General features: G+C 59.7%; 37 protein-coding genes and 1 pseudogene (1 of these 38 running past the window's edge). 18 read left to right on the top strand and 20 right to left on the bottom strand.

From position 1 onward, the window contains the following. Positions 1-209 precede the first annotated feature (209 nt). The 3 genes from ACCC96_RS19620 (at position 210) to fecA (ending at position 4,233) form a co-directional block, all read left to right on the top strand. On the top strand, positions 210-698 hold the full coding sequence (locus ACCC96_RS19620; protein WP_258671126.1) for a sigma-70 family RNA polymerase sigma factor: 489 nt from the start codon (positions 210-212) through the stop codon (positions 696-698). Then, entirely contained in the window at positions 695-1,633 is a 939-nt protein-coding gene (locus ACCC96_RS19615; protein WP_413696667.1) for a FecR domain-containing protein, read from the top strand. Before ACCC96_RS19620 ends, ACCC96_RS19615 begins: the two co-directional genes overlap by 4 nt. A 266-nt stretch (positions 1,634-1,899) precedes the next feature. Then, complete coding sequence (gene fecA / locus ACCC96_RS19610; RefSeq protein WP_413696666.1) at positions 1,900-4,233, top strand: TonB-dependent Fe(3+) dicitrate receptor FecA; 2,334 nt, start codon at positions 1,900-1,902, stop codon at positions 4,231-4,233. Between the two features lie 283 nt (positions 4,234-4,516). Here the strand turns inward: fecA and ACCC96_RS19605 are convergent, their stop codons facing one another. Together ACCC96_RS19605 and ACCC96_RS19600 are read right to left on the bottom strand one after the other, a co-directional pair. Beyond that, positions 4,517-4,927: an HPF/RaiA family ribosome-associated protein gene (locus ACCC96_RS19605; protein WP_007936360.1), complete on the bottom strand. Its 411-nt coding sequence runs from the start codon at positions 4,925-4,927 to the stop codon at positions 4,517-4,519. A gap of 169 nt (positions 4,928-5,096) precedes the next feature. Further along, a complete protein-coding gene (locus ACCC96_RS19600; RefSeq protein WP_413696665.1) occupies positions 5,097-6,089 on the bottom strand; it encodes a LysR substrate-binding domain-containing protein in 993 nt (330 codons plus the stop codon). A gap of 135 nt (positions 6,090-6,224) precedes the next feature. Here ACCC96_RS19600 and ACCC96_RS19595 point away from each other — a divergent pair, with 135 nt between their 5' ends. From ACCC96_RS19595 to ACCC96_RS19585, 3 genes are all read left to right on the top strand, one after another. Continuing rightward, positions 6,225-7,601: an L-serine ammonia-lyase gene (locus ACCC96_RS19595; RefSeq protein ID WP_413696664.1), complete on the top strand. Its 1,377-nt coding sequence runs from the start codon at positions 6,225-6,227 to the stop codon at positions 7,599-7,601. Positions 7,602-7,664: 63 nt separating this feature from the next. Next, a complete protein-coding gene (locus tag ACCC96_RS19590) occupies positions 7,665-8,966 on the top strand; it encodes a serine/threonine transporter (protein ID WP_413696663.1) in 1,302 nt (433 codons plus the stop codon). A 210-nt stretch (positions 8,967-9,176) separates the two neighbouring features. Continuing rightward, entirely contained in the window at positions 9,177-9,494 is a 318-nt protein-coding gene (locus ACCC96_RS19585) for a DUF3509 domain-containing protein (protein ID WP_019581133.1), read from the top strand. Here the strand turns inward: ACCC96_RS19585 and ACCC96_RS19580 are convergent. Further along, entirely contained in the window at positions 9,491-9,991 is a 501-nt protein-coding gene (locus tag ACCC96_RS19580) for a phosphate-starvation-inducible protein PsiE (RefSeq protein ID WP_018927152.1), read from the bottom strand. The genes ACCC96_RS19585 and ACCC96_RS19580 overlap by 4 nt on opposite strands. Before the next feature lie 285 nt (positions 9,992-10,276). Between ACCC96_RS19580 and ACCC96_RS19575 the strand changes: the two are divergent. Then, positions 10,277-10,531 (top strand): annotated as a pseudogene (locus ACCC96_RS19575) (YebG family protein); the annotation flags it as partial. A 167-nt stretch (positions 10,532-10,698) separates the two neighbouring features. Here the strand turns inward: ACCC96_RS19575 and ACCC96_RS19570 are convergent. The 4 genes from ACCC96_RS19570 to ACCC96_RS19555 form a co-directional block, all read right to left on the bottom strand. Further along, a complete protein-coding gene (locus ACCC96_RS19570; RefSeq protein WP_019647694.1) occupies positions 10,699-11,808 on the bottom strand; it encodes a dihydrolipoamide acetyltransferase family protein in 1,110 nt (369 codons plus the stop codon). Positions 11,809-11,848: 40 nt separating this feature from the next. After that, positions 11,849-12,835, bottom strand: coding sequence for an alpha-ketoacid dehydrogenase subunit beta (locus tag ACCC96_RS19565; protein WP_028940313.1), 987 nt, complete (start codon positions 12,833-12,835; stop codon positions 11,849-11,851). Further along, the gene (gene pdhA / locus ACCC96_RS19560) at positions 12,828-13,922 is read right to left on the bottom strand and encodes a pyruvate dehydrogenase (acetyl-transferring) E1 component subunit alpha (RefSeq protein ID WP_019647692.1); all 1,095 of its coding nucleotides are present in this window, start codon (positions 13,920-13,922) and stop codon (positions 12,828-12,830) included. Before pdhA ends, ACCC96_RS19565 begins: the two co-directional genes overlap by 8 nt. A gap of 132 nt (positions 13,923-14,054) precedes the next feature. Continuing rightward, positions 14,055-15,074 (bottom strand): Glu/Leu/Phe/Val dehydrogenase family protein, encoded by a 1,020-nt coding sequence (locus tag ACCC96_RS19555; RefSeq protein ID WP_018927157.1) that lies wholly within the window; start codon positions 15,072-15,074, stop codon positions 14,055-14,057. A gap of 183 nt (positions 15,075-15,257) precedes the next feature. Between ACCC96_RS19555 and ACCC96_RS19550 the strand changes: the two genes are divergently transcribed. Then, positions 15,258-16,061: a SirB1 family protein gene (locus ACCC96_RS19550; RefSeq protein WP_413696662.1), complete on the top strand. Its 804-nt coding sequence runs from the start codon at positions 15,258-15,260 to the stop codon at positions 16,059-16,061. 139 nt (positions 16,062-16,200) lie between these two features. On the opposite strand, the gene maiA is transcribed toward ACCC96_RS19550, so the two are convergent. Genes maiA through hmgA form a run of 3 tightly spaced genes read right to left on the bottom strand, consistent with a single transcriptional unit; the run spans position 16,201 to position 19,464 of the window. Continuing rightward, positions 16,201-16,836 (bottom strand): maleylacetoacetate isomerase, encoded by a 636-nt coding sequence (gene maiA / locus ACCC96_RS19545; RefSeq protein WP_019581138.1) that lies wholly within the window; start codon positions 16,834-16,836, stop codon positions 16,201-16,203. Positions 16,837-16,848: 12 nt separating this feature from the next. Then, complete coding sequence (gene fahA / locus ACCC96_RS19540; protein WP_413696661.1) at positions 16,849-18,156, bottom strand: fumarylacetoacetase; 1,308 nt, start codon at positions 18,154-18,156, stop codon at positions 16,849-16,851. Positions 18,157-18,159: 3 nt separating this feature from the next. Continuing rightward, a complete protein-coding gene (hmgA, locus tag ACCC96_RS19535) occupies positions 18,160-19,464 on the bottom strand; it encodes a homogentisate 1,2-dioxygenase (RefSeq protein WP_413696660.1) in 1,305 nt (434 codons plus the stop codon). A gap of 163 nt (positions 19,465-19,627) precedes the next feature. Here hmgA and ACCC96_RS19530 point away from each other — a divergent pair, with 163 nt between their 5' ends. Further along, positions 19,628-20,422: an IclR family transcriptional regulator gene (locus tag ACCC96_RS19530; protein ID WP_019647687.1), complete on the top strand. Its 795-nt coding sequence runs from the start codon at positions 19,628-19,630 to the stop codon at positions 20,420-20,422. 33 nt (positions 20,423-20,455) lie between these two features. Here ACCC96_RS19530 and ACCC96_RS19525 read toward each other — a convergent pair whose 3' ends face one another. From ACCC96_RS19525 to ACCC96_RS19490, 8 genes are all read right to left on the bottom strand, one after another. Further along, positions 20,456-22,849 carry a dermonecrotic toxin domain-containing protein gene (locus ACCC96_RS19525; RefSeq protein WP_413696659.1) on the bottom strand — a complete coding sequence of 798 codons (2,394 nt, stop codon included), beginning with the start codon at positions 22,847-22,849 and terminating at the stop codon, positions 20,456-20,458. A gap of 167 nt (positions 22,850-23,016) precedes the next feature. Next, the gene (locus ACCC96_RS19520; protein WP_413696658.1) at positions 23,017-25,578 is read right to left on the bottom strand and encodes a LuxR C-terminal-related transcriptional regulator; all 2,562 of its coding nucleotides are present in this window, start codon (positions 25,576-25,578) and stop codon (positions 23,017-23,019) included. A gap of 140 nt (positions 25,579-25,718) precedes the next feature. Beyond that, positions 25,719-27,086, bottom strand: a complete 1,368-nt coding sequence (locus ACCC96_RS19515; RefSeq protein ID WP_019647684.1) for a DUF1329 domain-containing protein — start codon at positions 27,084-27,086, stop codon at positions 25,719-25,721. Between the two features lie 23 nt (positions 27,087-27,109). Then, complete coding sequence (locus ACCC96_RS19510) at positions 27,110-28,903, bottom strand: DUF1302 domain-containing protein (RefSeq protein WP_258671141.1); 1,794 nt, start codon at positions 28,901-28,903, stop codon at positions 27,110-27,112. A gap of 580 nt (positions 28,904-29,483) precedes the next feature. Next, positions 29,484-30,395 (bottom strand): SDR family oxidoreductase, encoded by a 912-nt coding sequence (locus ACCC96_RS19505; RefSeq protein ID WP_413696657.1) that lies wholly within the window; start codon positions 30,393-30,395, stop codon positions 29,484-29,486. A 109-nt stretch (positions 30,396-30,504) separates the two neighbouring features. Then, positions 30,505-31,407, bottom strand: a complete 903-nt coding sequence (locus ACCC96_RS19500) for an alpha/beta fold hydrolase (protein WP_413696656.1) — start codon at positions 31,405-31,407, stop codon at positions 30,505-30,507. Next, on the bottom strand, positions 31,408-32,190 hold the full coding sequence (locus tag ACCC96_RS19495; RefSeq protein ID WP_413696655.1) for a class II aldolase/adducin family protein: 783 nt from the start codon (positions 32,188-32,190) through the stop codon (positions 31,408-31,410). Positions 32,191-32,362: 172 nt separating this feature from the next. Further along, positions 32,363-32,818, bottom strand: a complete 456-nt coding sequence (locus ACCC96_RS19490) for a flavodoxin (RefSeq protein ID WP_413696654.1) — start codon at positions 32,816-32,818, stop codon at positions 32,363-32,365. A gap of 103 nt (positions 32,819-32,921) precedes the next feature. Between ACCC96_RS19490 and ACCC96_RS19485 the strand changes: the two genes are divergently transcribed. Both ACCC96_RS19485 and ACCC96_RS19480 read left to right on the top strand, forming a co-directional pair. After that, complete coding sequence (locus ACCC96_RS19485) at positions 32,922-33,398, top strand: PAS domain-containing protein (protein ID WP_413696653.1); 477 nt, start codon at positions 32,922-32,924, stop codon at positions 33,396-33,398. A gap of 54 nt (positions 33,399-33,452) precedes the next feature. Next, entirely contained in the window at positions 33,453-34,058 is a 606-nt protein-coding gene (locus tag ACCC96_RS19480; protein WP_018927173.1) for a hypothetical protein, read from the top strand. 3 nt (positions 34,059-34,061) lie between these two features. Here ACCC96_RS19480 and ACCC96_RS19475 read toward each other — a convergent pair whose 3' ends face one another. Then, complete coding sequence (locus ACCC96_RS19475) at positions 34,062-35,021, bottom strand: MerR family transcriptional regulator (RefSeq protein WP_026345657.1); 960 nt, start codon at positions 35,019-35,021, stop codon at positions 34,062-34,064. A 211-nt stretch (positions 35,022-35,232) separates the two neighbouring features. Between ACCC96_RS19475 and ACCC96_RS19470 the strand changes: the two genes are divergently transcribed. The 7 genes from ACCC96_RS19470 (at position 35,233) to ACCC96_RS19440 (ending at position 39,750) form a co-directional block, all read left to right on the top strand. Further along, entirely contained in the window at positions 35,233-35,802 is a 570-nt protein-coding gene (locus tag ACCC96_RS19470) for an antibiotic biosynthesis monooxygenase (RefSeq protein WP_019647675.1), read from the top strand. A gap of 72 nt (positions 35,803-35,874) precedes the next feature. Next, a complete protein-coding gene (gene folM / locus ACCC96_RS19465) occupies positions 35,875-36,585 on the top strand; it encodes a dihydromonapterin reductase (protein WP_413696652.1) in 711 nt (236 codons plus the stop codon). A gap of 23 nt (positions 36,586-36,608) precedes the next feature. Next, positions 36,609-37,184 carry a GTP cyclohydrolase I FolE gene (gene folE, locus ACCC96_RS19460; RefSeq protein WP_413696651.1) on the top strand — a complete coding sequence of 192 codons (576 nt, stop codon included), beginning with the start codon at positions 36,609-36,611 and terminating at the stop codon, positions 37,182-37,184. A 2-nt stretch (positions 37,185-37,186) separates the two neighbouring features. Then, positions 37,187-37,558 (top strand): dihydroneopterin triphosphate 2'-epimerase, encoded by a 372-nt coding sequence (gene folX, locus ACCC96_RS19455; protein ID WP_007942179.1) that lies wholly within the window; start codon positions 37,187-37,189, stop codon positions 37,556-37,558. Between the two features lie 68 nt (positions 37,559-37,626). Beyond that, on the top strand, positions 37,627-37,923 hold the full coding sequence (locus tag ACCC96_RS19450; RefSeq protein ID WP_018927179.1) for a DUF1244 domain-containing protein: 297 nt from the start codon (positions 37,627-37,629) through the stop codon (positions 37,921-37,923). Next, positions 37,916-38,254 carry a HopJ type III effector protein gene (locus ACCC96_RS19445; RefSeq protein ID WP_413696650.1) on the top strand — a complete coding sequence of 113 codons (339 nt, stop codon included), beginning with the start codon at positions 37,916-37,918 and terminating at the stop codon, positions 38,252-38,254. Before ACCC96_RS19450 ends, ACCC96_RS19445 begins: the two co-directional genes overlap by 8 nt. A gap of 245 nt (positions 38,255-38,499) precedes the next feature. Then, the gene (locus ACCC96_RS19440; protein ID WP_413696649.1) at positions 38,500-39,750 is read left to right on the top strand and encodes an aspartate aminotransferase family protein; all 1,251 of its coding nucleotides are present in this window, start codon (positions 38,500-38,502) and stop codon (positions 39,748-39,750) included. A gap of 46 nt (positions 39,751-39,796) precedes the next feature. On the opposite strand, the gene trxB is transcribed toward ACCC96_RS19440, so the two are convergent. Then, positions 39,797-40,499: the 3' portion of a thioredoxin-disulfide reductase gene (gene trxB / locus ACCC96_RS19435; protein ID WP_018927182.1), read on the bottom strand. It continues 260 nt past the right edge of the window; 703 of the gene's 963 nt are visible here — the last part of the coding sequence; the start codon falls outside the window, past its right edge; the stop codon is at positions 39,797-39,799.

The raw sequence follows: 40,499 nt of genomic DNA, 5'->3' as shown, positions 1-40,499 counted from the left end.
CGGGTGATCATCGGGTCAGAACAAACCGGGTACGGCCTCGTGAATGCCACAAGACCCACAAGCCGGCGATATTAATGATAAATATTCTCATACGCAAAGGAGACGATGAGATAACGGGCAAGCGCCGATTGCCGGATGCAGGCCCGCGCCACTACAATGCGAACAATTCTTGTTCTCTAACGTATCAATATGCATCCGGAGCGGTTCCGTTGTCGTCAGCCACTACCGTCGAAGTCCTTTATCACGTCCATCACAACTGGCTCACCGGTTGGCTGCGGCGCAAACTCGGCTGCCCTGACAGCGCCGCGGATCTGGCCCAAGACACGTTCATGCGAGTGCTGACGGCACGGGAAACACCGCAAATCATCGAACCACGGGCGTTCCTCACCACCATCGCCAAGCGCGTGCTGTTCAATCATTACCGCCGCCAGGACCTGGAGCGCGCCTACCTCGATGCGCTGGCGCAGATGCCGGAAATCGTCGCACCGTCGGAGGAAGACCGGGCGATCATCCTGCAAACCCTGTTGGAACTCGACCAGTTGCTCGACGGTTTGCCGCGCCTGGTCAAACGCGCCTTTTTGCTGGCTCAGATTGATGGTTTGACGTACCCGCAGATTGCCGTCGAACTGGGCATTTCCATCGCCACGGTCAAACGGCACCTGAACAAAGCGGCGATGCGCTGCTACTTCGCGCTATGAACAGCCCTGGGGATTTTTCCTCTCAAGTCGCCGAACAGGCCGTGTACTGGTTGATGGAAATCCAGCAAGGTCCGTTGAGCCCGCGCCAGCAAATCGCCTGGCGACAATGGCTCGACGCCCATGGCGAACATCGACGGGCCTGGGAGCACATTCAGCGGGTCAATCAACGCTTGCGCGGTTTGTCTTCACCGCTGGCCCACGCCGCCGTTAACGCACCGAAATCCGCCGGCCGTCGTCAGGCGTTGAAGCTGTTGCTGATTCTCGGCGCGGGGTCGGCAGTCACTTGGGGCCTGCGTGAGCACAATCCGTTGACGCCGTTGCTGGCCGACTTCCGCAGCCCCATTGGCCAGCGACGCAAAGTACCGCTCGGCGATGGCAGTCAATTGCAACTCAACACCGCCAGTGCTGCCGATGTGCGAGTCGAAGGCCAGCAACGGCTGATCCGCCTGCTCGAAGGCGAGATACTGCTGACCGCCACCCAGGCGTTTCAGATACAGACCGCGCAAGGCCTGTTGAAAACCCAGGGTGGGCGACTGAACGTTCGGCAGTTTGCCGAACGCACTCACGTGGCGGTGTTCGAAGGCAGCGTCGAATTGAAGCCCGATGACGGCGCCCCGCTGCTGCTACAAACCGCCCGGCAGTTGAGCTTCGGCGCACGCGGTATCGGCACTCCCCTGCCACTGGACGCCAACAGCGGCGCCTGGGCCGATGGCATGTTGGTGGCCGCACACATGCGCCTGGGGGACTTCCTCGACGAACTCGGCCGCTATCGCCGCGGGCAACTCAATTGCGCCGCAAATGTTGCCGATCTACTGATCTCCGGGACTTATCCACTGGACGACAGCGAGCGGATTCTTGATCTGCTGGAAATCAGTCTGCCGGTGAAGGTGAAGCGGTTTACGCGGTATTGGGTGACGGTTAAGGCGAGGGTCTGAATCTTGATCAACATACATAACCTGTGGCGAGGGAGCTTGCTCCCGTTGGGTCGCAAAGCAGCCCCAAAATTTGCCACCGGAGTTTTCCAGAAAGAATGCCTGCTTAGTTTACGACTGCTTCGCAGCCGAGCGGGAGCAAGCTCCCTCGCCACAAAAAGCAAAACGGTAAATCTGTAAAAATATTCGCCCAACGTGAGCCGTTTTTCAGATCTGGCGTGACAGAGAAGGAAAGCCCCCTTGATTCAACCTTCTCAGGATCGCCCTCCATGCAACCCACCCGTCTCATTCCCCTGGCCCGCACCTTGCGCCAACTCTTGCTGGGCGCCAGCCTGGGCTTGGGCGCTCTGCCCCTGGTGCATGCCGCTGACGCCAAGCCGTACCACATCGCACCGTCTTCGCTGGAAAACGCACTCAACCAGTTTGGCCGTGAAGCCGGCGTGCTGATCTCCTTTGGCTCACAAGTCACCAGCGGTGTGCAGAGTCGCGGCCTGGAAGGCAACTACACCGCCGAACAAGGCTTGAACGCCTTGCTCGAAGGCACCGGCCTGCAAGCCCGCGCCGAGGGCAACAATGCCTTCAGCCTGCAACCGGTGGGCGATGCGGCGCTGGAGCTGGACACCTCGAAAGTGGTCGGCGACTGGCTCGGCGATGCAGCGCAGACCAACGTCTTCGAACACCCCGGCGCTCGCGACGTGATCCGCCGCGAAGAGTTTGAACGCCAAGGCGCGACTCAAGCCCGGGACGTGCTCAACCGTATCCCGGGGGTGAATGCGCCGGACAACAACGGCACCGGCAGCCATGACATGGCCCTGAACTTCGGCATTCGCGGGCTCAACCCACGACTGGCCTCCCGTTCGACGGTATTGATGGATGGCATTCCGGTGCCTTTCGCACCTTATGGCCAACCGCAGTTGTCGTTTGCGCCGATCAGCATGGGCAACATGGAGGCAGTCGACGTGGTGCGCGGCGGCGGTGCGGTGCGCTACGGCCCGCAAAACGTCGGCGGCGTGGTCAACTTCGTGACCCGCGCCATTCCCGATGAGCCGACGGTCAAGGGCGGTTTCCAGAGCGAAACCAGTCCGTCGTCCAGCCACGATGGCTTCAAGACCACCGGCAACCTGCTGGCCGGCGGCACGGCCGACAACGGCCTGGGCGGCGCGATTCTGTACTCGGGCACCCGCGGTGGCGACTGGCGCGAACACAGCGACACCGAAATCGACGACCTGATCCTCAAAGGCAAATACCAGCTCGATGAGGCCAACAGCCTCAACGCCATGGCCCAGTACTACGAAGGCAAGGCGGACATGCCCGGCGGGCTGAACGTCGCCGATTACGACGCCAACCCTTACCAGTCGACCCGCCCGAAAGACCAGTTCTGGGGTCGCCGCACAATGTTCAACTTCGGCTATCGCTATCAGGAAGATCGCCGCGAGTTCACCGCCAATACGTTCTTCACCAAAACCCTGCGTAGCGGTTATCTGGACCAGGGCACGTTTCTCTCGCTGTCGCCACGCGAGTACTGGGTGCGCGGCCTGGAAACCCGTTTCGCCCAAGGCTTCGATCTCGGCCAAACCAGTCACGAAGTCGGCGTCGGCTATCGCTATATCAACGAGGCCGGCCACGAACTGCGCTACCGCACGCCGATCGCCAGTAACGAGCTCCCAACCACCAACAGCCGCAACGACCGCGACACCCGGGGCGGTACCGAAGCCAATGCGTTCTTCGTCGACGACCGGATCGACATCGGCAAGTGGACGATCACACCGGGCATCCGCTACGAAATGATCGAGTCGCAGCAGACCAACAATCTGACCAATGTGAAATACAAGGGCGACTACAACACCGCCCTGCCCGCATTGAACGTGCTCTATCACCTGACCGACAGCTGGAACCTCTACGCCAACACCGAAGGCTCGTTCGGCAGCGTGCAATACAGTCAGATGCCCAACCGGGTGACCAGCGGTGAAGTCAAACCGGAGAAGGCCCGCACCTGGGAGCTGGGTACCCGTTACGACAACGGCGCGTTGCGTGCCGAGATTGGCGCGTTCCTGATCAACTTCGATAACCAGTATGAAAGCAATCAAACCAACGACTCGGTAATCGCCCGTGGCGAAACCCGTCATCAAGGTATCGAAACCAGCGTCAACTATGCCCTCGACGACTTGAGCCCGGCGCTGGCCGGTTTCGATGTGTACGCGACTTACGCCTATGTTGACGCGACCATCCGCGAAGACGGGCCGAACAAGGGCAATCGCGTGCCGTTCTCCTCGAAACACAAAGGCACGATCGGCGTCGGCTATACCGAAGGCGCCTGGAAACTGAACCTGGACAGTAGCTACCAGAGTGACCAGTTCGCCGACAACGCCAACACCTCTACAGAGAGCGCTGATGGCAGCACCGGCAGGATTCCGGGCTACATGTTGTTCAGCAGCCGCGCGGCGTATGACTTCGGGCCGAAACTGTCGGATTTGAATGTGGCGGTGGGGGTGAAGAACATCTTCAACCACCAGTACTTCACCCGCTCGTTCGATGACAACAACAAGGGCAAGTACGTGGGAGAACCGCGGACGGTGTATGTGCAGACGTCGGTGGCGTTTTGATTACTAACCACGAGTCTGAGGTCGGACACTCTTGTGGCGAGGGAGCTTGCTCCCGCTCGGCTGCGCAGCAGTCGTAAAGCCTCCTGACGAGATTTGCCTGACACACCGCACCGGATGGTTTGGGGGCCGCTTCGCACCCCAGCGGGAGCAAGCTCCCTCACCACAGAAAGCCCCTTCACCACAGCAAGTTCCTTTGCCGCAGGGGACCGGTGGACACTGAAACAAAAACGGGCCTGCAATCGCAGGCCCGTTTTAATCAGGAAGGTAAAAGGTAAATCAGGCCTCAGCCGTTGAGCGCAGCCTGTTCGTTCTCGAGAAACTCATCTTCAAGCAGTGCATCGGCATGGGCGCCCCTATCGAACGGAACCACCGCGGCGCGTGGTTTACCGCGCAATTTGCCAAACATATGCTCCAGCGCATGTTCAAGTTTTTCGGCTGCCCCGTCGATCGCCAGTTCCAGGGAGGCGGCTTTATGGGTAACGGAAATCGGTTGGTGGCCTTTTGGCCGCGCTTCCAGCTGGCAGCGCATGTCATGGGGACCAGGCTTGTCGCCGTTCTCGTCCCGCAGATGGACCTCGACGCGGGTCAGGTCCTCTTCATAACGTTCGAGCGTGCTCTCAATGGTAGTACGTACCCACTCCTCCAGTCGTTTACTGCTTTGAATATGGTTATCGCTATTGACTTGGATTTGCATAGTTCTTCCCTTATTTCAGCTAGCTCGCAAGAGGCGCATCGGCTGGCCCTTGGGCGTCATCACCGCAACCTCTTGGTTACACAATCGGTGTGTGCGCGGAACATTTCAACCCCTAAAAAAAGATAAATATTCATACGCAAAAAAAGCCGGACAACGAGCAAAAGCACTGTTAATGTCGGGAGTTGGGTTGCCCCTCTCTTCGCTCATAATTGCCCACATCTGCCCGCTCCCCCAGTGGGTGCTGGCTGCGAAAAACCGCTGCCTCTTCCACCAGCCAGTCATGCACCGCGCGCACGCCCGGATGGCTCAGCGCACCTGGCGCATAGAGCAGCACGTAGCGCTTGTGATTGGGCACCGCCAGGCCAAACGGCACGATCAATGTTCCTCGTTCCAGCTCATCGTTAAGCAGCGTTCGCCGCGCAATCGCCACACCCATCCCGGCAATCGCCGCTTCGATGGTCAGGTGATTGCGGTTGAAGGTGTGCCCGCGCCGCACGTCCGCGCCTTCAAAGCCGATGGCATTGAGGTAAAACTCCCATTCCGCGTATTCGTAACTGCCGCGCCAGGCGGTAATGTCGTGCAACAACGGGAAGTGCATCAAGTCTGCCGGACCGTGCAGCGGCGGCCGCCCTCGCAACAGGTTCGGTGCGCACACCGGGAATATCTGTTCGTCGAGCAAGGTTGTGGATAACAACCCGGGATAGCTGCCGTCATTCAGATCGATCGCCAGGTCGAAATCACCCTCGTGCAGCGGCACGCTGCTGTCCTCCGCCACCAGGCGCAATTGAATGTCCGGGAAGCGCTGCTGCAAACGCGGCAAACGCGGGGTCAGCCATTTGCTCAGGAACGAGGGAATCGAACGCACCCGCAAAATCCCGCTGATCATTCCCGCATCCAGTCGTCGCAATTCTGCGTCGATGCTGCCGTAAGCCTCGTTGACCGTAATGGCCAGGCGCTGGCCTTGCGCACTCAACTCCACCCCACGGGCGCGACGGTGAAACAGGCGAAACCCCAGCCGCTCTTCCAGTTGCCGAATTTGCTGACTGACCGCACCCGGCGTGATGTGCAGTTCTTCGGCGCAACGGGTGAACGACAGGTGCCGCGCGGCACAGGAAAACACGTGCAGCCAGACGTAAGTCTGGGCGTGCAATTGACGACTCATCGTTTAGTCCTGCTAAAGGCTGTCTTAGGAAGTTTCGTTGGTCACGTAGGACCGAGGTAGGCAGTATCGCCGACATTGCGCTTGGCCTACAAAAATGGCGGCGATTTCTCTTCCATTGCTTGTATAGGCTTTAGCATGGCTATCAGTGTTTTCGATCTCTTCAAAGTCGGCATCGGTCCGTCCAGCTCCCACACCGTCGGCCCGATGCGCGCCGCAGCGACCTTTGCCCAAGCACTGATTGACCAGAATTTACTGGCCGCCGTCCGTCGGGTAGAAATCCGCCTTTATGGCTCGCTTTCCGCCACCGGCGTCGGCCATGCCACCGACCGCGCCTGTGTCATGGGCCTGATGGGCGAATGGCCGGACAGCATCGATCCGACCAGTATCGATTCGCGCATCCAGCACCTGCGGGAAACCGGCAAGCTGTCCCTGGCCGGCAAAGCGACCATCGCCTTCAACTGGCAGCACGATCTCCTGCTGCTCGACGAGAGCCTGCCCTACCACCCGAACGCCATGTCCCTGACAGCCTTCGGCGAAACCGGTGAGCTGTTCGAGCAGACGTACTACTCGGTGGGCGGCGGCTTCATCATCGAAGCGGCCGAAGCCGAGTCCGGCATTGCGCCGGCCAGCGACGTCGTGCTGCCGTACGATTTTTCCAGCGCCGCCGAATTGCTCAAGCTCTGCAAACAGCACGGTCTGCGGGTGTCCGAATTGATGATGGCCAATGAATTGGCCTGGCGCAGCGAAGCCGAAGTCCGTCAGGGCCTGTTGCTCATCTGGTCGGTGATGCGCGAGTGCGTCGAGCAAGGCTTACGTCACGAAGGCATCCTGCCCGGCGGACTGAATGTTCCGCGCCGCGCCGCGAAATTGCATCGCAGCCTGTTGGAAATCGGCAAACCGAACGTCATCAGCTCCACCCTGTCGGCCATGGAGTGGGTGAACCTGTTCGCCCTCGCCGTGAACGAAGAAAACGCCGCGGGCGGACGGATGGTCACCGCGCCTACAAACGGGGCGGCGGGAATCATTCCGGCCGTGCTGCACTACTACATGAAATTCAACCCGGACGCGTCGGACGATGACGTCGTGGCGTTCTTTTTGGGTGCCGCCGCCGTAGGCATTCTCTGTAAGAAAAACGCCTCGATCTCCGGCGCCGAAGTCGGCTGCCAGGGTGAAGTCGGCTCGGCCTGTGCCATGGCCGCCGCCGGTTTGGCCGACGTGCTCGGTGCCACTCCAGAGCAGCTGGAAAACGCCGCTGAAATCGGCCTGGAACACAACCTCGGCCTGACCTGCGACCCGGTCGGTGGTCTGGTGCAAGTACCGTGCATCGAGCGCAACGCGATTGCCGCGGTGAAGGCGATCAACGCCACGCAAATGGCCCTGCGCGGTGACGGCAAACACTTCATTTCCCTGGACCGGGTGATCCGCACCATGCGCGATACCGGCGCCGATATGCACGACAAATACAAAGAAACTTCACGGGGCGGCCTGGCTGTTAGCTGGGTGGAGTGCTGAGGAGCATTTCCTGACAGTCCGCAACACGTGAGCCCGAGCAAAAACAATAACGAGGCGAAAACGATGACCGATGTACGCACACCTGCTGCCGATAATCCCGCTGTAGACCTCACACGCAGTAGCGAAATAACCCACAAAGGCTGGAGTAAACACGACACCACCTGGATGCTTGGCCTCTATGGCACAGCGATTGGCGCCGGCACACTGTTTTTGCCGATCAACGCCGGCGTGGGTGGTTTCTGGCCGCTGCTGATCCTGGCAGTGCTGGCGTTTCCGATGACATTCTTTGCACACCGCGGCCTGACTCGTTTCGTGTTGTCCGGCCGTTCCGGGGACATCACCGAGGTGGTGGAAGAACACTTCGGCATCGGTGCCGGCAAACTGATCACGCTGCTGTATTTCTTTGCGATTTTCCCGATTCTGCTGGTGTACAGCGTGGCGCTGACCAATACCCTGAGCAGCCTCATGGAGCACCAGTTGCACATGACGCCACCGCCCCGGGCGATCCTGTCACTGGGGCTGATTCTCGGCCTGATGGCCATCGTCCGTTGTGGTCAGGGCGTCATCGTCAAATGCATGAGTGTGCTGGTTTACCCGTTCGTCGCCGCTTTGCTGCTACTGGGCATCAGCCTGATCCCAAACTGGAACGGCGCGTTCTTCGCCACCGCCAGTGAAGGCATGCCACTGCCGCTGTTCTTCAAGACCTTGTGGCTGGCGATCCCGGTGATGGTGTTCTCGTTCAACCATTCGCCAATCATTTCCGCCTTCGCCGTCGATCAGAAGCAGCGTTACGGCGGGCAAGCCGAACGCAAAAGCAGCGGCATTCTGGCGATCGCTCACGCCATGATGGTCGTCACGGTGATGTTCTTTTGCTTCAGCTGCGTGCTGGCGTTGTCCCCAGCTGATTTGGCCGCGGCGAAGGCGCAGAACATTTCGATCCTGTCGTACCTGGCCAACCACTTCCAGACGCCGGTCATCGCTTACGCCGCGCCGCTGATTGCACTGGTGGCAATCACCAAATCCTTCCTGGGCCATTACATCGGCGCCAGCGAAGGCTTTCAGGGCCTGATCGTGAAAAGCCTGCGTGGTCGTGGTCGAGTCGTCTCCGCCAGCTGGCTGAACCGCCTCACTGCACTGTTCATGATCCTCAGTTGCTGGGCCGTGGCGACCTTCAACCCGAGCATCCTGGGCATGATCGAAACCCTCGGCGGGCCGATCATCGCCTGCCTGTTGTTCCTGATGCCGATGTACGCCATCCGCCGTGTACCGGCCTTGCGCCAGTACTCGGGCCAGGCCTCGAACGTGTTCGTGGTGTTGGTCGGTCTGATTGCACTGTCTGCGATCATCTATTCATTTATGCCCTGAAACGGGCAGGCAAAAAGAAGGCGGGCCAGGGTGCCCGCCGTTTTTTTGCCGTAAACATTGTCCGACAGTTTTTCCGGCATGCCCCTTGCTGTATCCCCTACGCGGCACGGAAGAAAGCGCATGAACATGGAAGGCCGGTGGTCTGGTACTGCGAACTAATCCCGATCACGGCCGTCAACAACTGCACGTTCAATCAGGCGGTGACGCATTATGGACAACCCTTTTCAGCTCATTACCGATGCTTTTGCAGCGGATTATCAAATCAACCTGAGCATCCAGGGCCTGGACGGCAGCATCATGCTGACCCTCTCCAACGCTGGCCGCGTGGTGGCCAAACGGATGATCAGCGCCGAACAACGCAATGACCCCAAGCGCCTCAAACGCCTGGTACAAAGTATTCAGTTCGGCATCGCCATCGAACAGGGTGAATGTGCCGTGGCCATCCTCGAAGCCATGACCGACGGCGACAACCGTAAGCTGCCGCCGCCACAGGCCAAAGCCCGGCCCCGACCTGAAATCGGGTTTTAAAGCTCGCCCTTCTCCACTTCAGGATGCTCACCGGAACCCGCACCGATCTTGCGCTGCGGGTGTTCGATCTTCACCGAAGGAAATTGCGACGAAGCGTAACGCACCACCAGAATCGAAAACGCCAGCAACAGGATCCCGCCGCACAGGTAGATGATCCCCAGGTCCGGTGGATTGTGGTGCGAGACGTTGGAGATCAGCAGCCGTGTCAGCGCGGTGATCGCCACGTAGATCAGGAACCGCACCGGCATGTGGTTGGTCTTGAAGTAAATCCCGACCATCGCCCCCAGTTCCAGGTAGATGAACAGCAACAGGATGTCATCGATCTTGATGTGCCCCTGTTCCAGCATCCCGATGAACTCCATGACCGCCGCCCAGGCAGTCACCGCACCGATGGCGAACAGCGCCAGGTAGTGGAAGGTCTCGACAAACAGGTTGCCCAGGGACTCGGCCAGTTGGTGCACGTTCTGCCGCAGGTTCTCGGCCCAGTTGATTTTCACGATGATTGATCCTTAGCTCGGTTCGAGCGGATGATGCGGGTTGGACGTGACGGTTGTTCTGCATGCAGAAAAAAGGCCAGGGGTTGCCTGCCACATGATGGCGAGGTGCTTTAAAACACGCTCCGTGGCGTTTGGTCGCACCCGTCCCGTTCACCTGACAAACCCCGAATCCGGTCTACATTAAAAAGCCACTACCCAAAGCGCAGGGATTCGCTTATCCTTTTCGCTGTATATAGATACAGTAGTCGCAAAGACAACTAAATGTGAAGGCATGTGAGGTGGTGAATGGCCGTCGAAGTGGTATACCGCAGCAGCCGAGATCTGGAGCGCTTGTTCATGGATAAAGCCGAAGCTGACCGTCATGACAAAATGCTCGAACTGGCCGAATTGCTGGCTGAAGTGTTGCAAAAAGCCGTTCCGTCCCTGACCGAGCAGCAAGTGGAAGAAGCCGGGATCTACATGGCGAAGAACCGCGATGTGTTCGCCAAGGCGTTCAAGAGCCAGCCGGACGCACTGTCCGAACTGCTGAATGCGCCAGCTGAAGTCGCTGAAAAAGCTGCACCCGTTGAAGTCGCTGCACCTGTTGAAGTAGCGCCCGCTGAGCCGACCAAGCCAGCCAAAGCCGCCAAGACGCCGAAGTAAGCAATGCCCGAATTGAATAGGCCCTGAGTCCAATGGCTCAGGGCCTTTTTCATGCCCGCAAAACGTCAGGCCTCGGGTTGTTCCAGCGCCGTCACCAGCGCCTTGAAGAACCGCGCCGCCTCGCCGCCCGTCACTACGCGGTGATCGAAGGTCAGGGACAGCGGCAGGATCGGATGCACCGCCACTGCGCCCTCGACCGCCACCGGTTCATCGCGGATCGCCCCGGCGGCGAGGATCGCCACTTGCGGTGGCACCACCACCGGGTTGGCGTAGCGGCCGAACAAGGTGCCGAAATTCGACAGGGTCAGGGTCGCGCCCATCATTTCCTTGGGCGGAATCGAGCGCGCCTGCACATCGGCGCGCAGGCGCATCACACCTTCTTTCAAGTCCGCCGACGAGCGATTGCCAACATCGCGCAGCACCGGCACGAACAAGCCGTCCGGTGTATCCACGGCAATGCCCAGGTCGAGCCGTTCGTGTTGTTTGAGCGATAGGGTTTTACCGTCGAAGGCGCTGTTGAGCACCGGCTCCACCGCACAGGCCGCCGCCATGGCCTTGGCCAGACGAATCAGTGGTTCTCGCGCCTGCCCCCAGCGATGCAGATCGGCATCGCCGAAAATCGTCACCGGCACCACTTCGGCATGGGACCGGGCCATGTTCAGCGCCATGCTGCGGCGCACACCGCGCAGCTTCTCACCGCCGAAACGCTCGCGTTCCGTCTGGGCCGCATTTTCCACATCGCTGCGGGTGATCTGGCCGTCTTGGCCGGAACCGACCAAGGCGCTCAGTTCAACGCCCAGTTGTCGCGCCAATTGACGCACTGCTGGCGTGGCGCGGTTCGCCAGGTATTCGCGGGTCGAAGGCGCGGTGCCGATAAAAAACGCATCCTCCTGATTCGTGCCGCCGCCCTCAAGCCGTCCGACCACGGTGCCCGCGTCCGCTTCGCCTTCATAACCGAGCAACGGCTCACCCACATGCAGGATGTCGCCTTCGCCGCCGAAGGTTTTCGCCACCACGCCGTCGTAGGGCGCGGGAATGTCCACCAGCGCCTTGGCGGTTTCCACCGACACCAGCAATTGGTCAGCCTTGACGGTATCGCCGACCTTCACATGCCAACGGACGATTTCCGCTTCCTGCAAGCCTTCGCCCAGATCCGGCAGTTTGAAGTATTTCATCGCAACCTCCTCGGCCTCTGGCGTTTCTGCAAGGGCTTCTTCAGGCGTGGCGCAGCACGGTGTCACAGGCGTGAAGAATGTCTTCGACGCCAGGCATGTACAGCGATTCCAGTCGATACAGCGGTGGCGGGATGTCCGGCGCAGTGACTCGCTGGATCGGTGCCTGCAACTGCAGAAACACCCGTTCGTAGAGACTGGCGGCGATTTCCGCGCCGACCCCGCAGGAGCGCGGCGCCTCATGCACGATCACGCAGCGACCGGTCTTGCGCACCGAGGCCTCCATCGTGTCGAGGTCCAACGGTTTGATACTGGCGACATCGATCACTTCCGCCGAGATGCCCTGCTCGGCCAACGCCGTGGCAGCTTGCAGGGTTTCCATCACACTGGCGCCCCAACTGATCAAGGTGATGTCGCTGCCTTCGCGCAGGGTGAAGCAGCTGTCCAGCGGCAAGCGTTTACCGTCATCCAACAACGGTTGCGGGTTCATGCGATAGAGTCGGGTCGGTTCGAGAAAGATCACCGGGTCCGGGTCGTCGATGGCCGCGAGCAACAAACCATAGGCCCGGGCCGGCGAGGACGGGATCACCACCCGCAACCCCGGAATGTGCGCGAACAGTGCTTCGGTGCTTTCGCTGTGATGTTCCGGCGCACGAATCCCGGCGCCCATCGGCGAGCGCAGCACCATCGGGCAAGTGAGCCGCCCGCGCGTGCGGTTGCGCATGCGACTGGCGTGGGACACCAGGTGCTCCATGGTGGCGTAGATAAACCCCATGAACTGGATTTCCACCACCGGTTTCAAGCCTTGGGCCGCCATGCCCACTGCCAGCCCGCTGATCATGGTTTCGGCCAGCGGCGAATCGATGACCCGCTTGAAACCAAAGCTGTCGCGCAGGCCCAGCGTGGCGCGAAACACGCCACCGTTCACCCCGACGTCTTCACCGAGGACGATAACGTTCTCGTCTTCGCGCATGGCCCGATGCAACGCCAGATTCACCGCCTCCAGCAGCGTTACCTTACCGTTACTCATGGCCCGAACCTCCCGTCCGGCGCGCCACCCGTTCGAGGAAGTCTTCACGCTGCTCGGCCAGGGCTTGTGGCCACTGGGCGTAGACATGATCGATCACTGATGCCGGCGCCTGCAGGCCCGCCGCTTCGAAGTTATCCACAGCAACCTGCACCAACCCCTGGCATTCGCTGATCAGCGCCTGCTCGCGGCTTTCATCCCACACGCCCTGCCCGACCATGAAACGCTGCAGACGTTTGATCGGTTCTTCGAGCCAGGCTTGCTTGACCTCGTCCGCCGAGCGGTAGCGCGTGGCATCGTCGGCCGTGGTGTGATCACCGAGGCGATAGCTCAGGCATTCGAGCAACACCGGGCCTTTGCCGTGGCGCGCCCGTTCGAGGGCCGCTTGCACGCGGTCATACACGGCGAGGATGTCGTTGCCATCGACTTGCTCACCGTGGAACCCGGCGCCAATGGCTTTCTGCGCCAACGTAGGAGCGCCGCACTGAATTCGTCGCGGTACCGAGATCGCCCATTGGTTGTTGTTGACCATGAACACCACCGGCAACTGCCAGGCGCCAGCGACATTTAGGGCCTCGAGAAAATCACCTTTGCTGGTGCCGCCATCGCCGCAGGTGGTGACGGCGACCCGATGCTCGCCACGGATCTTGAATGCGCTGGCGACGCCGCAGGCATGCAGGGCCTGGGTGGCGATCGGCACACAGATCGGGAAATCCTGCGCCACCGCCGGGTCGACAAAGTCGCTGCCACGTTCATCGCCGCCCCAATACAACAGGATTTCTTCCATGCGCACGCCACGCATCAGCTGCACGGCGGTGTCGCGGTAATACGGGATCAGCACGTCTTCGGCGTGCATCAGGCTGCCGACCGCAACGCCAATGGCTTCCTGGCCCAGGGTCGGCGCGTAGGTACCGATGCGCCCGGTGCGTTGCAGGGCGACCGCTTTCTGGTCAAAAAGGCGGGTCAGGACCATCTGCCGATACAGGCGCGTCAACAGATTGAAGTCGTCGGCCCAGGGAGGGAGATCGCAGAGCACCTGGCCGTCAGGGGATAAAAAACGGGTGTAGGGCAGCTCAACCTTGTGAAGCATCACAGGGCTCCTGGCACGCGGGGTCGGCGTGCGATTGTCAGGCCCGACGTTTGTGGCGCAGGGCTTGGGGAGCAAGTTGGCCGGATAAGCACTCACTCCTTCATCGGTTCAAAACTTTTCACCGGTACAGCATCACCGGTACAACACTTTCTCCGCCAACTCATCCGCTACCCTGGCCGGAGAACGTTTTTCCGCCTGGGCATGGGCGAAGACTTCGGTCAGCCGTGAACTGATTTTCGACAGGTGCGCGGTGATGGTCGTCAGCTCTTCCCCACGGTGTTTGAGCGACACGTAGATCAGCCCGCCGGCGTTGATCACGTAATCCGGCGCATACAGAATGCCCCGGCGTTCCAGCTGATCGGCGACTTCCAGATGGGTCAGTTGGTTGTTTGCTGAACCTGCGACCGCCGAGCAGCGCAGCTGCGTCACGCTGGTCCTGTTAAGCACACCGCCCAAGCCACAAGGCGCGAGAATGTCGCAAGGGGTGCTGAGCAGCGCTTCGTTGGCGATCGGATGAGCGCCCAACTGCTCCATGGCCAGTTGTACTTTGCCGTGATCGATGTCGCTGACCAGCAGCTCGGCGCCAGCCGCGTGCAGCTGTTCGGCCAGGGCATAACCAACATTGCCCAAGCCTTGAACGGCAATGCGCAGCCCTTCCAGATTATCGCTGCCCAAACGGGCCATGGCGGTGCTGCGAATGCCGGCGAATACGCCCATGGCGGCATGCGGTGCTGGGTCACCCGCAGCGGTGGTGCTGGTGACGAATTGCGTATGTTGGGCGATGCAGTCCATGTCCGCCACCGAGGTGCCGGCGTCGATGGCGGTGATGTAGCGACCGTCGAGCTGATTGATCCAGCGCCCGAACGCTTCGAACACTGCGGCGCGGTTTTCCACATGGGCCGGGCGAATAATCACCGCAACGCCACCGCCCTGAGCCAGGCCAGCCAGGGCCGCCTTGTAACTCATGCCTTGGGCCAGGCGCACAGCATCCTCGATCGCGGATTCATCGCTGGGGTAGGCAAGGTAACGACACCCGCCCAGGGCAGGTCCCAGGCGGCTGTTATGGATGGCAATCACCGCCTTCAACCCGGTGACCGGATCGACGCTCAGGTGCAGCGATTCAAGGCGAGTGCTTTGCATGAGAGCGAACATCGTAGGGCTCCCGAATCACTTCTTGTAGTCGCCAGTATAGGCTTGCGCACAAAAATTGCAGAAGCGCACCGGAATAAGCAGCGCCGCTTTAAAGGTTTTCGGACATAACCTGTTACGGCCTGTGTTCAGCACTGGACGAAAGCCTGCGACGGGGCTAAAACGAGGCATTCCCCGGAGATTTTGATGACCCCGCGCCAACGCTTTTTCGACTGTCTGCAACGATCACCGCCCGCGCTGTTCGAGGCGGCGTTGTGGATCGCCGCCGAACACGATAAAGAGCTGAATCCCGAGATCGTGCTGGCGGACTTCAAGGACCTGCAACAGCGGGTCAGCTACGGATTACCGATGCTGCCGGTGAATGAGTTGGCGCAACCGTTGTTGCGGCGGATGAATGACCTGGGGTTCGCCCAGGACGACTTCACGCCCTTGCGCCCGCAAGTGGCGTTGCTCCATAAAGTACTGGAACGCCGGCGCGGCCAGCCATTGGCGCTGGGCCTGATTGCGCTGGAACTGGCCAGAAGGCTGGAGATTCCCATGGTCGGGGTCAACTTCCCCGGGCATTTCCTGCTGCGGGTGCAAGGCGCCGATCACCTGCTCGACCCGTGCGGCGGGCGCCGGCTGTACCCCAACGATTGCCGTGAACTGCTGCAACGCCAGTACGGCCCGAACATGCAGCTCAGCGCCGAGCATTTGCAGACCGCCGAACCTGCGCAGATGCTGCAACGGCTGTCACGCAACCTGCGCCAGTTGTACCTCACGAACGATGACTACATCGACGCCCTGGTCGACGCCGAACGTGTGCTGGAACTGGGCAACGCCAGTGCTTCCGACTATCTGGCCCGAGCCAGCCTCTATCAACGGCTGGACTGCCCGAATGCCGAGCGTTTTGACCTGGAACACGCGCTGCTACTCTGCGACGACCCGATCCAGCGGATTCGCCTGACTGAACGGTTGGGGCATTTGCCGCCCAATTCGGTTGTGCATTAAAAGCAAAAGATCAAAAGATCGCAGCCTTCGGCAGCTCCTACAGGATTTTTGTTCGCCCGATATTTCACGGGCGTGCGCGATTCCAATGTAGGAGCTGCCGAAGGCTCGGGCCGCGTTCGGACGATCTTTTGATCTTGCTTTAAGGGGTGTCTGGCTGATTCGCCGGATGCGCCTTGATGAACGCCGGATGCTGCGCCGCCAACGCCGCCACTCGACGAATTCGCGGATAAGCGTCCAGTGAAATATTGAACCGCTCGGCCGCATACAGCTGCGGGATCAAATAGACGTCCGCCAGCCCCGGTTGATCGCCGAAGCAATAACCGGCGTCACCGATCAATTGCTCCACCGTCGCCAACCCTTGGCTGATCCAGTGACCGATCCACTCGACCACTTGCGGCTCATCGTGCCCCAACTGCCGCAGCTTATTGAGCACGCTGACGTTATGCAGCGGGTGAACATCGCAGCCGATCACCGCCGCCACGCCACGCTCATGGGCGCGGGCGGCGAGGTCTTTGGACAGCAGCGGCACCTGTGGATAACGTTCCTCCAGGTACTCGATGATCGCCGGTGACTGAATCAGCAATTCACCTTCGTCGGTGCGCAAGGCCGGCACCCGGCCTTGCGGGTTGATGCCCAGATACGCCGGCTGGCGATGTTCGCCCCCCTGCGGCGCGATCAGGTTGATCGGCAATGCCTGGTAATCCAGCCCCTTCAACGCCAGCGCAATGCGCACCCGGAAAGACGAGGTCGAACGGTAATAGGTATAGAGTTCCATGGGCCGATCCTCTTAGCGCGCCGGCAGCACTTTGCCGCGGCATTCGCCGAAACCGATGGAAGCAAAACCCTCACGGCTGCAACGTGCCCGCAGGATGATTTCGTCGCCATCCTCGAGGAATTTACGCACCTCACCCGAGGCCAGTTCGATCGGTTTTTTACCGCCCTCGGTGATTTCCAGCAGGCTGCCGAACTGACCGCTTTCAGGGCCGGACAGCGTGCCCGAACCGAACAGGTCGCCGGCCTGCAACTGGCAGCCATTGACGCTGTGATGCGCCACCATCTGCGCAACGGTCCAGTACATGTGTTGGGTATTGCTGAGGGTCAGGCGATGGGCCGGCAGACTCTGTTCGCGCATCGATTCGGTCAGCAGCAGCACTTCGAGTTCGATGTCGAAGGCTCCGGCCGCCTGATCACGTTTGTCGAACAGGTAAGGCAGCGGCTGCGGGTCGCCTTCAGGGCGCGTCGGCTGCGCACGACGGAACGGCTCCAGCGCTTCAGCGGTCACCACCCACGGCGAAATGCTGGTGATAAAACTCTTGGACAGGAACGGCCCCAGCGGCTGGTATTCCCAGGCCTGGATGTCGCGCGCCGACCAATCGTTGAGCAGGCAGAAACCGGCAATGTGATCGGCGGCGTCACCGATAGCGATCGAGTCGCCCATTGCGTTGCCCTGGCCGATCCAGATGCCCAGTTCCAGCTCGTAGTCCAGACGGGCGCACGGGCCAAACGTCGGCTCGGTCTGGCCGGCCGGCAGGGTCTGGCCTTTCGGCCGACGCACGTCGGTGCCGGACGGACGAATGGTCGAGGCGCGGCCGTGGTAACCGATCGGCACGTACTTGTAGTTCGGCAGCAAAGGGTTATCCGGGCGGAACAGTTTGCCGACATTCTGCGCGTGCTCGATGCCGACGTAGAAGTCGGTGTAGTCGTTGATCTTCGCCGGCAGGTGCATCTGGCAATCCGCCGCCAGTGGCAGCAGTTTTGCGCCTTGGGCTTCGATCTTGCCATGCAGGGTGCTGCCTTCTTTAAACAACTCGATCAAGCGTTCACGCAGGGCGACGCGTGCCTCGCGACCAAGCTCGAAAAACGCATTCAGCTGGCCGCCACGGGTGGCTTCGACGGCGGTCCGCGCGGCACCGTCGTCGAACAGCCCGGCATCGAGTGCCGCTCCCAGATCAAAGATATGGTCGCCGATCGCCACGCCACTGCGCGGCGCGCCGCCCTTCAAGCTGAACACGCCCAACGGCAGGTTTTGCAGCGGGAAATCCGCGTGGCCGTTGGCGGAGGCAACCCAGCTACGAGTGATGGAAGTCTGAGTCATGGGTTATCTCCGGGTCGGGTCGAAAGTGGCGGGCAGCGAGGCCCAGCAGGCGTCGTAATTGTTTTGCAGTTGCGGGCAATCCAGGGCGAACCGGCTCGGGCGCAGCACCTGGCTGGTCTCGAACATGAAAGCCATGGTGTTGTCGATTTTAGCCGGCGCCAGTTCCGCGTTGATTGCCTTGGTGCAGGTCTCGCCATCGGGGCCGTGGGCGCTCATGCAGCTATGCAACGAGGCGCCGCCCGGCACGAAACCTTCGGCCTTGGCGTCGTACTCACCCTTGATCAGGCCCATGTATTCGTTCATCAGGTTGCGGTGGAACCACGGGGGACGGAAGGTTTTCTCGGCCACCATCCAGCGTGGCGGGAAGATCACGAAGTCGAGGTTGGCCAGACCGTGCACGCTGGTCGGGGAGGTCAGGACGGTGAAAATCGACGGATCCGGATGATCGAAGCTCACCGTGCCGATGGTGTTGAAGCGACGCAGGTCATATTTGTACGGCACGTTATTGCCGTGCCAGGCGACCACGTTCAGCGGCGAATGATCAAGCTCGCAGCCCCACAACTGGCCGAGGAATTTCTGCACCAGGGTGGTCGGTTGCTTGAGGTTTTCGTAATGCGCCACCGGGGTCAGGAAATCGCGGGGGTTGGCCAGGCCGTTGCTGCCGATCGGCCCCAGATCCGGCAGGCGCAGTGGAGCGCCATGGTTTTCGGCGAGGTAGCCGCGGGCTTGCGGGTCGAGCAGTTCGACGCGGAATTTCAGCCCTCGTGGCAGCACGGCGATTTCCAGCGGTTCCAGCTCCAGCACGCCCAGTTCGGTGGCGATGCGCAGGCGGCCCAGTTCCGGTACCAGCAGCAGTTCGCCGTCGGCGTTGAAGAACACCCGCTCCATGGAACGGTTGGCGCGGTAGTTATAAATGCTGATCCCGGCCGGTTTATCCGCGCCCGAATTGGCGGCCATGCTCACCAGCCCGTCGATGAAATCGGTGGGCTCGGTCGGGATGTCCAAGGGGTTCCAGCGCAGGCGATTGGGGGTCACTTCACCCAACGGACCACCGGCCAGTTGCCGATCCAGTTTGACGAATGCCGGGTGATTGGCCGACGGCTGAATGCGGTACATCCAGGTCCGGCGTGCTTCGCTGCGGGCCATGGTGAACGCAGTGCCGGAGAACAGCTCGGTGTACAGGCCGTAAGGAGCTTTTTGCGGGGAGTTCTGGCCGACAGGCAGTGCGCCGGGCAACGCTTCGCTGCTGAATTCGTTGCCAAAGCCTGACTGATAAGCCAGCGCTGGCGCCGTTGAATCGAGGTTCATGGAGCCTCCTGAACGGGAGTAGGCAATGGCCAGTTGCTCTGCGATGAGGTCTTGGCACGCCCGGGTTATTTTTATCGTAATCCAATTACGCATAACGTAATTTGATTGGTATTGACCGTCAAGCTATAAAGACGCCCATTCGTCCCGGGATCAGACCGCCTTCATGGAAACGCCGCGCAACAACGATAAACAGAAAGTCCGCTCGGCCGAGGTCGGCACCGACATCCTCAAGGCCCTCGCCGAGCTGTCGCCCTCGACCTCGTTGTCGCGCTTGGCCGAACACGTGCAGATGCCGGCGAGCAAGGTTCACCGTTATCTACAGGCGCTGATCGCCAGCGGTTTTGCTGAGCAGAACGCCGCCACCAACCATTACGGCCTCGGTCGTGAAGCGCTTAGGGTCGGCCTGGCTGCCCTGAACAGTATGGACGTGCTGAAAGTCGCCGCCCTGCCCTTGGCCGAACTGCGCGATGATCTGAACGAAACCTGTTTTTTGGCGGTGTGGGGTAATCAGGGCGCGACGGTCGTGCACATCGAGCCGGCAGTGCGGTCGGTGACGGTGGTCACGCAATTGGGCTCGGTATTGCCGTTGCTCAGTTCATCCACTGGCCTGGTATTTGGCGCTTACCTACCAAAGCGGGAAACCGTGGACTTGCGCGATCAGGAACTTCACAACGCCACTGGACACGTCTTGGCGGACGATCAGACCTATGCGGCCTTATGTGAACAGATCCGCGTACGCGGCCTGCATCATGTGCATGGGTTGCTGATGCCGGGTGTGGATGCGTTGTCGGCACCGGTATTCAACGCAGCAGGGAATGTAGCGGCGGTCATGACCATCGTCGGTCCGACCTCACTGTTTCACGCTGACGAAAACGGCCCGGCGGCGCAGCGATTGCTGGCAGCGACGCGGGCCGTGAGTTGGCGGATGGGGTATCAGCCCGCCGATGTCAGTCGCTGAATCAGACGCGATACCTGTGCTCAGCCATTGTCCTTACCCGAGCGTGGTTTTGCTCGTGATGCTCTCTGGGTCGTCGAGAACCTCCTGAATGACCTCCAGCGCCCGCTCATGCAATCGAGGCTGCCCGGATATTTCGGCAAACATTTTTTCCACGGTATACACATCACCCAGCAGACCGATCAGGTCTTTCTGCAACTTGGTAACCTGCGACAGTCCTCGAACTCCCTTGGCCAGGGAGGCCAACTCAATCACCGCCTTGACGTAATGCTTCAGGGCCTTGGTCCGATTGCCCTCGGTATAGGCATGAACACCTTGCACCAGATTCTGAGTAAACAAGGCGACGCTCAATGCGATACCGACGGGGGCATAGACAATAGAGATGACACTCACTGCCGAAACGACGGCGCTGTTCACCAGGCTGATGATGATCTCTTCAAGACTTTGCGTTTTCTCGTCGACGTCAGAGATGACCTTGGTCAACACGTCGTAATAGCACCAATACAAATCCGTGACCCGACTGTTCTTCTCCAATATTGGCGCCTCGGTGAAGTTGGCGACCTGCTCGAGATCCGTCAGGTAAGTACCGACCTGCGGCTGGTATTTCCCAAATGCCCGATTATAGAAGTAATCACCGAGGCCACGGGTTTTCACCGCACTCACGAAATCCTTGAACGGCCGCAGCTCACGTCCATCCGGTGCATCCGGGGTATACAGATATTCCTCGATCTTCCCGGCAACGTGCAGCCTGAAAACGAACGCACCGACAATCAGGTGCCCCTTGAGATGGAGTTTGAACAAAGCACTGTGTCGCACGTTGGCAGGCGATTCGCCCACAGGCCAGTCCGGTTGCGGAGAGTCAAACGCCGTGACAACTTTCATCAACTCATCGAAGTGCTCCCGAACCAGACGGCCTGTGAATAGCGCCTGCAGGATTGCCACACTCATCTGGCGCTGCATGATCCCCGTGTATAACCGCTGCTTGAAAAAGCCTTTGGGACGGTCGATGTGCGTTGCACGCAACATGTCGATGTACTTTTCACCCGGGCGCAACGTTCGCGACCAAGCGGCAATGTCGTGAATGGAGAGTTTGGTGAGGGGTGGATGGTCAGTGGCCTCCGTGAAACGCGGGACGCCATCCCGGGCTGCGTTGTCAGAATAAAAATGTACCTCGTCGGCGATCAGTCGGGTCAGGGTTATCTGTTGACCCCGTTCGTATTCCACGAAAATCCGGTCAGGGTTGATAGTGACTTTTTCACCTTTGGACAGCAGAACTTCTTCAATCTGCTGTTTGATCAGTTGATGGCAAAAAAGCTCATAACTGATGAACCCGCCTTCACGCACTTCAATGGTTTTCATTGCCCGCAGTTCACAGTTCATCCGGGTGAGGTGCTGGCGCTGCTGCTGTGTAGCGGTCCGATAACCATAGGGGGTGTGGCTTTCTTCCTGGGCCACGAGCCAGGCCCGATGATTGAAAACAACGGAGTTCAGCACTTCGGCCCCAGTGTAAGGGGTAGGCGCAAGAGCCACGCCACGCCACAGATTGGGCAGTTTGGAAATCTGGTTCATGTAACCGCTGATGGCCTCACGATCCAGCGCGTGGGAATGCCATAGCAGATAGTCGCTCCCCTCGGACGTTGCCGTCCAACCACCGATTTCAAAGCTCAATTGCCTAAGGGAGGGCAATTGATACCAATCCTGACCGCCAGGCGAATCGGGAGCATACAGCAGCCAGTCGTCCAGGCTGGGGCTGCGGCTGCCAATGGCAACCAGTTCCAGGAGTGGGCGAGTATCGTCACGCAGCTGTAAGGGCGCGATCACCAGGTTCGCATTCCCGTCCACCGCCTGTTGCACCCGTTGGAGACTGGTGTCGTCGAGATGCCCCTGTAGCTTCGCGCCAAAGGCACTCAGCAACAATTGATCCCGGGTGATACGGACCATGGTGGTGACCACCTCACTGCGCTGGAACACAGACCGGTATGCAGCACCGTAGGCGGCACGCACGTCTTCGTTCATCACTTCCTCCAACCATTGCTGGTTTAATCCGGAAGGAAGACTTTCACCTTCAAACGTGATCGATCCCCGCCGCCCCTCCTCGTGCAGGCCACACAGCAGCAAATCCGTCAGAGAACGCCTGTCTTCTTGCGTGATTCGCTTTCCGGCCACATCGAAGACGTAACGGCTGATGGTCATCAGGTTGTCGGGGTCCAGCGTGCTGCCAAGCTCCAACTGCAACAATTGGCTGGCCACATTTTTTGCGTAAGCCTGCACACTGGCATGACTTCCCAGTTGTTTGTCCAGATCGGCTTGACTTGCGATTAACTGTTGTTCCAGCTCGCCAAAGTGCAGTTGTTCATTAACGCTGGCACGCTCAAGCCATTGCGGACGACTGCCGACATCAATAGGCAGATATTTATTCATCATATTCATTTTGTTGCCCTTGGTGTTTTGAATAACGTAGAAAAATTTACGTCAGCAAAAGTAGTCCAAGACAACAACACACCAAAGCAGTTAAGCAATACCAACTATTTACAACTTAAACCCAATGTAACACCGAAACTTCCATAGCAATTTTACTGACCACCTTATTTTCAGATTCAATCCCACAACCCTAACAGCTTGGCCTTAGCCACCGCCTGCGTCCTGCGTTCGACCCGCAATTTTCCGTGTATGCGCCGAGTGTGGGTTTTAACGGTATGTAATGAAATAAACAATGAGTCGGCAATTTCTTGATTGGAATGACCGAGTGCAATCAGCTTCAGCACTTGCAGTTCACGCTGGCTTAATATTTCTGTTGCATCCGCACGATTGCAAAGTTGATCACAAGACAAGAGGGAAGCCTGCGCGTCGTGTAACAATAACGGCTGACGCTGGCGCAACTCACTTAGCACTTGAAGTGCCTGATACCGCGCAACGTTGCGAAGGCCCTCCTGCAACACATCAATGGCCTTCGTAGTGTGACCCTCACACCACAGCACTTCGGCCAGGGCCAGTTGTAATTCGGTGGCGAGCGCGAACATTCCACGCGCCTGCACCTGTTTTATCAACGACTCAAGTTGTGGTGCAGCATCGATGGCATCCGGCTCTGCCCGGTGCCTGGCAATGATCAACAAATATTCAATGCGCGGAATCAGCTCCAGAGTGGCCGGGGGGGCCTGTCGCGCTTGCGGCCCGCGATAGTGATTGAGCACTCGGCTCAAGGCCTCGCATGCCAGTTCGGCACGCCCCTGTTGCAACCAGAAATGACTGCTGACTTGTAACAGTACGCCACGGTAAACAGTGTCTGGAATCTGCCGCTGTTGCATCAATCGCTCGGCATCGCGCAGCCGGACAAAGGCTTGCCCATAGTCCCCCCGATTGGCCGCCAGTTGTGCTTGACCGAGAAACCCGTAAAGCACACGTTTGTCATGGCTGTGCAGGCAATCCTCCAGCCCGGCCTGGAAGAATTCGGCGGCACGCTCATCTTGCCCCCGGCAAAGGGCCAGCCGACCCCGACGCAACGCGATTCGCCCCAGCAACGGGACCGGCCGCTCAGAACGCTGACACAGCAGCTCATGGATATTGGCGAGCAGGCTTTCCGCGCGCAGGGGAGCGCCGCGCTGCTCCAGCAATTGCGCATGATCAAGCTCCAGCAGCCCTTCTAGCACCAGCGAGCCTTGTGCTCGCGCCAGACACAGCGCCTCACGGTTCAGCGACTGCGCGACATCAAGCTCGCCCCGGAGCAGTGCCTGTTGAGTCAAACCCGACAGGCACATCAAGCGTACGGTCCAGAAGTCAGGACCGAGCTCGCTCAGGGCGTCGAGAAAATGCGCGCGCGAGCTCTCCATACGCCCTTGCAAGTGCAGTAACCAGCCTTGCTGAGCCTGCCAGCGGGCAATCAGTTGCCGCTGCAAGAACGCCGACGGTTGAGGGGTAAAGCGCGACAGGTGTTCGATGCAATCGGCCGCTTGCTCAAACCGCCCCGCAAACAACGATGCCGCCGTGATCAACCCGATCAATTGCGGCGAGCCGAGCATCAGCTCCTCGCCTTGTTGCTCATGCAGACGCAACAACAGCACCACTGTCTGCTCCTCGAACAGATGCTCGAAACTGAAGTGCTGCAACAGGCTGACCGCCACTTCGTATTCCTCGGCAAGCAATGCCTGTTCGAAGGCTGACTTCCAGTCCTGCTCGGCGCAGAACCACTGGCAGGCCCGCCGATGCCAGGAGCGTCCGGCCGGCCATTGCTCATTGCGCAGCAATTGGGTGAACGGGGTGAACACCTGCAGCCAGTCGGTGGAGTCGCGCCAGGGTTCGATAAAACAACCCAGTGCTTGCAAGGTCTTCAGGTACTGCGCGCCCTCCCCGGCCCCAAACAGGTGATCACACAGTCGGGCATTGAAACGTGGCAAGTGGGCCAGCACGCGCCAGGCCTCACTCAACTCAGGCGTCAGCGAGCTGAACAACTCGTGCTCCAGATAATCGAGCAAGGTGTCCGCCCGTCCCTGGAGGTTGTCCTGACGCGACCAGTCGCACTTCTGCAACAGCGCGATCCGCACACCGGCACACCAGCCGCCGGTGCGCTGGATGACCCGACTGGCCACCTTGTTGGCCTGATCCGGCACCCAGGGACGCAACAGCTGCTCCACTTCACCTGAAGTAAAAGCCAACGAAGCGCTCTCGCACTCGTACAATTCATCATCGAGCAGCAACCTTGGCCAGTTGCATTGCGGCCGGCGGCGAGTGCCGAGCCACCAGGTCAGCATCGGGCTGCCGATTGCCAGCATGCGATCCAGCAACGAGTCCAGCTCCGGGCTCGGCAGACGGCAGTAGTCATCGAGGAACAGCCAGGTCGGCGTCTGCAATCGCGCCAGATTGCTCAGCAATTCGGTTTCGCCCGACGAGGCCAACCCCAGCGCCTCAGCCAGACGATGACGAAAATCGGCCACGCTCGACACCCCGCCAGACAAGGGCAGCCAATGCACCCGGCACTGGGATGGCGCCCGCAACAGGCACTCGGCGAGCAGCGCACTCTTGCCGCTGCCGGCGGGGGCGCAGAGTAATTTCACCCGGGCCGTTGAGGTCAGTAGCGGCTCGGTCAAGCGAGCCCGCGACAGGTGATGAGAGGACAGCCGGGGCAGGAACCCAGAACGGTCCAGACACGGGATCATGGCGGTCATTGCAGCGTGCCTTTTTATAATTGTCCGACAACCCTAACCCTCTCCAACCCGCTTGTTGAGAGGTATTCAGCGCGCTGATTGGCGCCCATAAAAAAGGCGACCCACCGGTCGCCTTTCGTGATGCCAATGTATCAAACCCCTTACCGAACGCCCTCGGCGCGCAGAGCCGACGGTGTGTAGTCGGCAGCCTTGGCGTCAAAGCCAAATATGAAACTGTGCTTCTCTTCGTTCTTCATTCCCAGGGCAATGTATCGGCCAGCGATGATGTCGTAGAGCGCCTCGAGGGTGTAGGCCGGAGTCTGGTGATCGTAGTAGTACTGGGCGTGACCTTCGGCCACTCGCCACAGTTGGCCGCGACCGTCGTAGTGGTCCACCAGCGCCACTTGCCAGCTGTCTTCGTCGAGATACATGTGGCGTTTGGCGTAGATGTGCCGCTCACTCGGCTTGACCGTACCGACCACTTCCCAGACCCGGTGCAACTCGTAGCGGGTCAGGTCCTGATTGATGTGCCCGGCTTTCACCACGTCATCGTACTTGAGGCTCGGCGAGTCGAGTTTGTAGCTGTTGTAGGGGATGTACATCTCCTTCTTGCCGATCAGTTTCCAGTCGTAGCGATCTGGCGCACCCGAGAACATGTCGAAGTTATCCGAAGTCCGCAGGCCGTCGGCGGCGGTGCCCGGTCCGTCGTAGGCCACTTGCGGTGCACGGCGCACACGACGTTGACCGGCGTTGTAGATCCACGCCAGTCGCGGCTCTTTCACCTGGTCGAGGGTTTCATGCACCAGCAGCACGTTACCCGCCAGCCGTGCCGGCGCGGTCACCGACTGCTTGAAGAACGTCAGCACGTTAGCGGCTTTTTCCGGGTCCAGGTCCTTCATCAATTGCGGTACGGCGATCTCTTCCTCAAAGCGGATCGGTGTGTAGCTGCCGTTGGTCTGCGGCGTCACCTGGGTGATGATCCGTCGAAGATTACCGCCGTGGTAACGGGTGATGTGGTTCCACAGCACCTCGACGCCATTCTTCGGAATCGGGAACGCGTAGTAGCGATTGCCGGTGAAATTGGCCAGACCGTTACCGTCGTTGATGCTGGTTACGTTCAGCGCGCTGCGCTTGGCCGACTCGTAGATTTCCGGCGGCACGGCCACAGTACGGTGGGTTGGGTAGACCGGAATCTTGTAGGTTTCCGGGTAGCGCTTGAACATCGCCACCTGCCCGTCCGAAAGCTTGTCCTTGTACTTGTCGACCGTTGCAGCGGTGATGGTGAACAGCGGCTTTTCACTGGCGAACGGGTCAGCCAGGAAGCCTTTGCTGTCGACCGCTCCAGCGTTTTTCGGGATGCCACCGGTCCAGGCCGGGATCGAACCATCGGCGTTGCCGGCCTTCTCGGCGCCCAGCGGCGTGAGGGTGGTGCCGAGCTTATTGGCCTCTTCCGGCGAGACCGCAGCCATCACGTTGGCGGCCAACAGACTCAGTGCCAGGGCGCCGCATTGCAGAATCATCTTGCGCATTAACATCATCCTTCTCAGCCAGATCAGAAGTTCACGCCGAAGCTCAGCGCCAGAAAGTCGCGGTCGGTCAGGGTGTTGTAATTCCCGCCGAAAAAGTCGGTGTAACTCAAGCTTGCGGTATAGGTGTTGCGGTAGTCGGCATCGACACCGACGCTAATCGCCTTGGCGCCTTCGTTGAACAGCCCGTTGGGGCCGTAGCCGGCGACGTCATGGGACCAGGACAGGTTGGGCTTGAGGTTGATCCCGCCGATCACGTTGGCGTAATCGAGGATCGCCCGGGCACGGTAGCCCCAGGAGGTCGAGGTGACGAAGCCGTCGGTATCGCCACCGAAACCGTACTGGCCGTAGACCGAATCACGGCCGTAACGCAGCTTGCTCCGCGGCTCCAGACCACCGACATGGACCATCGCCGCTTCACCGACCAGGGTCAGCCGTTGGGCGCCCAGCACTTGATCGAAGAAATGCGTCAGGGTGCTTTGCACCTGGGTCACTTCCTTGCGGCGGTAACCGGTATTGTCGGCGCCAGGCCGGGTCGCTACAGGCGATGCCGCGCCGCCGGCGATCGGGTTGAGCAACGCCAGGGTCAGGTCGTTGGTGTTGACCTGCACCGGAGCGTTAGGCCGATAGCTGATTTCGCCAGTCCAGGCAGTACCGGTGGGCAACGTGGTGGAGAAACTCGCACCGTACAGGCGAATGTCTTCCGGGTATTCGAGGTAATACTGGCCGCGCCCGAGCATCACGCTTTGGGCCAGGCCCGCACCGCTGCCCGGAGCCAGACGGTTGGCGGCGCTGACCATGCCCGGCAGTCTGGCCAGTGTCGACAGCCCGGCGGTGGTGGTGCCGACGGTCGGTGTGCGACTGTGGTAGTTCATGAAGTAGAGGCCATATTCGGTGTCGTCACCGAGCCAGCGCAAAGCCGCGCCCCACTGCCCCGAATCCCGTGCATCGCGGTCACCGCCACGGGGCACGATCACGCCCTCACGGGTGACCTGGATAGGTTGGCCAAAGGCTGCCGCCAGCGGTGCCAGCGGAGCAATCGCCGGGCTGCCGACGGTGTAGTTGTTGTTGCAACCGTCCGCCACCACGTCGTTACCGAAGAAGGTGCCACAGTTGTCGAGAACCGTCTGATCCCACTCCAGTTGGTAGAAACCTTCCACCGTGAGTTGATCGGTCAAGCCCTGGGAAGCGAACAGCATGTTGACCGGAATCAGGCCTTCCTTGATCTCCGCGCCGGGACGCCGGAACGCCGAAACGTCGACCGGGTTGATGCTGTTGATCGAATTGCCGATGAAAGTGCTTTCACCCCAGCTGACCACCTGTTTACCGGCACGTACGGTGCCCGGCAGATCGGCGATGGAATAGTTGTGATAAACGAAGGCATCGAGAAGCTCCGCCCCGGAAGACTTGGCGCCTTCCTTGCGACCGCTGTCGCTGATCTGCTTGAACTCGCGGTCTTCGTCTTTGAGCTCGAAGTCGTACCAGTACTTGCCACGGACGAACACGCCGGTGTCGCCGTACTTCAATTCGAGGTCGTGGATGCCCTTGAAGATCTTGGAGAAGGTTTCACCTTTCTTGAAGTTCAGACGTCCGTCATCACCGGTCGAGGATTGGCCGGTCCCGCCATTGACGGTGCCCACCAGCGACTTGTCGGCATCGCGCATGCCCCAGCTCGCGCCGACGGACAACGAGGAATCGAACTGCCCCTCGATTTCGCCGATGTTGAATGAAACGGCCTGCGCCTGGGCACAGCAGCCCAAGGCCACCGCAGCGGCCAGCGCTTGCGGCTTGAAGATGGCGCGCATTGTTGTTTTTGTCATGCGTCTTCCCCGGTGAGTGACAGAAGGCCCCACCCTACTGCCGCTCGCCGGGAGCGATAAGCGCACCAAGGAGGTATTCGCGATGTACCTCCAAAGGATGAAGCCCCGCATGGGGCGGGGTTTTGCGCGGGGTATGGATGGGCTGGATGGAGGGTTATCAGTGCAGTGCATGGGACATGATTGAAGTTGGATGTGTAACAGCTGGCGCAGCTAACGGCAGCTGTTACAAAAGGTCAGCAGAAGACTGTTGCCAAGACTGTAACAGTGCATGTCTAAAATCGCTATTTTTCCTTTGTGATCAATATCTTATTCTTGTCTGGCTTTCACGGAAAACGGCCCGAAAGCACAAAGAACGGGGATGATAGACCACCCCGTTGGCGACAGAATCCAGATGATTTGAAGCGTATTTTTTCGACTCATCGCCCTGTGTTCACTGACGTTGATTTGTAGCTCCTGGATCCACGTCTTACTTTGGCCGCTGCGTTTGCAGCGGCCTTTTTTATGGGCGAAAGGTTTTCAGGCAGGAAGCAATCGGGGGGAGATGACGGGACTCAGGCAAGCCTCGTCAGATGTCGCGCAATCAGAGGGAATGCTTCTGCAAGTTCTCCATCATTTCCTTCAGCGCCTCAATATTGTCCTTCGGATGCGCCGCGCCTTCGAAATCGCAGATCTGCTGCCAATGCGCCGCCACATCCTCCGGCGAGAAACCGACCCGCGGATCGAACCCGGCCCCCAGGCTGCGCTCCCAGCGCACCTTGCCCATCCAGCCGCCACCAACCTCGAACAGCCCCGACGTTTCCTGGCATTGCTCGCTGGCCAGGTACACCACCAATGGGCTGACCAGTTCCGGTTTGAGTTGCTCGAATACTTGCGGCGGGATCAGGCCTTCAGTCATACGGGTGCCACCCGTGGGGGCGATGGCGTTGACCAGGATGTTGTTCTTGCGGCCCTCGATAGCCAGTGTGCGGGTCAGGCCGTAGAGGCCGAGCTTGGCCATGCCATAGTTTGACTGCCCGAAGTTGCCATAGATGCCCGAGGTCGACGCGGTGAAGATCACGCGGCCATAGTTTTGCTCACGCATGTGTGGCCAGGCGGCGCGAGTGACCTTGTAGGCGCCTTCGACGTGAACGCGGTAAACCAGGTCCCAATCGCTGTCGTCCATTTTGTGAAAGGTCTTGTCGCGCAGGATGCCGGCGTTGTTCACCACGACATCGATACGACCGAACGTATCGAGGGCGTGCTGGACGATTTTGTCACCGTCGGTGACAGAGTCATGGTTAGCTTCGGCGGTGCCGCCCGCTTCACGAATTTCCGCCACCACCCGATCAGCCGCCGATGCATTGGCGCCTTCACCCTGAGCCGAGCCGCCGAGATCATTGACCAGCACTCTGGCGCCCTGTTTGGCGAACAGCAATGCATGCGCTCGCCCCAAGCCGCCGCCCGCACCGGTGACGATCACGACTTTATCTTCGAAGCGCACAGACTCATTCATGGGGAACTCCAGCAGGCCAGGGACTATTAGTGTGAGTGTCAGGCACGGGGCTGCCGGTCACAATGAACACGGGGGCGGCTGAATGGTGCGCGATAAGGCAGCGGGATAGTCAGGAACACGCCAACTTGAGCGGCGGTGAAATCAACTGATCGCGAAATTCCAGATAGTGCTTGAGCACCTGCGCCGGCGCTTCGATCTGTGGGTAATGGCCGATCTCGGACAGCAGGACAGTGTCCGGGGCGGGAATCAGTTGCCGATAGCGCGCCACCATGTGCGCACCGGAAACCGGATCGACCTCACCATCGATAACGCGCAGCGGCACCTCGCCGCGCTGCATGGCGCTGACCCAACGCTCACGCTGGACCCGCCGCTGCGGGATATAACCGATCAATTTATGCATGATCCGCTGCCCGTGATTGCTATCGACCAGGCTCCAGAAATCATCCAGCTCACTTTCCGTGGGCCGGGTCTGCGGACCGAAAATCTGCTTGAAACTTTTCACCAGAGCGTCACGGGTAAAAGCTAGCCCGATCATCCAGCCCAAGGGGCTTAGCAGGAGTTTTTGCATCAACACCGGGCGATGGGTTTCGGGAAACAACCCGCCATTGAGGAACACGCAACTGGCGATATGAGCGCGTGCTTCGTAATGCCGGGCCAAGAGCTCCTGGGCCACGCTGTCGCCATAATCGTGTGCCAACACGTGAACGGGTTGCTCGACGTTCAAGTGCGCCAATAACGCTTGTTGCAGATCGGCCTGCTCCAGCAGGCTGTAGTTGTGGTTCACCGGTTTGGCCGAATCGCCGAAGCCAAGCATGTCGCAGGCAATCACCCGATAGCGCTGCGCCAGCGGCTGCCACAGGTAATGCCAGTCCCAACTGGCGGTCGGGAAGCCATGGATCAGCAACAGCGGCTCGCCCTGCCCCGCAGCCCAATAGCGGATGGTCTGACCGCGGAAGACGAACGTCTGGCCGCGTTTACGCCAGACACACAGCGGAATTTCGGCGAGTGCCATTTAGAGTTTATAACCCGGGTCTTGTTTATCGAGTTTGCGCAGCAGCGCCGGCCAGGCCAGCGCGCCACCCATCCCTTGAGCACTTTTGGTGACGCCGGCGATCATCGCCTTGGCGCCCGCCAGAATCTGCGGTTCGATGGCGATCAGCTCCGCGCCACCGTTCTGCGCCAGCACCTGAATCTCGCAGGCGCGCTGAAAGGTAAACATCATCAGGAACGTGTCGGCGATGGTGCCGCCACAGGTCAGCAGACCGTGGTTGTGCAGCATCAGAAAATTGTTTTCACCCAGGTCGGCTTGCAGCCGCGCCTTCTCCTCATGGTTCAGTGCCACGCCTTCGTAGGCGTGATAAGCCAGGCTGGACAGCACGAACAATGACTGCTGACTGATCGGCAAAATGCCCTGTTTCTGCGCCGATACCGCCACGCCGGCCGCCGTGTGGGTATGCAGTACACACACGACGTCATGCCGGACTTCATGCACCGCGCTGTGGATGGTGTAACCCGCCGGGTTGATCTCGTAGGGGCTGTCCATCAATTTGTTGCCGGCCTGATCGACCTTGACCAGGCTCGACGCGGTGATTTCATGGAACATCATCCCGAACGGGTTGATCAGGAAGTCTTCAGTGCCTGGCACCTTGGCTGAAATGTGCGTGAAGATCAGATCGTCCCAGCCGTGGAGGGCGACCAGACGATAACAGGCCGCCAGGTCGACGCGGGTCTGCCACTCGGCGGCACTGACTTTATCCTGGAGACTGTGTGGCGACTGGATGGGAATTACGCTCACGGCAAGGATCTCTTTTTATTGTTCTGGGTTCTTAATGTTCACTGACGTTACAGCAGTCTAGTCAGCCCCCGGAGATCGGCTAGTTGCATTGGCAGCCAGCTTGGTGGCCGAGCGAGTCAGTGCGCGGGGGAGCCTGGATCCATGTCAGAACACTGCCGCCAATAAAAGCCGGTCAGCCCCGCAGAGCGCTGGCCAGATCCGCCAGCCAAGGCTCGGCGTCGGTTTCCGGCGTTACGGTTTCACTGGCGTCCAGACGCAACATCGGCAGCACTTCACGCACGCCCAGTTCGCCGAACAATTCACGCATTTGCTCACCGCCACCGCAGAACGTATCGCCATAACTCGAGTCGCCCAGCCCGATAACGGCACCTGGCAAGCCACGCCAGGCAGCGGGCAATTGATCGCGGATCATCGAATACAGCGGTTGCAGGTTGTCCGGCAACTCGCCCATGCCGGTGGTCGAGGTCACCGCCAGAAATGCTTCCGGGCCAAAAGCCTGAACATCGGCAAGTGTCGCGCGCGGGTTGTGCAAGGTTTCAAAACCGGCGGCGTTCAATAGGCTTGCGGCGTGGCGGGCGACTTCTTCGGCCGTGCCGTACACCGAGCCGGAAAGGATGGCGACTTTCATCAATCTGATCCTGAAGCTGAGTAAAAGGCCAAGATATTAACAGCACAGCCCTCATTGATCTTTTAGAATGCAGCGTACCCATCAATACGCAAAGGACTCTGCGATGATCAATGCCTCACTGCTGCAAATGGTGATCGACGCGTCCAACGACGGCATAGTGATTGCCGAAAAGGAAGGCGAACAGGACAACATCCTGATTTACGTAAACCCGGCGTTCGAACGCCTGACGGGCTATACGAGCGAAGAAATCCTCTATCAGGATTGCCGTTTTTTGCAGGCAGGAGACCGGGATCAGCCCGCCCTCGCATTGATTCGCCAGGCGTTGGGCAATGGCGGTTCCTGCCGGGAAATTCTCAGGAATTACCGCAAGGACGGCACCCCGTTCTGGAACGAACTGTCGCTTTCCACGGTAAAAAACCCGCACGACGGACAAACCTATTTTGTCGGGGTGCAGAAAGACGTCACGGTTCAGGTCAAGGCACAGCAGCGAGTTGCACAGCTGGAAGCGCAATTGGCCGAGGTACAGGCAGAACTTGCTGATCTCAAGTCGACGAACGGATCAAACCAATCTGAGAATTAGTGGTCATTTACTACAATCACCGATGACTTTGTAATTATTTCTTTCGAGCAAATCATGCAGCGCGACGCACTCCTGACCCAGGATGAGCTGGACTTTATCCAGACCATGCAACACAACCCGCAACTCAATGTGCGGGATGCGACGTCGAGTTTGCTGGTCAACGGCGGCTCGCAGATCCGTGATTTGCTCACACGCCTGGCCGCCCATGAGCAAGTCACCATCCAGGCCACTTTCGAAAATCAGCAAATGACCTTCCCGCTGCACCTTGTAGAAGATGAGTTTCACGCAATGCATCTACGCCTCGGTGTCCCCAGCATTTATGAAGACGGGCCAATGATTCGGCCATGGCGCCTGGCGCTCGAAGAGCCAGTGGCGCTGGAAAATGCCAAGGGGCAACCCGGTACGATGTGGGTGCACGAAATATCGTTCAAAGGGGTTTTGCTGGAAGTTCGCAACAAGACCAAGGCGCCAAAGCACTTCGCGCTGTGGTTCAGCCCGTCAGGCTATGAGCGGATTGCATTGCGCGGCACCCTGGAGCGTGAGACCGAGCAAGGTTTCTACGCCTACGAGTTGAGCCAGAGTGACAAGGACGAAACCGAGCGTCTGCGCCAGTACATCCTTCAGCAACATCGCCTGACCCATCCTGCTTTGCATATTTGAATCTCAGGTATCCAGGTTTCCCGCCAGGAACTGTTTCAGACGCTGGCGCATCACCCCCCCTTCGTTTCCAAGGCAACCCACCGACGACCCGGCCAGACTCTCCTGCGCCAGGTCGGACGCATCCCCGGCCAGAAACAGCTGACATTCCAGCCCCATGGCCAGACGGTTCAAACGTCGAGGCAGTTCGGCAGTCGGCGCGTGATTGGAAATCAACACCAGCGCCCTGGGCTTGATCTTCTCACAGACCAGGATCAACTCGTCGAAGGGCTGCCCGATCGCCAACAACTGAATAGCCGAATCGATGCTGCTCAGATAGAGCGCCGTGACCAACACTTCGAGTTCACGACATTGGTCGGCCAAGGCGCAGACAATCACTCGTCGCGGTTGCATGACACGCACCAGCAGCAGGCGTTGCAATACTCGAGAACGCAGAAAGCCATCCAGAAAAAGCCACTCGCTGGTCTGACCGAACGCATCTTGGCGTTGTAGCAATAGCTTCCAGATCGGAATCAGAATGTCCTGGAATACAACTGTCAGCGGATAACTGGAAAAAATCTGACCGTAGATGTGTTCCAGCTGAACTTCGTCAAAAACACTCACCGCCGCCTTGACCTGCTGCTGCCATTGGCCGTAGTCGGCTTGAACGAGCTCGTCGGGAATGATCCGCTCCAGCGCCTGGAGCGGTTCGGTCTTGGCCAGTATCTTGCCAACCTTGCTGACCGCGACACCGCGCTCGATCCAGCCGAGGATGCTGCGGACACGCTCGATATCGATCATCGAATACAAACGGTGCCCGCTTTCGGTGCGGGTGGGCTGTATCAGCCCGTAGCGTCGCTCCCAGGCTCGAAGCGTGACCGGGTTGACTCCTGTCATGCGCGCGACCTCACGAATCGGGAACAGCTCTTCTCGAATCAGGGAGATACCAGAGGACAAGCCAGGCGTAACGTCGGTCAGCACAGGCATCTTTGGATTTACGTCCATGTAAAATATTGGATCCCATTCTAACTCTCCTGCCCCGGTAGCTTTCAACACGTAGTTGAAAGAAGTTGGTACTGACGTCCATGACGTAATCAGGAATAATCCTTGCTTGTCCCGAGACGCAGCCCACCACCCCGGCGCTGTGCCTGGCGAAGCTCTTATCCGGAGCGACGCGTTTGTCATATGGAGATACACAATGTCTACCTCACCCGTCACGCTGATGGTTGCGCGTCGCGTCGCCGATGGGCGTTACCAGGACCTGATGGCCTGGTTGCGCGAAGGCGAACAACTGGCCACCGACTTCCCCGGCTATCTCGGTTCTGGCGTGCTTGCTCCGCCACCCGAGGATGACGAATTCCAGATTATTTTCCGCTTCGCCGACGAACAGACCCTGCATGCCTGGGAGCATTCCGCCTCGCGTACTGCCTGGCTGGGACGCGGCAGCAATCTGTTTGCCCATCCTTCGGAGCATCGGGTCAGTGGCATCGATGGCTGGTTCGGTGCGGTAGGGCAACGCCCGCCACGCTGGAAGCAGGCCGTGGCGATCTGGCTGGCGTTCTTTCCCGTGTCCCTGCTGTTCAACTTTGTACTGGGACCGTTATTGGCCGAAACAGGATTACTGGCCCGGGTGTTCGTCAGCACCCTGTGCCTGACGCCGCTGATGGTCTATTTCTTCATTCCATTGTCGACCCATCTGTTGGCCGGCTGGCTGAACACCGCACCGCAACAACCGTTGCCCGCAACGCCTACTACCCAAAATCAGTAACTCTTGCAGGAGCGTAGGTGCACGACTCCCGTCGCTGGTATAGTTTTGCTCTAACCGCGACGCGAGCCGTTCATGACCTCTTCCGCAGCCCCCATCCTCATCACCGGTGCCGGCCAGCGTGTCGGCTTGCACTGCGCGCAGCGTTTGCTCGAAGACGGCCATCCGGTCATTTTCAGTTACCGCAGCGAACGCCCCGGCGTAAAGACCCTGCGCGATCTGGGAGCGACCGCGGTGTACGCGGACTTTTCCAGCGAGGCCGGAATTCTCGCGTTCATCGGTGAACTGAAGAACCACACCGACAGCCTGCGGGCGATAGTCCACAACGCCTCCGAATGGCTGGCCGAAACCCCGGGCGCCGAAGTCGAAGCCTTCAGCCGCATGTTCAGCGTGCACATGCTGGCGCCCTACCTGATCAACCTGCACTGTGCCGATTTACTCAGACGCTCAAGCCCCGCCGACATCGTGCACATCAGCGATGACGTGACCCGCAAGGGCAGCAGCAAGCACATCGGCTACTGCGCCAGCAAAGCCGGGCTCGATAGCCTGACCCTGTCCTTTGCCGCCAAGTACGCGCCAGACATCAAGGTCAACGGTATCGCGCCAGCCCTGCTACTGTTCAATCCCGAAGACGACGCGGCGTACCGCGCCAGGGTCCTGGCCAAATCCGCACTGGGCATCGAACCCGGCAGCGAAGTGATCTACCAGAGCCTGCGCTATTTGCTCGACAACCCTTATGTCACCGGCACGACCCTGACCGTCAATGGCGGACGGCACGTCAAATAAGCCGCCCCCGCGAGGATGTCCCCATGACGTTATCCCTGCCCCACACCGCCCTGTCCCAGAGCTATCGCGAGATCCTCATCGGCCTCGGTGAAAACCCCGACCGCGAAGGGCTGCAAGACACCCCGTTGCGCGCCGCCAAGGCCATGCAATACCTGTGTCACGGTTACGAACAGAGTCTCGAAGAGATCGTCAACGGCGCGCTGTTCGCCTCCGACAACGATGAAATGATCATTGTCGACAACATCGAGTTGTACTCGCTGTGTGAACATCACATGCTGCCCTTCATCGGCAAGGCGCATGTGGCTTATATTCCAACGGGCAAGGTGCTGGGCCTGTCGAAGATTGCACGGCTTGTGGATATGTTCGCCCGCCGCCTGCAAATCCAGGAAAACCTCACCCGGCAAATCGCCGAAGCCGTGCAGCAAGTGACCGATGCCGCCGGTGTCGCGGTGGTCATCGAAGCCCAGCACATGTGCATGATGATGCGCGGCGTCGAGAAACAGAATTCGACCATGAACACCTCGGTGATGCTCGGCGCCTTCCGCGAGTCGAGCAACACCCGCCAGGAGTTCCTGCAATTGATTGGACGGAGCAAGTAGCAATGCCACAACTTCAACCAGGAATGGCACGCATCCGGGTCAAGGACCTGTGTTTGCGAACTTTCATCGGGATCAACGAGGACGAAATCCTCAACAAGCAGGATGTGCTGATCAACCTGACCATCCTGTATGCCGCCCAGGACGCCGTGCGTGACAACGACATCGATCACGCGCTGAACTACCGCACCATCACCAAGGCGATCATTGCCCACGTGGAAGGCAATCGCTTTGCCCTGCTCGAGCGCCTGACCCAGGAGCTGCTGGACCTGATCATGGCCAATGAGTCGGTGCTGTATGCCGAAGTCGAAGTCGACAAGCCCCACGCCCTGCGCTTCGCCGAGTCGGTGTCGATTACCCTGGCCGCAAGCCGCTGACCGCGTCTGGCGCATCGCTCGCCAGGCTTTTATCATCCGCGCCACGATTTGATTGCACAGAGCCCATCATGAACGATCAACAACGCCTGGAACTTGAAGCCGCCGCCTTTCGCCGGCTGGTTGCCCACCTGGACAGCCGCAAGGACGTGCAGAACATCGACCTGATGAACCTCTCGGGTTTCTGCCGCAACTGCCTGTCCAAGTGGTACAAGGCCGCGGCCGACGAACGCCAGATCGACGTCAGCCTCGATGAAGCCCGCGAAGTGGTTTACGGCATGCCGTACGCCGAGTGGAAAGCCCAATACCAGAAAGAAGCCAGCGCCGACCAACAAGCGGCGTTCGCCAAAGGAAAACCCAATGAGTGATTTGAACACCCTGCGCGCCAGCCTCAACAGCGGCGAACACGTTTTCGCCGACACCCTGGCGTTCATTGCCGCCGGTTATGACTACCAGCCCCAGGCTTTCAACAACGGTGGCGTGGAAAACGCAGCCGGGCAGAACGAAGGCTCGTGCAAGACCCTGGGCCTGGCGCTGCTGGAAGGTCTGAGCAATGAAGAAGCGTTGTTGGCGTTTGGCGAGCATTATCGTTCGGTGGTGGCCACGCCCGAAGGCAGCGACCACGCCAATATTCGGGCGTTGATTGCCCATGGCTTGGCGGGTGTGAAGTTCACTCAGCAGCCACTGACACGCCGCTAAACCTGTGGCGAGGGAGCTTGCTCCCGTTGGGTCGCGGAGCGACCCTGCTTGCCTTGAAAAGAAGGGGGCAGCTGCGCAGCCCAACGGGAGCAAGCTCCCTCGCCACAGATTATGCGTCGCCCTCGATAGGTATCAGGGCACATCCCGACTTTTAAGATTGAACCGGCAACTTTATTTCGTTTGCCGGACACCTCTGCTCGCGGCTTAGATAAAAAGAAGCATCCCTTCTTCAGAGTCAGCCATCCATGCGTAGCGAAACCATCAGTCAGTCGATCTCCATCGTTCACCCCGTCAGCCTCAGCCACGGCAAAAACGCCGAAGTCTGGGACACCGATGGCAAGCGCTACATCGACTTTGTCGGGGGAATCGGCGTACTGAATCTCGGCCATTGCCATCCGCGCATCGTCGAGGCCATTCGTGAACAAGCCACCCGCCTGACCCACTACGCGTTCAACGCGGCTCCCCATGTGCCTTACATCGAACTGATGGATCGCCTGGCTGCGTTTATTCCGGTGGATTACCCGGTCAGTGGCATGCTCACCAACAGCGGCGCGGAAGCGGCGGAAAACGCCCTGAAGATCGTCCGTGGCGCCACCGGCCGCACCGCGATCATTGCCTTTGACGGCGCCTTCCACGGCCGCACGCTGGCCACCCTCAACCTCAACGGCAAGGTCGCGCCCTACAAGCAGAAAGTCGGCGTGCTGCCGGGGCCGGTGTACCACCTGCCCTTCCCCAGCAAAGACAATGACGTGACCTGCGCCGAGGCCCTGAAGGCAATGGATCGGCTGTTCAGCGTCGAGATCGACGTGAATGACGTGGCCTGTTTTATCGTCGAGCCGGTGCAGGGCGAAGGCGGTTTTCTGGCGATGGATGTGGAATTCGCCCAGGCGCTGCGGCGTTTCTGTGATGACAAAGGCATTCTGCTGATCGCCGATGAAATCCAGTCCGGCTTCGGCCGCACCGGCCAGCGGTTTGCGTTCTCGCGATTGGGCATTGAGCCGGACCTGATCCTGCTGGGCAAAAGCATTGCCGGCGGCGTGCCGCTGGGTGCGGTTGTCGGGCGCAAGTCGCTAGTCGACAACTTGCCCAAGGGCGGACTGGGCGGCACCTACTCAGGAAATCCCATCGCCTGCGCCGCCGCGTTGGCGACCCTGGATGAAATGAGTGATGCACATCTGCACGCTTGGGGCTCGCAGCAGGAAGAAGCGATTGTCAGCCGCTACGAAGCCTGGCGAGCACGCGGACTGTCACCGTATCTGGGCCGTTTGACCGGCGTGGGTGCGATGCGCGGCATTGAGTTGATCAATGCCGACGGCACACCGGCTTCGGCGCAACTGACACAACTGCTGGCCTTGGCGCGAGAGTCGGGCTTGCTGCTGATGCCCAGCGGCAAGTCGCGCCACATCATTCGGCTGCTCGCGCCATTGACCACTGAGGCCGCCGTGCTGGAAGAAGGGCTGGATATTCTTGAGGCGTGTCTGCAGAAACTGGCTTGAGCATTAAAAAAAACCGGCCGAAGCCGGTTTTTTACTCTCTACGGAATCAGAACGAAACGTTCTGCAGGCCGTCGAGGTAACGCTCGGTGTCCAATGCCGCCATGCAGCCGGCGCCGGCCGAGGTGATGGCTTGACGATAAACGTGGTCGGCCACGTCACCGGCAGCAAAGATACCTTCGACGCTGGTGGCAGTGGCGTTGCCGTCACGGCCGCCCTGTACAACCAGGTAGCCGTCTTTCAACGTCAGCTGACCTTCGAACAACGACGTGTTCGGGGTGTGGCCGATGGCGATGAACACGCCGTCGACTTTGATTTCGTCGAAGCTGCCATCGTTGTTCTTCAGGCGAGCACCGGTCACACCCATGTTGTCGCCCAGCACTTCGTCCAGGGTCGCGTTCAGCTTCAGGATGATCTTGCCTTCGGCAACCCGGGCATTGAGCTTGTCGATCAGGATCTTCTCGGCGCGGAACGTTTCGCGACGGTGAATCAGGGTCACGGTGCTGGCGATGTTGGCCAGGTACAGCGCTTCTTCGACAGCGGTATTACCGCCACCGACCACAGCCACTGGCTTGTTGCGATAGAAGAAACCGTCACAGGTCGCGCAGGCCGAAACGCCTTTGCCCATGAACGTTTCTTCCGACGGCAGGCCCAGGTAACGAGCGCTGGCACCGGTAGCGATGATCAGGGCGTCGCAGGTGTAAGTCGCGCTGTCGCCAATCAGGGTGTATGGCTTGGCAGCGAAGTCCACG

Origin of the sequence: Pseudomonas sp. Pseusp11 (genome assembly GCF_047304405.1) — a bacterium.
Classification (GTDB): domain Bacteria; phylum Pseudomonadota; class Gammaproteobacteria; order Pseudomonadales; family Pseudomonadaceae; genus Aquipseudomonas.
This window is presented reverse-complemented; position numbering and strand designations above follow the sequence as displayed.

What these genes read in the sequence shown, in the direction of transcription:
- ACCC96_RS19475 (WP_026345657.1), bottom strand. Translation starts at nt 35,021, where the DNA reads ATGCCTGTGCTGACCGACGTTACGCCTGGCTTGTCCTCTGGTATCTCC.
- ACCC96_RS19520 (WP_413696658.1), bottom strand. Translation starts at nt 25,578, where the DNA reads ATGACCGCCATGATCCCGTGTCTGGACCGTTCTGGGTTCCTGCCCCGG.
- folX (WP_007942179.1), top strand. Translation starts at nt 37,187, where the DNA reads ATGCCACAACTTCAACCAGGAATGGCACGCATCCGGGTCAAGGACCTG.
- ACCC96_RS19490 (WP_413696654.1), bottom strand. Translation starts at nt 32,818, where the DNA reads ATGAAAGTCGCCATCCTTTCCGGCTCGGTGTACGGCACGGCCGAAGAA.
- ACCC96_RS19510 (WP_258671141.1), bottom strand. Translation starts at nt 28,903, where the DNA reads ATGACAAAAACAACAATGCGCGCCATCTTCAAGCCGCAAGCGCTGGCC.
- folM (WP_413696652.1), top strand. Translation starts at nt 35,875, where the DNA reads ATGACCTCTTCCGCAGCCCCCATCCTCATCACCGGTGCCGGCCAGCGT.
- ACCC96_RS19590 (WP_413696663.1), top strand. Translation starts at nt 7,665, where the DNA reads ATGACCGATGTACGCACACCTGCTGCCGATAATCCCGCTGTAGACCTC.
- pdhA (WP_019647692.1), bottom strand. Translation starts at nt 13,922, where the DNA reads ATGCTTCACAAGGTTGAGCTGCCCTACACCCGTTTTTTATCCCCTGAC.
- folE (WP_413696651.1), top strand. Translation starts at nt 36,609, where the DNA reads ATGACGTTATCCCTGCCCCACACCGCCCTGTCCCAGAGCTATCGCGAG.
- ACCC96_RS19505 (WP_413696657.1), bottom strand. Translation starts at nt 30,395, where the DNA reads ATGAATGAGTCTGTGCGCTTCGAAGATAAAGTCGTGATCGTCACCGGT.
- ACCC96_RS19600 (WP_413696665.1), bottom strand. Translation starts at nt 6,089, where the DNA reads ATGAGTCGTCAATTGCACGCCCAGACTTACGTCTGGCTGCACGTGTTT.
- fecA (WP_413696666.1), top strand. Translation starts at nt 1,900, where the DNA reads ATGCAACCCACCCGTCTCATTCCCCTGGCCCGCACCTTGCGCCAACTC.
- ACCC96_RS19485 (WP_413696653.1), top strand. Translation starts at nt 32,922, where the DNA reads ATGATCAATGCCTCACTGCTGCAAATGGTGATCGACGCGTCCAACGAC.
- ACCC96_RS19500 (WP_413696656.1), bottom strand. Translation starts at nt 31,407, where the DNA reads ATGGCACTCGCCGAAATTCCGCTGTGTGTCTGGCGTAAACGCGGCCAG.
- ACCC96_RS19585 (WP_019581133.1), top strand. Translation starts at nt 9,177, where the DNA reads ATGGACAACCCTTTTCAGCTCATTACCGATGCTTTTGCAGCGGATTAT.
- maiA (WP_019581138.1), bottom strand. Translation starts at nt 16,836, where the DNA reads ATGGAACTCTATACCTATTACCGTTCGACCTCGTCTTTCCGGGTGCGC.
- hmgA (WP_413696660.1), bottom strand. Translation starts at nt 19,464, where the DNA reads ATGAACCTCGATTCAACGGCGCCAGCGCTGGCTTATCAGTCAGGCTTT.
- ACCC96_RS19555 (WP_018927157.1), bottom strand. Translation starts at nt 15,074, where the DNA reads ATGTTCGCTCTCATGCAAAGCACTCGCCTTGAATCGCTGCACCTGAGC.
- ACCC96_RS19515 (WP_019647684.1), bottom strand. Translation starts at nt 27,086, where the DNA reads ATGCGCAAGATGATTCTGCAATGCGGCGCCCTGGCACTGAGTCTGTTG.
- ACCC96_RS19530 (WP_019647687.1), top strand. Translation starts at nt 19,628, where the DNA reads ATGGAAACGCCGCGCAACAACGATAAACAGAAAGTCCGCTCGGCCGAG.
- ACCC96_RS19450 (WP_018927179.1), top strand. Translation starts at nt 37,627, where the DNA reads ATGAACGATCAACAACGCCTGGAACTTGAAGCCGCCGCCTTTCGCCGG.
- ACCC96_RS19440 (WP_413696649.1), top strand. Translation starts at nt 38,500, where the DNA reads ATGCGTAGCGAAACCATCAGTCAGTCGATCTCCATCGTTCACCCCGTC.
- ACCC96_RS19570 (WP_019647694.1), bottom strand. Translation starts at nt 11,808, where the DNA reads ATGAAATACTTCAAACTGCCGGATCTGGGCGAAGGCTTGCAGGAAGCG.
- ACCC96_RS19550 (WP_413696662.1), top strand. Translation starts at nt 15,258, where the DNA reads ATGACCCCGCGCCAACGCTTTTTCGACTGTCTGCAACGATCACCGCCC.
- ACCC96_RS19480 (WP_018927173.1), top strand. Translation starts at nt 33,453, where the DNA reads ATGCAGCGCGACGCACTCCTGACCCAGGATGAGCTGGACTTTATCCAG.
- ACCC96_RS19445 (WP_413696650.1), top strand. Translation starts at nt 37,916, where the DNA reads ATGAGTGATTTGAACACCCTGCGCGCCAGCCTCAACAGCGGCGAACAC.
- fahA (WP_413696661.1), bottom strand. Translation starts at nt 18,156, where the DNA reads ATGACTCAGACTTCCATCACTCGTAGCTGGGTTGCCTCCGCCAACGGC.
- ACCC96_RS19470 (WP_019647675.1), top strand. Translation starts at nt 35,233, where the DNA reads ATGTCTACCTCACCCGTCACGCTGATGGTTGCGCGTCGCGTCGCCGAT.
- ACCC96_RS19525 (WP_413696659.1), bottom strand. Translation starts at nt 22,849, where the DNA reads ATGAATATGATGAATAAATATCTGCCTATTGATGTCGGCAGTCGTCCG.
- ACCC96_RS19615 (WP_413696667.1), top strand. Translation starts at nt 695, where the DNA reads ATGAACAGCCCTGGGGATTTTTCCTCTCAAGTCGCCGAACAGGCCGTG.
- ACCC96_RS19595 (WP_413696664.1), top strand. Translation starts at nt 6,225, where the DNA reads ATGGCTATCAGTGTTTTCGATCTCTTCAAAGTCGGCATCGGTCCGTCC.
- ACCC96_RS19605 (WP_007936360.1), bottom strand. Translation starts at nt 4,927, where the DNA reads ATGCAAATCCAAGTCAATAGCGATAACCATATTCAAAGCAGTAAACGA.
- ACCC96_RS19565 (WP_028940313.1), bottom strand. Translation starts at nt 12,835, where the DNA reads ATGAGTAACGGTAAGGTAACGCTGCTGGAGGCGGTGAATCTGGCGTTG.